Origin of the sequence: Streptomyces sp. NPDC059454 (genome assembly GCF_042749965.1) — a bacterium.
Lineage (GTDB): Bacteria > Actinomycetota > Actinomycetes > Streptomycetales > Streptomycetaceae > Streptomyces.
Genome location: NZ_JBHYVC010000019.1, coordinates 1 through 56,182 on the forward strand (window position 1 = coordinate 1; position 56,182 = coordinate 56,182).

At 73.1% G+C, this 56,182-nt stretch carries 49 protein-coding genes and 3 pseudogenes (1 of these 52 cut by a window edge); 26 read left to right on the forward strand and 26 right to left on the reverse strand.

The features are described from left to right. A pseudogene (locus ACFXAE_RS15620) lies at positions 1 to 438 on the reverse strand (MarR family winged helix-turn-helix transcriptional regulator); the annotation flags it as partial. 275 nt (positions 439 to 713) lie between these two features. Here ACFXAE_RS15620 and ACFXAE_RS15625 point away from each other — a divergent pair. Further along, a complete protein-coding gene (locus tag ACFXAE_RS15625; RefSeq protein ID WP_384713933.1) occupies positions 714 to 1,523 on the forward strand; it encodes a putative protein N(5)-glutamine methyltransferase in 810 nt (269 codons plus the stop codon). Positions 1,524 to 1,529: 6 nt separating this feature from the next. Here ACFXAE_RS15625 and ACFXAE_RS15630 read toward each other — a convergent pair whose 3' ends face one another. Continuing rightward, the gene (locus ACFXAE_RS15630) at positions 1,530 to 3,614 is read right to left on the reverse strand and encodes a SpoIIE family protein phosphatase (RefSeq protein ID WP_384713936.1); all 2,085 of its coding nucleotides are present in this window, start codon (positions 3,612 to 3,614) and stop codon (positions 1,530 to 1,532) included. Between the two features lie 242 nt (positions 3,615 to 3,856). Between ACFXAE_RS15630 and ACFXAE_RS15635 the strand changes: the two genes are divergently transcribed. From ACFXAE_RS15635 to ACFXAE_RS15645, 3 genes are all read left to right on the forward strand, one after another. Continuing rightward, positions 3,857 to 4,228 carry a hypothetical protein gene (locus ACFXAE_RS15635; protein WP_384713939.1) on the forward strand — a complete coding sequence of 124 codons (372 nt, stop codon included), beginning with the start codon at positions 3,857 to 3,859 and terminating at the stop codon, positions 4,226 to 4,228. A gap of 102 nt (positions 4,229 to 4,330) precedes the next feature. Then, positions 4,331 to 6,346, forward strand: coding sequence for an FAD-dependent oxidoreductase (locus tag ACFXAE_RS15640; RefSeq protein ID WP_384713942.1), 2,016 nt, complete (start codon positions 4,331 to 4,333; stop codon positions 6,344 to 6,346). 31 nt (positions 6,347 to 6,377) lie between these two features. Continuing rightward, complete coding sequence (locus tag ACFXAE_RS15645; RefSeq protein WP_384713944.1) at positions 6,378 to 6,953, forward strand: PadR family transcriptional regulator; 576 nt, start codon at positions 6,378 to 6,380, stop codon at positions 6,951 to 6,953. Between the two features lie 68 nt (positions 6,954 to 7,021). On the opposite strand, the gene ACFXAE_RS15650 is transcribed toward ACFXAE_RS15645, so the two are convergent. Both ACFXAE_RS15650 and ACFXAE_RS15655 read right to left on the reverse strand, forming a co-directional pair. Next, positions 7,022 to 7,549 carry a hypothetical protein gene (locus tag ACFXAE_RS15650; RefSeq protein WP_384713947.1) on the reverse strand — a complete coding sequence of 176 codons (528 nt, stop codon included), beginning with the start codon at positions 7,547 to 7,549 and terminating at the stop codon, positions 7,022 to 7,024. A 169-nt stretch (positions 7,550 to 7,718) separates the two neighbouring features. Further along, the gene (locus ACFXAE_RS15655) at positions 7,719 to 8,699 is read right to left on the reverse strand and encodes a fibronectin type III domain-containing protein (protein WP_384713950.1); all 981 of its coding nucleotides are present in this window, start codon (positions 8,697 to 8,699) and stop codon (positions 7,719 to 7,721) included. A gap of 411 nt (positions 8,700 to 9,110) precedes the next feature. Between ACFXAE_RS15655 and ACFXAE_RS15660 the strand changes: the two genes are divergently transcribed. Further along, a complete protein-coding gene (locus ACFXAE_RS15660) occupies positions 9,111 to 9,938 on the forward strand; it encodes a glycoside hydrolase family 75 protein (protein ID WP_384714252.1) in 828 nt (275 codons plus the stop codon). Between the two features lie 24 nt (positions 9,939 to 9,962). Here the strand turns inward: ACFXAE_RS15660 and ACFXAE_RS15665 are convergent, their stop codons facing one another. From ACFXAE_RS15665 to dhaK, 3 genes are read right to left on the reverse strand one after another with little or no spacing between them, the layout of a single operon-like run. Beyond that, positions 9,963 to 10,373 (reverse strand): PTS-dependent dihydroxyacetone kinase phosphotransferase subunit DhaM, encoded by a 411-nt coding sequence (locus ACFXAE_RS15665; RefSeq protein ID WP_384713953.1) that lies wholly within the window; start codon positions 10,371 to 10,373, stop codon positions 9,963 to 9,965. Further along, a complete protein-coding gene (gene dhaL, locus ACFXAE_RS15670) occupies positions 10,366 to 10,983 on the reverse strand; it encodes a dihydroxyacetone kinase subunit DhaL (protein WP_384713956.1) in 618 nt (205 codons plus the stop codon). Before dhaL ends, ACFXAE_RS15665 begins: the two co-directional genes overlap by 8 nt. A gap of 50 nt (positions 10,984 to 11,033) precedes the next feature. Then, entirely contained in the window at positions 11,034 to 12,026 is a 993-nt protein-coding gene (dhaK, locus tag ACFXAE_RS15675; protein WP_384713959.1) for a dihydroxyacetone kinase subunit DhaK, read from the reverse strand. Between the two features lie 1,015 nt (positions 12,027 to 13,041). On the opposite strand from dhaK, the gene ACFXAE_RS15680 reads away from it, so the two are divergent. The 3 genes from ACFXAE_RS15680 to ACFXAE_RS15690 all read left to right on the forward strand — a co-directional run bounded on the left by ACFXAE_RS15680 (position 13,042) and on the right by ACFXAE_RS15690 (position 15,469). Continuing rightward, a complete protein-coding gene (locus tag ACFXAE_RS15680; RefSeq protein WP_384713962.1) occupies positions 13,042 to 13,926 on the forward strand; it encodes an SGNH/GDSL hydrolase family protein in 885 nt (294 codons plus the stop codon). 211 nt (positions 13,927 to 14,137) lie between these two features. Then, entirely contained in the window at positions 14,138 to 14,587 is a 450-nt protein-coding gene (locus ACFXAE_RS15685; protein WP_384714255.1) for a pyridoxamine 5'-phosphate oxidase family protein, read from the forward strand. A 189-nt stretch (positions 14,588 to 14,776) separates the two neighbouring features. Continuing rightward, the gene (locus tag ACFXAE_RS15690) at positions 14,777 to 15,469 is read left to right on the forward strand and encodes a response regulator (RefSeq protein WP_384714258.1); all 693 of its coding nucleotides are present in this window, start codon (positions 14,777 to 14,779) and stop codon (positions 15,467 to 15,469) included. Positions 15,470 to 15,507: 38 nt separating this feature from the next. On the opposite strand, the gene ACFXAE_RS15695 is transcribed toward ACFXAE_RS15690, so the two are convergent. Continuing rightward, positions 15,508 to 15,930, reverse strand: coding sequence for a pyridoxamine 5'-phosphate oxidase family protein (locus ACFXAE_RS15695; protein ID WP_384713965.1), 423 nt, complete (start codon positions 15,928 to 15,930; stop codon positions 15,508 to 15,510). Positions 15,931 to 16,207: 277 nt separating this feature from the next. On the opposite strand from ACFXAE_RS15695, the gene ACFXAE_RS15700 reads away from it, so the two are divergent. From ACFXAE_RS15700 to narI, 4 genes are read left to right on the forward strand one after another with little or no spacing between them, the layout of a single operon-like run. Continuing rightward, positions 16,208 to 19,900 carry a nitrate reductase subunit alpha gene (locus ACFXAE_RS15700; RefSeq protein ID WP_384714261.1) on the forward strand — a complete coding sequence of 1,231 codons (3,693 nt, stop codon included), beginning with the start codon at positions 16,208 to 16,210 and terminating at the stop codon, positions 19,898 to 19,900. Between the two features lies 1 nt (position 19,901). After that, positions 19,902 to 21,602, forward strand: a complete 1,701-nt coding sequence (gene narH / locus ACFXAE_RS15705; RefSeq protein WP_384713968.1) for a nitrate reductase subunit beta — start codon at positions 19,902 to 19,904, stop codon at positions 21,600 to 21,602. After that, complete coding sequence (narJ, locus tag ACFXAE_RS15710) at positions 21,599 to 22,267, forward strand: nitrate reductase molybdenum cofactor assembly chaperone (protein WP_384713971.1); 669 nt, start codon at positions 21,599 to 21,601, stop codon at positions 22,265 to 22,267. Before narH ends, narJ begins: the two co-directional genes overlap by 4 nt. Further along, positions 22,264 to 23,031, forward strand: coding sequence for a respiratory nitrate reductase subunit gamma (gene narI / locus ACFXAE_RS15715; protein ID WP_384713974.1), 768 nt, complete (start codon positions 22,264 to 22,266; stop codon positions 23,029 to 23,031). The genes narJ and narI overlap by 4 nt, the downstream gene beginning before the upstream one ends. Before the next feature lie 322 nt (positions 23,032 to 23,353). Here narI and ACFXAE_RS15720 read toward each other — a convergent pair whose 3' ends face one another. The 3 genes from ACFXAE_RS15720 to ACFXAE_RS15730 all read right to left on the reverse strand — a co-directional run bounded on the left by ACFXAE_RS15720 (position 23,354) and on the right by ACFXAE_RS15730 (position 24,910). After that, positions 23,354 to 24,031, reverse strand: a complete 678-nt coding sequence (locus ACFXAE_RS15720; protein ID WP_384713977.1) for a CBS domain-containing protein — start codon at positions 24,029 to 24,031, stop codon at positions 23,354 to 23,356. Positions 24,032 to 24,036: 5 nt separating this feature from the next. Continuing rightward, positions 24,037 to 24,492, reverse strand: coding sequence for a Crp/Fnr family transcriptional regulator (locus tag ACFXAE_RS15725; RefSeq protein ID WP_384713980.1), 456 nt, complete (start codon positions 24,490 to 24,492; stop codon positions 24,037 to 24,039). Positions 24,493 to 24,640: 148 nt separating this feature from the next. After that, complete coding sequence (locus tag ACFXAE_RS15730) at positions 24,641 to 24,910, reverse strand: twin-arginine translocase TatA/TatE family subunit (protein ID WP_384713983.1); 270 nt, start codon at positions 24,908 to 24,910, stop codon at positions 24,641 to 24,643. Between the two features lie 144 nt (positions 24,911 to 25,054). On the opposite strand from ACFXAE_RS15730, the pseudogene ACFXAE_RS15735 reads away from it, so the two are divergent. The 3 genes and pseudogenes from ACFXAE_RS15735 to ACFXAE_RS15745 all read left to right on the forward strand — a co-directional run bounded on the left by ACFXAE_RS15735 (position 25,055) and on the right by ACFXAE_RS15745 (position 28,270). Continuing rightward, positions 25,055 to 25,413, forward strand: a pseudogene (locus ACFXAE_RS15735) (BlaI/MecI/CopY family transcriptional regulator). A 506-nt stretch (positions 25,414 to 25,919) separates the two neighbouring features. After that, on the forward strand, positions 25,920 to 27,254 hold the full coding sequence (locus tag ACFXAE_RS15740; protein ID WP_384713986.1) for a hemolysin family protein: 1,335 nt from the start codon (positions 25,920 to 25,922) through the stop codon (positions 27,252 to 27,254). Further along, positions 27,251 to 28,270 (forward strand): hemolysin family protein, encoded by a 1,020-nt coding sequence (locus ACFXAE_RS15745; RefSeq protein WP_384713989.1) that lies wholly within the window; start codon positions 27,251 to 27,253, stop codon positions 28,268 to 28,270. Before ACFXAE_RS15740 ends, ACFXAE_RS15745 begins: the two co-directional genes overlap by 4 nt. Before the next feature lie 27 nt (positions 28,271 to 28,297). Here ACFXAE_RS15745 and ACFXAE_RS15750 read toward each other — a convergent pair whose 3' ends face one another. After that, complete coding sequence (locus tag ACFXAE_RS15750; protein ID WP_384713992.1) at positions 28,298 to 28,684, reverse strand: hypothetical protein; 387 nt, start codon at positions 28,682 to 28,684, stop codon at positions 28,298 to 28,300. 176 nt (positions 28,685 to 28,860) lie between these two features. On the opposite strand from ACFXAE_RS15750, the pseudogene ACFXAE_RS15755 reads away from it, so the two are divergent. Next, positions 28,861 to 29,320 (forward strand): annotated as a pseudogene (locus ACFXAE_RS15755) (thiamine pyrophosphate-binding protein); the annotation flags it as partial. A gap of 129 nt (positions 29,321 to 29,449) precedes the next feature. On the opposite strand, the gene ACFXAE_RS15760 reads toward ACFXAE_RS15755, so the two are convergent. The 7 genes from ACFXAE_RS15760 to ACFXAE_RS15790 all read right to left on the reverse strand — a co-directional run bounded on the left by ACFXAE_RS15760 (position 29,450) and on the right by ACFXAE_RS15790 (position 35,318). After that, positions 29,450 to 30,556, reverse strand: coding sequence for a CapA family protein (locus ACFXAE_RS15760; RefSeq protein WP_384713995.1), 1,107 nt, complete (start codon positions 30,554 to 30,556; stop codon positions 29,450 to 29,452). Positions 30,557 to 30,571: 15 nt separating this feature from the next. Beyond that, positions 30,572 to 31,846, reverse strand: coding sequence for a hypothetical protein (locus ACFXAE_RS15765; protein WP_384713998.1), 1,275 nt, complete (start codon positions 31,844 to 31,846; stop codon positions 30,572 to 30,574). Beyond that, on the reverse strand, positions 31,843 to 33,141 hold the full coding sequence (locus ACFXAE_RS15770) for a glycosyltransferase (RefSeq protein ID WP_384714001.1): 1,299 nt from the start codon (positions 33,139 to 33,141) through the stop codon (positions 31,843 to 31,845). Before ACFXAE_RS15770 ends, ACFXAE_RS15765 begins: the two co-directional genes overlap by 4 nt. Before the next feature lie 128 nt (positions 33,142 to 33,269). After that, complete coding sequence (locus tag ACFXAE_RS15775) at positions 33,270 to 33,785, reverse strand: cellulase (protein ID WP_384714004.1); 516 nt, start codon at positions 33,783 to 33,785, stop codon at positions 33,270 to 33,272. A gap of 11 nt (positions 33,786 to 33,796) precedes the next feature. After that, on the reverse strand, positions 33,797 to 34,303 hold the full coding sequence (locus tag ACFXAE_RS15780; RefSeq protein ID WP_384714007.1) for a SigE family RNA polymerase sigma factor: 507 nt from the start codon (positions 34,301 to 34,303) through the stop codon (positions 33,797 to 33,799). A 220-nt stretch (positions 34,304 to 34,523) separates the two neighbouring features. Further along, positions 34,524 to 34,874 carry a hypothetical protein gene (locus tag ACFXAE_RS15785; protein ID WP_384714010.1) on the reverse strand — a complete coding sequence of 117 codons (351 nt, stop codon included), beginning with the start codon at positions 34,872 to 34,874 and terminating at the stop codon, positions 34,524 to 34,526. Between the two features lie 66 nt (positions 34,875 to 34,940). Continuing rightward, positions 34,941 to 35,318, reverse strand: a complete 378-nt coding sequence (locus ACFXAE_RS15790) for a DUF6479 family protein (RefSeq protein ID WP_384714264.1) — start codon at positions 35,316 to 35,318, stop codon at positions 34,941 to 34,943. A gap of 146 nt (positions 35,319 to 35,464) precedes the next feature. On the opposite strand from ACFXAE_RS15790, the gene ACFXAE_RS15795 reads away from it, so the two are divergent. Continuing rightward, positions 35,465 to 35,836: a ferredoxin gene (locus tag ACFXAE_RS15795; RefSeq protein ID WP_384714013.1), complete on the forward strand. Its 372-nt coding sequence runs from the start codon at positions 35,465 to 35,467 to the stop codon at positions 35,834 to 35,836. Between the two features lie 119 nt (positions 35,837 to 35,955). Continuing rightward, positions 35,956 to 38,211, forward strand: coding sequence for a tetratricopeptide repeat protein (locus ACFXAE_RS15800; protein WP_384714016.1), 2,256 nt, complete (start codon positions 35,956 to 35,958; stop codon positions 38,209 to 38,211). A gap of 450 nt (positions 38,212 to 38,661) precedes the next feature. Here the strand turns inward: ACFXAE_RS15800 and ACFXAE_RS15805 are convergent, their stop codons facing one another. Next, positions 38,662 to 39,507: a helix-turn-helix transcriptional regulator gene (locus ACFXAE_RS15805; RefSeq protein WP_384714019.1), complete on the reverse strand. Its 846-nt coding sequence runs from the start codon at positions 39,505 to 39,507 to the stop codon at positions 38,662 to 38,664. A 135-nt stretch (positions 39,508 to 39,642) separates the two neighbouring features. Here ACFXAE_RS15805 and ACFXAE_RS15810 point away from each other — a divergent pair, with 135 nt between their 5' ends. The 3 genes from ACFXAE_RS15810 (at position 39,643) to ACFXAE_RS15820 (ending at position 42,981) form a co-directional block, all read left to right on the forward strand. After that, positions 39,643 to 40,089 carry a nuclear transport factor 2 family protein gene (locus tag ACFXAE_RS15810; protein ID WP_384714022.1) on the forward strand — a complete coding sequence of 149 codons (447 nt, stop codon included), beginning with the start codon at positions 39,643 to 39,645 and terminating at the stop codon, positions 40,087 to 40,089. Next, positions 40,086 to 40,952 (forward strand): NAD(P)H-binding protein, encoded by an 867-nt coding sequence (locus ACFXAE_RS15815; protein ID WP_384714025.1) that lies wholly within the window; start codon positions 40,086 to 40,088, stop codon positions 40,950 to 40,952. The genes ACFXAE_RS15810 and ACFXAE_RS15815 overlap by 4 nt, the downstream gene beginning before the upstream one ends. Positions 40,953 to 41,412: 460 nt before the next feature. Then, positions 41,413 to 42,981 carry a phytoene desaturase family protein gene (locus ACFXAE_RS15820; RefSeq protein ID WP_384714028.1) on the forward strand — a complete coding sequence of 523 codons (1,569 nt, stop codon included), beginning with the start codon at positions 41,413 to 41,415 and terminating at the stop codon, positions 42,979 to 42,981. Positions 42,982 to 42,990: 9 nt separating this feature from the next. On the opposite strand, the gene ACFXAE_RS15825 is transcribed toward ACFXAE_RS15820, so the two are convergent. After that, complete coding sequence (locus ACFXAE_RS15825; protein ID WP_384714031.1) at positions 42,991 to 44,769, reverse strand: serine hydrolase; 1,779 nt, start codon at positions 44,767 to 44,769, stop codon at positions 42,991 to 42,993. 197 nt (positions 44,770 to 44,966) lie between these two features. Here ACFXAE_RS15825 and ACFXAE_RS15830 point away from each other — a divergent pair, with 197 nt between their 5' ends. After that, positions 44,967 to 45,545: a TetR/AcrR family transcriptional regulator gene (locus ACFXAE_RS15830; RefSeq protein ID WP_384714035.1), complete on the forward strand. Its 579-nt coding sequence runs from the start codon at positions 44,967 to 44,969 to the stop codon at positions 45,543 to 45,545. Between the two features lie 12 nt (positions 45,546 to 45,557). On the opposite strand, the gene paaK is transcribed toward ACFXAE_RS15830, so the two are convergent. Both paaK and ACFXAE_RS15840 read right to left on the reverse strand, forming a co-directional pair. Further along, complete coding sequence (paaK, locus tag ACFXAE_RS15835; protein WP_384714039.1) at positions 45,558 to 46,859, reverse strand: phenylacetate--CoA ligase PaaK; 1,302 nt, start codon at positions 46,857 to 46,859, stop codon at positions 45,558 to 45,560. A 139-nt stretch (positions 46,860 to 46,998) separates the two neighbouring features. Beyond that, a complete protein-coding gene (locus ACFXAE_RS15840; protein ID WP_384714042.1) occupies positions 46,999 to 48,792 on the reverse strand; it encodes a sulfatase in 1,794 nt (597 codons plus the stop codon). A 228-nt stretch (positions 48,793 to 49,020) separates the two neighbouring features. On the opposite strand from ACFXAE_RS15840, the gene ACFXAE_RS15845 reads away from it, so the two are divergent. From ACFXAE_RS15845 to ACFXAE_RS15855, 3 genes are all read left to right on the forward strand, one after another. Next, positions 49,021 to 49,263, forward strand: a complete 243-nt coding sequence (locus ACFXAE_RS15845; protein WP_121751142.1) for a DUF397 domain-containing protein — start codon at positions 49,021 to 49,023, stop codon at positions 49,261 to 49,263. 134 nt (positions 49,264 to 49,397) lie between these two features. Next, a complete protein-coding gene (locus ACFXAE_RS15850) occupies positions 49,398 to 50,300 on the forward strand; it encodes a universal stress protein (RefSeq protein WP_384714045.1) in 903 nt (300 codons plus the stop codon). 108 nt (positions 50,301 to 50,408) lie between these two features. Further along, positions 50,409 to 50,906, forward strand: coding sequence for a hypothetical protein (locus tag ACFXAE_RS15855; RefSeq protein WP_384714048.1), 498 nt, complete (start codon positions 50,409 to 50,411; stop codon positions 50,904 to 50,906). Between the two features lie 74 nt (positions 50,907 to 50,980). Here the strand turns inward: ACFXAE_RS15855 and ACFXAE_RS15860 are convergent, their stop codons facing one another. Together ACFXAE_RS15860 and ACFXAE_RS15865 are read right to left on the reverse strand one after the other, a co-directional pair. Then, positions 50,981 to 52,891 (reverse strand): N-acetylmuramoyl-L-alanine amidase, encoded by a 1,911-nt coding sequence (locus ACFXAE_RS15860; protein WP_384714051.1) that lies wholly within the window; start codon positions 52,889 to 52,891, stop codon positions 50,981 to 50,983. Between the two features lie 271 nt (positions 52,892 to 53,162). Further along, positions 53,163 to 54,275, reverse strand: a complete 1,113-nt coding sequence (locus tag ACFXAE_RS15865) for an aminoglycoside phosphotransferase family protein (protein ID WP_384714054.1) — start codon at positions 54,273 to 54,275, stop codon at positions 53,163 to 53,165. Between the two features lie 234 nt (positions 54,276 to 54,509). On the opposite strand from ACFXAE_RS15865, the gene ACFXAE_RS15870 reads away from it, so the two are divergent. Then, positions 54,510 to 56,000 (forward strand): hypothetical protein, encoded by a 1,491-nt coding sequence (locus tag ACFXAE_RS15870; RefSeq protein WP_384714057.1) that lies wholly within the window; start codon positions 54,510 to 54,512, stop codon positions 55,998 to 56,000. Positions 56,001 to 56,024: 24 nt separating this feature from the next. Here ACFXAE_RS15870 and ACFXAE_RS15875 read toward each other — a convergent pair whose 3' ends face one another. Then, positions 56,025 to 56,182, reverse strand: partial view of a PP2C family protein-serine/threonine phosphatase gene (locus ACFXAE_RS15875; RefSeq protein ID WP_384714060.1) — the end only. 1,228 nt of this gene lie beyond the right edge of the window; only the last 158 of its 1,386 coding nucleotides appear in the window; the start codon falls outside the window, past its right edge; its stop codon occupies positions 56,025 to 56,027.

The following is a 56,182-nucleotide window of genomic DNA, read 5'->3' on the forward strand; positions in this document are numbered from 1 at the left end:
GCCCGCGGGCCGTGACCGGCCTGGCGCCGGACCACGCGTCGCAGCGCTCCGGATACCCGGCGAACCGGCGCAGGTCCTCCTCCGGCCGGTCCGCGAGGCGTTCTCCGGAGGCCGCGCGGCGGCTCCCGGTCGCCCGGGCCGGGCCGCACCGGCCGGCCGCCGTCAGCCGCACCACCCGCACCCGGTGGTCCTCCGGATCCGGGCGCCGCCCGACCGGACCGGACCGCTCAGGCGCGGCCACCCGGCGGCTCACCGTCGGCTTGCCGGACGCGCAGTGGGCCGCCAGGCCGGTGGCCCGGCAGCCGCCGCCCGTCTCCTTCTGCCCGAGCAGCGTCGTACGACACCGGCATCTGCCCGAGCAGCGTCGTACGAGACCGACGCCGGCTCGGGGCGCGTACGCCCGGCCGACGCGCGGGCACGGCGGGCGAGGACCGTCATCTCGTTCCGGCCGGTCTCCACGGCCTCGGACGCGTCCACCCGCGCACGCCTCCCTCCACGGTCCGGGACCCGAAAGCACCGTACAGCGGCAGTGATCGTCGGGTACTGTGGCCGTCCGGCTGCGGACCGCCCCAGCCGTAGGCCGCCGAGGAGGTGAGACCCATTACCGCTGTGTCAGGTCGGGTGCTCTCACCTCGAAGCGACGCGGAGCACCGGCAGTAGGTGACCGCGAGAGCGCCCTTCGGCTCCCGAAAGGCTCCAGGCTCTTGCCGCACATGCCGTCCCCGTCACCCTCTTCCTCCGCCGTCCCGCCGTTCCCGTCCCGTGACGCCGTCGTGGCCGCGCTCCGCGCCGCCGGCTGCGTCTTCGCCGAGGACGAGGCCGAGTTGATCCTCGCGGCCGCGCCCACCCCCCAGGACATCGCCCCGATGGTCGAGCGCCGGGCAGCCGGGCTGCCCCTCGAACTCGTCGTCGGCTGGGCCGAGTTCCACGGCCGGCGCATCACCGTGGAACCCGGTGTCTTCGTGCCCCGCCGCCGCACCGAGTTCCTCGTCGAACAGGCCCTCGCCCAGGCGCCGGACGCGTCCGTCGTCGTGGACCTGTGCTGCGGCTCCGGTGCCGTCGGCGCGGCCCTGGCCGCCGGACTCGGCGCGGTCGAACTGCACGCCGCCGACATCGATCCGGCCGCCGTGCGCTGCGCCCGCCGCAATGTCGCCCGGTTCGGCGGGCGTGTCCACACCGGTGACCTGTTCGCGGCGCTCCCCGGCGAGCTGCGGGGCCGCGTCGGCATCCTCGCGGCCAATGTGCCGTACGTGCCCAGTGACGAGATCGGCCTGCTGCCCCCGGAGGCCCGCGACCACGAGCCGCTGGTCGCGCTCGACGGTGGCGCGGACGGCCTCGACGTGCTGCGCAGGGTCGCCGCCGGGGCGCCCGGGTGGCTGGCGCCGGGCGGCTGCCTGCTGGTGGAGACCAGCAGCCGGCAGGCCCCCGCCGCCGTCGGTGCCTTCACCGCAGCCGGCCTGCGGACCCGTCTGGCCGCCTCCGACGAGCGGTACGCCCATGTCGTGATCGGTGTGAGGCCGTAGGACCGCTCAGGGGGCCGGTGCCGTCGCGCGGGCGATGAGCAGGGCCACGTCGTCGACGTTGTCGGGTTCGTGCAGCGTGCGCAGGAGCAGGTCGCAGACCTCCTCCAGGGAGTCGCCGGGGTGCTCCAGCAGGGCCAGCAGCCGGTGCAGGCGCTCGTCCAGCGGATCCCGGCGCGTCTCGACGAGACCGTCGGTGTAGAGCACCAGCAGGTCGCCCGGTTCCAGCTCGACGGTGGTCGTGGAGAAGGCGACCCCGCCCACCCCCAGCGGCACCCCGGTGGGCAGGTCGAGCAGTTCGGGGGCGTGGCCCGTCCGTACCCGGGCCGGCGGCAGATGCCCGGCGTTGGCGAGCGTGCACCGCCGCTCGCGGGGATCGTGGACGACGTAGACGCAGGTGGCGATCGCCTGGTCCAGGCCGCCGGTGATCCGGTCCAGGTGCTCCAGGAGGACGGCCGGATCGAGGCCGAGGGAGGCGAGGGTGTGGGTCGCCGTGCGCAGCCGGCCCATGGCGGCCGCCGCGGAGATGCCGCTGCCCATCACGTCCCCCACGACGAGGGCCGTCTTGCCGTCCTCCAGCGGGATCACGTCGAACCAGTCGCCGCCGACCTCGCTGGTGGCGCCCGCCGGCTGGTAGCGGGAGGCGACCTCGAGGCCGCCCGTCACGGGCGGATGGCTCGGCAGCAGACTGCGCTGCAGGGTGAGGGCGGTGTCGCGGGCGTTCTGGTACCAGCGGGCGTTGTCGATCTGCACGGCCGCGCGGGAGGCCAGCTCCCGCGCGAGCAGCAGATCGTCCTCGTCGAACGGGAGGGGGTTGCGCGTGCGGGTGAGGTCGAGGGCGCCCAGCACCTCCCCGCGCGCGATCAGCGGCACGGCCAGATACGAGTGGACTCCCGCCCGCGCCAGCTGCGCGGCCGCCTCCGGGGAACGGGCGATCCGCGCCAGGTCCTCGTCCTTCACCTGCGGCACCATCACCGGCAGCCCGGTGCGCACGCACTCGGTGATCAGCCGGTCCGGCGCGTACCGGGTCACCCGGCCCGGCGGGTCGGCCGCCGTCCGTACCTCGGCCGCCGCGTCCACCGCGCGCACCGCCAGCGCCCGGATCACCGCCGGCTCGGCGGGGCCGAGGGTGCTGCGGTGGCCCCGCACCACCGCGTCCAGCAGATCCACCGCCGCCGCGTCGGCCAGCTCCGGCACGGCCACGTCGGCCAGCTCGCCGGCCGTGCGGTCCAGGTCCAGGGTGGTGCCGATCCGGGCGGTGGCGTCGGCGATCACGGCGAGCCGGCGGCGGGCCGTCTCGGCCTCGGCGTTCGCCCGGTACTGCTCGGTGACGTCCACCACCGACACGACCACCCCCAGCACCGTGCCGAGCGCGTTCTCCAGACGGTACAGCGAGACCGACCAGGTGTGGTCCTCGTCCGGATCGGCCGGGGTACGGCCGGTCGTGGACCGGTCGACGACGGGCCGGCCGGTGTCCAGGACCCGGCGCGCGGCGGTCTCGAGCGCCTCGGCCTTCACCAGCGGCAGCACCTCTTGGACCGTGCGGCCCAGATGCTCCTCGGCCGGCATGCCGTTGATCTGCTCCAGTGCCGGATTCACCGAGACGTAGCGCAGATCGGTGTCCAGCACGGCCAGCCCGATGGGGGACTGGGCGACGATCCGGGTGGACAGGGCCACGTCCTGCTCCAGCCGGCGCGCGGTCGACCGGTCCACCGCCAGACCGAGGGCGTACACGTTCCCGCGGACGTCCAGCAGTCGCATGTTGCGGAACTCCACCAACCGGGTGTCGCCGTCCTTGCGCCGGATGGGGAAGGCCCCGGCCCAGCTCCGTCCGGTGCGCATGACGTCGGCGAAGAGTTGCACCACGAGGTCCAGATGCTGCTCGTGCACCATGATCCGGGCGGCGTACTGGCCCAGGGCCTCCCGCGCGCCGTACCCGAACAGCTCCTCGGCCTGGGGGCTCCACAGCACGATCCGCCCCTCGGCGTCCAGGACCACCGAGGCCACCCGCAGCACATCGAGCAGCCCGCTGGGACGTACCGGCCCGCGCTCGGGCCCGTCGCCGTCGGCCGGGGGTGACCCCGCTGTACTCATCGCACGCCCCGCCTTCACCGATTCCCACGACATGTCGTCACCGTGCCGACACCCCTTGTTCTACCGCGTGCGGGGCCGATTTTCCGCCGCTCCCGCCGTTCGGTTCCAGCTTCTCCCACCATCGGGGCGGGCGCCCCGCGCAGCCGTCACCGCGGCAGCGGCGCGGGTAGTGCTCTTCGCCGGGTGGTGCTTTGCTGAGTGAGCGGGCGGGGACGTCGTGGGCCACGAGAGGAGCGATCACGATGAGCAGCGAGCGACCGCACCCGGAATCCGTCTCGGTCGAGATCAGCGGATGCAGCAAGGACGACGCCCGGATCGTGTTCGACGCGCTGTGCGCGTGCTTCACGTCCGACCGGTGCTCCGACGACGTGCCGGAGGAGTTCTCCGAGACCCGCCCGACGGTGTGGCTCGGCACCTTCGACGTCGCCGACGCGCACGAGGGCGCCCGGCCCGGGGCCCGGCTGGCCGCGTCGGTCGACGCCGACGCGCACGGCGGCTACTGGGCGATCGACCGGTTCCGCACCACCTTGGGCTCCCTGTTCACGGTGCACGACCTGAGCACGGTCCCCGGCGACCAGGAGGAGGAGCTGCACGTACGCCTCGAAAGCCGGTGACGCTCCCGGCCCCGTGTGCCCTCCGTCTCTTATGCAACTAGTTGCATAAGGCGGTGCGCGTGCCTTACAACTACAGGCACGACACCGCGCACGGAGGGCCCGATGAGCCGTTACCCCCACCTGCTGACCCCCCTCGACCTGGGCTTCACCACCCTGCCCAACCGGGTCCTCATGGGCTCCATGCACGTGGGCCTGGAGGAGGCCGAGGGCGGCTTCTCCCGCATGGCCGAGTTCTACGCCGCCCGCGCCCGCGGCGGGGTCGGCCTCATCGTCACCGGCGGTATCGCCCCCAACGACGAGGGGCGGCCCTACGAGGGCGGCGCGAAGCTCACCACCGAGGCCGAGGCCGGCCAGCACCGGACCGTCACCGACGCGGTGCACCGCGAGGGCGGGCGCATCGCGATGCAGATCCTGCACTTCGGCCGGTACGCCTACCACCGGGACCTGGTCGCCCCCAGCCCCGTGCAGGCGCCGATCAGCCCCTTCCCGCCCCGCGAGCTGACCGACGCCGAGGTCGAACGCACCGTCGACGACTACGTCCGCGCCGCCCGCCTCGCCCGGCGGGCCGGCTACGACGGCGTCGAGATCATGGGCTCCGAGGGATACCTGATCAACGAGTTCATCGCCGCGCAGACCAACCACCGCACCGACCGCTGGGGCGGCTCCTACGAGAACCGCATGCGCTTCCCCGTCGAGATCGTCCGCCGGGTGCGCGAGGCGGTCGGCGAGGACTTCATCGTCGTCTACCGGCTCTCCATGCTCGACCTCGTGCCCGGCGGCTCCACCCTGGACGAGGTGATCACCCTGGCCAAGGCCGTCGAGGAGGCCGGCGCCACGATCATCAACACCGGCATCGGCTGGCACGAGGCCCGCATCCCCACCATCGCCACCTCGGTCCCGCGCGGCGCCTACACCTGGGTCACCAAGCGCCTCATGGGCGAGGTGTCGGTGCCACTGGTCACCACCAACCGCATCAACACCCCCGAACTCGCCGAGCAGTTGCTCGCCGAGGGCTGCGCGGACATGGTGTCGATGGCCCGTCCGATGCTCGCCGACCCCGACTTCGTCGCCAAGGCCGCGGCCGGCCGCTCGGAGGCGATCAACACCTGCATCGGCTGCAACCAGGCCTGCCTCGACCACACCTTCAGCGGGCAGATCACCTCCTGCCTGGTCAACCCGCGCGCCTGCCACGAGACCGAACTCGTGCTGTCCCCGACCCGCCGCCGCAAGCGCGTCGCCGTCGTCGGCGCGGGACCGGCCGGCCTCGCCTGCGCGGTGAGCGCCGCCGAACGCGGCCACGATGTCACCCTGTTCGACGCCGCGAGCGAGATCGGCGGCCAGCTCAACGTGGCCCGCAAGGTCCCCGGCAAGCAGGAGTTCGAGGAGACCCTGCGCTACTTCCGCACCCGGCTCGCCGAACTGGCCGTCGACGTACGCCTGGACACGCGCGTCACCGCCGACGTCGTGGCCGGCCACGACGAGGTCGTCGTCGCCACCGGCGTCACCCCGCGCGTCCCCGACATCCCCGGCATCGACCACAGAAGCGTCCTCGGCTACCTCGACGTCCTGCGCGACGGCGCCCCCGTCGGCGACCGGGTCGCGGTCCTCGGCGCGGGCGGCATCGGCTTCGACGTCGCCGAGTTCCTCACCGACGGCGGCGACAAGGCGCACGAGAACCCCGAGGCGTACTTCCGCCAGTGGGGCGTCGACCTCGACTACCGCGCCCCCGGCGGCCTCGCCGCACCCGAGCGGCCCGCCCCGCCGCGCACCGTCCACCTGCTGCAGCGCAAGACGTCCAAGGTCGGCGCCGGTCTCGGCAAGACCACCGGCTGGATCCACCGCACCGAACTCAAGCACCGCGGCGTCACCATGGTCCCGGGCGTGCGCTACGACCGGATCGACGACGCCGGACTGCACGTCACCATCGACGGCGAGAGCACCGTCCTGGAGGTCGACACCGTCGTCCTGTGCACCGGTCAGGAGCCGCGCCGCGACCTCTACGAGGAACTGGTCGCCGCCGGACGGCCCGTCCACCTGATCGGCGGCGCCGACGTGGCCGCCGAGCTGGACGCCAAGCGCGCCATCAAGCAGGGCACCGAGCTGGCGGCGGCGCTGTAGGCCGGGCGCGGCCCGTCCCTAGGATGAGCCCATGTCACTCCCGCACGCGATCCTCACCGCCCTGCTCGAGAAGCCGTCGTCGGGGCTGGAGCTGACCCGCCGGTTCGACCGGTCGATCGGCTACTTCTGGTCCGCGACGCACCAGCAGATCTACCGCGAGCTGGGGAGACTGGAGGCCGAGGGCCTGATCCGGGCCCTTCCCGCCGAGCAGCCGGCCCGGGGGCAGAAGAAGGCGTACGAGGTCCTGCCGGCGGGGCGCGCGGAACTGGCCCGCTGGACCTCCGCCTCCCAGGACCCCAAGCCGCACCGCGACGCGATGCTGCTGCGGCTGAGGGCGGCGGCCGTGGTGGGCACAGAGGGCCTGGCGGCCGATCTGCGGCGCCACCGGGAGTTGCACGAGCGCCAGTTGGCGGAGTACCGGGAGATCGAGCAGCGCGACTTCCCGCCCGGCAAGGACGGACCGGAGGACCGGCTGCGGCACCTGGTGCTGCGGGCCGGCATCGACCTGGAGACCTTCTGGACCCGGTGGCTCGACCACGCGCTGGCGGAGTTCGCCCGGCTGCCGGATGCCGGCGGACCGGGGAGCCCGGGCGCGCGGGAGGCATGACACCGCGACGGGTCGACGCCGGCCGCCCGCCCGGAGCGCGTCGGACGTGACGGCGGCCGGCGCCGGGTCTAGAGGTGGCGCGGTGTGCTGCGGCGGCGCAGGTACCAGGCCGTGGCGGCGATCCCCGTGCCGACCAGTGCGCCGCCCGCCACCAGCGTGAGCGTGCCGTAGTCCGTCGATCCGCCGCCGATGCCGCCCATCACCCCGCGGGACGGCGAGGCGGTCGGCGAGACCGACGGGCTGGGAGCGGTGGAGACGACGACGGACTGCGTGCCCGCGGTGTTGCCGTTCGAGCACATCACGATCACCGTGTATGTGCCCGGACCGACGTTGGACCAGGCGGCGGACTGTCCCGAACCGCTCCCCGACAGCGCCACCTGACGGCCCTGCGAGAAGCTCGTCTGACCGCTGCTGAGCAGCGAGGCGGTGCCCCAGTGGCCGTTGACCTGGGTGCACGCGCCGGTGCTCACCGAGACCGTCGACCCGGTGGTACTGACGGAGATCCCGGCCGCGGCGGCCGGCCAGGCCAGGGTCAGCGCGAGCGCGGCGGCAGCCGCGACCGGGCCGGAGCGGAGCAGTGGCTTCGAGTTGCGCATGTCGACTGCTTTCCGGCGGCACGGCCGGCGGTACATCCCTTGCGCCGCCGAGGTCGGGGAGCGCCCGTGCTGCCACGAGGCAAGCCAACGGGGCGCCGGACCGGCGCGCACTCCGGCGGCATCCGGGCAGGTGACGGCTTCCTCCGGGCGGCCGACACCGGGAGCCGGGTCAGCGCCCGGCGCCCGTCGTCACCGTGCGCTCGGCCGAGAAGCCGCCCCAGGTCCCGTCCGGCAGCATCGCCCGGATCCGCACCCGGTGGGCGACCCCGGCCTCCCGGCCGGCGTAGAAGCGGTACGTCGCCCGGTCGCGCGGTGCGTCACCGCCGTGGACGAGCGAGGTGGCGACACGGCCGTCCAGGTGCACCTCGTACTCGGTGATCACTCCGTCGACGCGCGGCGGCACCCAGTGGAGGACGAGGTGGTACGCGCCGTCGGACCGCTCACTCGTGGCCCGGAAACCGGTGGGAGCACCGGCCCGGCCGTCCGCGCTGCCCGCGGTGGTGAGGCGGACGGTGGCGCCGGCCGGGGAGAGGTTGTCGGCCGCGTCCCGGGCCCGGACCGTGAAGGAGTAGCGGGTGCCCGGCCGCAGCCCCGTCACCACGGTGGCCGTCTGGTTCCCGCCCACACTGTGGATCTTCGTTCCGCCCTGGTAGATGTTGTACGACACCACACCCCGGTCGTCCTTCGAGGCGGACCACGACAACTGGGCCGCCCGGCTGCCGACGGCCCGGCCGCGAAGTTCCGCCGGACGGGTGGGAGCGGTGTCGTCGGCCGTGGCCGCCCCGGGTGTCGTCGCCCGGATCTCCCGGCTGCGCGGCCCGAGCCGCCCGTCCGCGTCCCGGGCCCGCACCGTGAACACATACGTGGTCGCGGGCCGGAGCCTGGTGACATCCACCATGTGCTCGGCACCGGGCACTTCTTTCACCTTTGTAGTGCCTCGATATACCTCGTAGTGGCTCACCTCGGCGTCGGCGGCGGCGACCGCGTTCCACATGACGTGCACGCTGGTGGCGCTGCCCGCCTCGGCCGTGACACCGGTCGGCGCTCCGGGCGGCCGTTCGCCGCCGCCGCCGTCATCCGGTCCTCCCCATCGGCAGGAGGTGAGCAGCAGGAGGACCCCGCCGAGCGCGAGAAGGCGACACGGGGACACGGCTGGGGAAACGCCACGCACGACTCTGCCTCCCGGGGCGGCACACGGGAACGCTCGGACAATGGTCCGTACCAATATGGCCGGGCTGATGCGGCCACATCAAGGGGGCGGGGGTGAGGGAGTGTGGGAGCGCGTTACGTATGCTGAAGTCCGAACGGGCCGAACCGCCCCTCGATGCAGGGGAGTTCGGGTTCGTGGCGCGGACCGCTGTCGTCGCAGATCCCGCGCCGGCGCGGGTGGCCGGACGGCCCGGGTCGACCCGGACTCGGGCCCCGGCCCCTTGTCGCGGTCGCTGATGCGATCGTGCGCTGTCCGGCCCTGTCGGGACTGTCGCTCCGTCATATCGGGGCGAAATGGTGCAAAGTGCCCGTGAGTGTGCGCCCGTGACCCCGACGAGAGGCCCCCTTGATCGTGTCCCGTGTCCAGTCGCTCACCCTGGCCATGGCCGGTGTCGCCCTGCTGGCCCCCTCGGCTCCCCCCACCACCGCACCCCAGCCCCGCACCGAGTCGGCCGCACGGCGTACGGCCCCGGTCTCCGCCGCCGACCCGTCGGCCGAGGTGCGCACCGAGTCGGCCGCACGGCGTACGGCCCCGGTCTCCGCCGCCGACCCGTCGGCCGAGGTGCGCACCGAGCCGGTCGTACGGAACACGGCCCCGGTCTCCGCCGCCGACCTGCTGGCCGAGGTGCGCACCTGCGCCCCCGTCTCCCACGGCCGCTACCGCGAGGACCACGGCGCCAAGGCCACCGTCCCGGTGTGCGGAACCCGCGACGCCGTGTTCTGGAAGGCCGACATGGACATCGACTGCGACGGCCGCCCCGGCCCCCGCTGCAACGCCCGCACCGACCCGTATTTCTCCGCCTCCACGGCCTTCACCCGGTCCGACGGCCGTCCGCTGAGCTCCGAGGAGACCCCCTATGTGGTGGTGCCCGCGCCCAGCGCCGTGTGGAACCACCGGTCCCACGGCGTGCACGGCGGATCGGTCGTGGCGGTGGTGTACCGCGACCGCGTGCGGTACGCGGTCGTCGGCGACACCGGCCCCGCCGACGTCATCGGCGAGGCGTCCTACGCCGCAGCCGAGTCGCTCGGCATCGACCCCGACCCACGTGGCGGCGGCACACCCTCAGGCGTCACCTACATCGTGTTCAAGAACAGCCGGGTGACCCCCATCGAGGACCACACAGCCGTGGTGGCGGCAGGGGAGCGGCTGGCCCGGCGCTTCGTGGACGCCGGCGACTGAACCGGCCGGGTGCCGCCGCCCTCCTCACACCTTCCGGTACGTGTACGCCTCCACGGCCGCCGCCTCCACCGCCGCCAGGTCCGCACCCGTGGAGGCCGTGACCACCGCGGCCACCGCGCCCTCCACGAACGGCGCGTCCACCAGCCTGGTCCGCCCGGGAAGTTCGTCGCCCTCGGCGAGCAGCGCCTTCACGGTGAGCACCGCGCTGCCCAGGTCGGTCAGCACGGCCACCCCCGCCCCGCGGTCGACGGACGCGGCCGCCGCGGCGATCAGTTCGGCGCTCGTGCCGAGCCCACCGCCCTCGGTGCCGCCCGCCGGCGCGACGGGAACCGCCCCGCCGGCGCCCGCCAGCCCCTGAGCCAGCTCCGCCACCGACGCGGCCACCGCCGCGCTGTGCGACACCAGCACGATCCCCACCAACTTCTCGTCACTCACCGCCGGCCTCCGCATCCGCCTCGGCCGTCACGAGCCCGGCGATCAGCAGTGCCGCCGACGTGGCCCCCGGATCCTGGTGCCCGATACTGCGCTCACCCAGATAACTGGCCCTGCCCTTGCGCGCCCGCAGCGGCGTCGTCGCCACGGCACCCGCCTCGGCGGCGTCGCGCGCGGCGTCGAAGGAGTCGCCGAGGGCGTCCACCGCGGGCACCAGCGCGTCGATCATCGTCTTGTCGCCCGGTGCGGCACCACCGAGCTGCCGCACCGCGTCCACCCCGGCGCGCAGCGCCTCGGCCAGCTGCCGCCCGTCCACCTCGGCGGCGTCACCGAGCGCCTTGCCGGTGCGGCGCAGCAGCGTCCCGTACAGCGGACCGGACGCGCCGCCCACCGTCGAGATGAGCAACCGCCCGGCCTGGATCAGCACCGCCCCGGGCGTGGCGGGCGGCTCCTTGTCCAGCGCGTCCTTCACCGCCCGGAATCCGCGCTGGAGATTGCTGCCGTGATCGGCGTCCCCGATCGGCGAGTCGAGCGCGGTGAGCCGCTCCGCCTCACGCTCCACGGACGCGGCGGTGGCCGTCATCCAACGGCGGAAGAAGTCGGCGTCGAACACGGGAACTCCTTGCGTGGTAGGTACTCCTGAACTCATGGCACCGGCGTCCCTCACATGCCCCAGCGCAGCCCCGGAGTCCGCACCGGCGCGTCCCACAGCCGCAGCAGCTCCTCGTCGATCCGGCACAGGGTGACCGAGGCGCCCGCCATGTCGAGGGAGGTGACGTAGTTGCCGACCAGGACGCGGGCCACGGGGACCCCGCGTTCGCCGAGCACCCGCTGCACCTCGGCGTTGAACCCGTACAGCTCCAGCAGTGGGGTGGCGCCCATCCCGTTGACCAGGACCAGGACGGGGTTGCGCGGCGTGAGGTCCTCCAGGATCGCGTCGAGGGCGACCTCGGCGATCTCGCCGGACGTCATCATCGGCCGCCGCTCCCGGCCCGGCTCACCGTGGATGCCGATGCCCAACTCCAGCTCACCGGAGGGCAGATCGAAGGTGGGGGAGCCCTTGGCCGGCGTGGTGCAGGCGCTCAGCGCCACGCCGAAGCTGCGGGAGTTCTCGTTCACCTGCCGGGCGACGGCCTCCACCCGCTCCAGCGGCTGCCCCTCGTCCGCCGCCGCGCCCGCGATCTTCTCCACGAACAGGGTCGCGCCCGTGCCCCGCCGACCGGCCGTGTACAGGCTGTCGGTCACCGCCACATCATCGTTGACCAGCACCTTCGCGACCTGGATGCCCTCGTCCTCGGCCAACTCGGCGGCCATGTCGAAGTTGAGCACGTCACCGGTGTAGTTCTTCACGATGAACAGCACCCCGGCCCCGCTGTCCACGGCCGCCGCGGCCCGCACCATCTGGTCGGGCACCGGGGAGGTGAACACTTCACCGGGGCAGGCCGCCGACAGCATCCCCGGCCCCACGAACCCGCCGTGCAGCGGTTCGTGCCCCGACCCCCCGCCGGACACCAGGCCCACCTTCCCGGCCACGGGCGCGTCCTTGCGCACGATCACCCGGTTCTCCACGTCCACCGCCAGCTCGGGATGGGCCGACGCCATCCCCCGCAACGCGTCCGCGACCACGGTCTCCGGGACGTTGATGAGCATCTTCATGGGTACCTCCTAGGGAGCCTAACAGGTGGGTCTTCAACCTGTGTTTTCGCTGGTCAGGTCAGGTATGGGAAGTTCTCGATCTTAACAATCCGCAGCGGCCGGAAGCAGGCTGCGGCGGTACTGGTGACGACTTGGCGCCGGCTTCGGTGACAGGTCGTCAGGTCGGTCGGGCGGTTGGGCGGGACTCGGGTGGAGTGCCGCTGTCGGCAGTATCGGCCTTGCGGCAGCGAAGGTCACGCGGGAGAACATCCGTGGGCGTGCCCCGGCGGAAAACAGAGTGCGCCGGGTTGTGACTGGCCGGCACCCGCACCTGCAGCGAGACCTCCGGGCGAAGACATTCCGCTTCGCGCACCGCGGCCTCTGACCTCAAGATCGCGATGCGGCCGGGAGTACGGATGACGATCGTCGATCAGCCGTCAAGCCGACACTCCCGGAACCGCAGCCGTGGGGGGGTGCTCGACCGCCGGGGCGGGGGGGTCGAGCGCGCAGCGCGAGTAGGGGGGGGGCGACCGCGCCCACCCCCACACACCCCCCCCCCCCCGCGGGTTATTCTCCCTCCCTCCCCGCCGCCCCCCCCACCCCCCCACGGCGATTCCGGCGGTGGCATCGACGTCCCGCTCCCCGCCCGCCGGGCCGGGCCGACGGGCGGGGCACACGGGCTGGACATGACCGACGAGATGCCCTGCCGGGCCCTGTCCGACGCGCGGGCCGTCGGCCGGGGCGGGACCGCCGCCCGCACCCCGCGAGCCGGGGCGGCGTACGACGCGGCCCCGCACGCCACTCCGTACGGGGCCGCGCCCCGCGCACACCGTGCCCACCGGCAGGGAAGTCCCGGCCCACCACGCCGGACCGCGCCGGTAGTCGTACCGGCGGCGGCAAGCACCGGGGAGTTGTGCCGCACGCCGTCATCCAGCGGGAGTACTGAGCCGCGGCCCGCCGTGCGGCGGCATGCCCGTTCGGGCATGCTCATCGCGAGGCAGACCCGCACATCCCGACCCGCCGGACGGAGGCGTCCTTGAAGACGACGCTGCCCATAGTCCTGGTCACCGCGCTGTCCACCGGCGCCCTGTCGGCCGCGGCACCGGTCACGGCCGCGTCGACCGCGGCCGAACCACCGCAGTACGTCGCGCTCGGCGATTCCTACGCGGCCGCACCGCTGGTGCCGCCGCCCGATCCGGCCGACCCGATGTGCCTGCGGTCCCTGTCCGGCTATCCGCGCGTCGCGGCCCGGGACCTCGGCGCGCAACTCACCGACGTCACCTGCTCCGCCGCCACCACCGACCACCTGAGCACGTCCCAGTACCCGGGCACCGCCCCCCAGTACGACGCGCTCTCGCCCGCCGCGGACATCGTCAGTGTCACCATCGGCGGCAATGACGCCGACGTCTTCGGCGAAGCGCTGGACTGCGTCAACATCCTGCCCGAGCCCTACGGCACCAGCTGCGCGGAGGAGAACACCGCGGGCGGTACCGACAAGGTCAGGGCCCGCATCGACGCCTGGGCACCGGCCTTCGGCACCGCCCTGGACGAGATCGCCCGGCGTGCGCCGAACGCCGAGGTCTTCGTCGTCGGCTACGGCAACTACTTCCGCACCGACGGCTGCCACCCCGTCCAGCCCTTCTGGAAGCGGGACGCCAACTACCTCCAGGGCGTGGTCAACCACCTCGGCGCCGTGCTGAGGCGAACGGCCGAAGAGCACGGCGCGACCTTCGTCGACACCTACACCCCGGGCATCGGACACGACATCTGCGCCGCCTCCGCCGACCGTTACATCGAGGGCCTGATCCCCACCCGTCCGGCCGCACCCCTGCACCCCAACGCCGCGGGGGCCCGGGCCATCGGGGACGCCCTCGTCACGGCCGTCCGCGCGCCGGACACCGCACCGCCGAAAGCCTCGTGACTCCTGCGACGTGAGCGGCGAGGGTGCCCGGAGAACGCGGACGGGACACGGGACACGCCGGAGGGCGGACGCGGCACAGCGTGAAGCGGGCGCGGCGGCAGCCGGGCCGTTCGCCGGAGGGAACGGGACCGTCGGCCCTCATCTTCCGGTCGTGCCCGGCTCAAGGTGGAAGGACGCAGGACCGCTGCACCAGGCGAAGGACGGGCTGGCGATGTACCCCAATGACGGTTTCCGTGAACTCGGGCGGCAGGAGTGCCTGCGTCTGATGGCCGGGGTGCCCGTCGGCCGCATCGTCTTCACACGCCGGGCCCTGCCCGCCGTGCTGCCCGTCAACTTCCGCCTGGACACCGACGGCGCGGTGCTGCTGCGTACCGCCGCCGGCTCGGAACTGGTCCGCGCGGTCGACGGCGCGGTGGTCGCCTTCGAGGCCGACGACGTCGACGCCGCCCGGCAGTCCGGCTGGAGCGTCGTCGTCACGGGCCCGGCCACGGCGGTGACCGACCCCGCCGAACACCGCCGCCTGGCCCGCACCGGACCGGTCTCCTGGGTGCCCTCGGCGCGGGAGGTCTTCGTCCGTGTCGAGGCCGAGCTGGTCACCGGGCGCGAGCTCGTCGGCGGACGCTCCCTGTACGGGGTGAGCCTGGCGGCCACGGACGGATGACGGCCGCCGACGGGCCGGAGCGGGGGGCCGGCCGGTCCCGTCCCCGCACCCGGCCGGCTCCCACGCCCGCCGCCCGCGCGAGTGGGGCCGATCGGCCCTGGCCTCCCGGCCCTGGACTGCGCAAGATGTGAGGGCCGGGGGATTTCGGACGGCGTGGACGATCACACAGCGTGGAACGAGGAGCGATCGATGGCGGACGGCGAGCAGCCCGGACCCGACAGCCCGATCCGGGTCTTCCTGCTGGACGACCACGAGGTGGTCCGGCGGGGGGTGCACGACCTGCTGAACGACGAACCGGACATCACGGTGGTCGGCGAGGCCGCCACCGCGGAGCAGGCCCTGGTCCGCGTCCCCGCCCTGCGCCCCCAGGTCGCGGTCCTGGACGTACGGCTGCCGGACGGGGACGGGGTGAGCGTGTGCCGCGAGCTGCGCTCGGCCATGCCCGGCCTGGCCTGTCTGATGCTGACCTCGTTCGACGACGAGGAGGCCCTGCTCGACTCGATCATGGCCGGCGCGTCCGGATACGTGCTGAAGCAGATCCGCGGCTCCGACCTGGTGGCCGCCGTACGCACGGTGGCCCGCGGCCAGTCGCTGCTCGACCCGAGCGCCACCACCCGGCTGATGGCCCGGCTGCGCGGCGGACAGCAGAAGGAGGAGGAGCCGGACGCGCTGCCCGGGCTGACCGACCGGGAGCGCGAGATCCTGGCCCTGATCGGTGAGGGACTGACCAACCGCCAGATCGGCCGGCGGCTGTACCTGGCCGAGAAGACGGTCAAGAACCACATCTCCCGGCTGCTGGCCAAGCTCGGCGTGGAACGCCGCATCCAGGCCGCCGTCATCGCCACCCAGGTCCAGGGCCGGCTGAGGCAGGAGGCCCGCTGACGGCCGGGCGGCGAGCCGCGTCGGCCGCACACCGTGGCTCACCGCCCGGCCGTCGCTCCCCTGAGCTCGCGTCCGGTGACCATCTCGGCCTCGATGCGCACGAACACCGTCTCCCGCAGCGGCATCCACGAGGCCGGGCCGGTCCGTGCGAGCTGTTCGTGCTCGGCCGGGTCGGTCACCACGCCGGCCCGTCCGGTGACGATCACGCTCCAGCCGGAGCGGGTCTCCGCGTGGAACTCGTCCGCCTCGAAGGCGACCACGGTGCCGTCGACGGCGCGTACGAGGTCCGAGCCCGGGGAGGTGGCCAGAAGCACGGAGGCGTCCGTGTCCAGGGAGAAGTTGACGGGCAGGACCGCGGGCAGGGCCTGCCGGGTGTAGATCACACGGCCGACCGGCACCTTGGCCAGCAGGCGAAGGCATTCCTGCCGGTCGAGCACGCGAAAGGCATCGTTCTGGAGCATCCCTCCATCGTCGCGGTGAGCCCGGTGAGCCGGTAGGGCCGACCGGCCCTACCGTCCGGCCGGCCCTACCGTCCGGCCGGCCCTACCGTCCGGCCGGCCCTACCGTCCGGCCGGCCCCTTTCCCGTGTTCCTGGTGTGGCTGTTGACCTCTCGGGGGACACGGGTCGTACAGTCGTGTGCGGCGCAACCGATCACGAATCGAACGGGCAGTGCTTGCTGCCCGGAGCGGAGCGGCACGGTGAGCACGGAGACCGGCGCGGCGCGGACACCGGCGGGCATGGACGGCGAGCTGGCGGAGGCGCTGGTGCGCACCCGCCGCTTCTTCAGCAGAGCGGAGGTCTCGGAGGACCTGCGCTCGTTGCACCGCAAGGGCGGCCGCCAGGCGGACGAGTTCTACCGCGACCGCTGGTCGCACGACAAGGTGGTGCGCTCCACCCACGGCGTGAACTGCACGGGCTCCTGCTCGTGGAAGGTGTACGTCAAGGACGGCATCATCACCTGGGAGGCCCAGCAGACGGACTACCCGTCCGTCGGCCCGGACCGCCCCGAGTACGAGCCGCGCGGCTGCCCACGGGGAGCGGCCTTCTCCTGGTACACGTACTCGCCCACCCGCGTACGCTACCCCTACGTACGCGGTGTGCTGCTGGGGATGTACCGGGAGGCCAAGGCCCGCCTCGGCGATCCGGTGGCGGCCTGGGCGGACATCGTCTCCGACCCCGAGCGCTCCCGCCGCTACAAGCGGGCCCGCGGCAAGGGCGGCCTGGTGCGGGCGACCTGGGCCGAGGCGGCGGAGATGGCCGCCGCCGCACACGTCCACACCATCAAGGAGTACGGCCCCGACCGGTTGGCAGGGTTCTCCCCGATCCCCGCGATGTCGATGGTCTCCCACGCGGCGGGGGCCCGTTTCTACTCCCTGCTCGGCGGGGTGATGCTCTCCTTCTACGACTGGTACGCCGACCTGCCCGTCGCCTCGCCGCAGGTGTTCGGCGACCAGACCGACGTACCGGAGTCCGGGGACTGGTGGGACGCCGGGTATCTGATCATGTGGGGCTCCAACCTGCCGGTGACCCGCACCCCGGACGCCCACTGGATGGCCGAGGCCCGCTACCGGGGCCAGAAGGTCGTCGCCGTGTCGCCGGACTACGCGGACAACGTGAAGTTCGCCGACGAGTGGCTGCCCGCACAGCCCGGCACGGACGGCGCGCTGGCGATGGCCATGGGGCACGTGGTCCTCAAGGAGTTCTTCGTCGACCGGGAGACCCCGTACTTCACCGACTACGTCCAGCGGTACACGGACCTGCCGTTCCTCGTGACCCTGGACGAGGTGACCGGGGACGGGGCGGAGCCGGGCACGTACACGCCGGGCAAGTTCCTGACCGCCGCGGACCTCGGCGGCGCGCCCTCGGAGGCCGAGCACGCGGAGTTCCGGACGGTCCTGCTGGACGCGGCCACGGGCGCGCCGGTGGTGCCGAACGGCACCCTCGGCGACCGCTTCGGCGAGTCCGGCGCCGGAAAGTGGAACCTCGAACTCGGTGACATCCGGCCCCTGTTGTCCGCCGAGGGGAACGGCGAGGCGCCGGTGGTCGTCGAACTGCCCCGCTTCGACGCCCCGGACGGCAGCGCCGCACGGCTCAGGCGCGGGGTCCCCGTACGCCGGGTCGCCGGACGGCTGGTCACCACGGTGTACGACCTGTTGCTGGCCCAGTACGGCGTGGCCCGGGAGGGGCTGCCCGGGAACTGGCCCGCCGGATACGACGACGCGAGCGAGCCGTACACACCGGCCTGGCAGGCGGCGATCACCGGCGTGGACGCCGGCCGGGCGGCACGGATCGCCCGCGAGTTCGCCGCCAACGCGGAGGAGTCCCGCGGCCGTTCAATGATCATCATGGGGGCGGGGACCAACCACTGGTTCCACTCCGACACCATCTACCGGGCGTTCTTGACCCTGACCACCCTCACCGGCTGCCAGGGCGTCAACGGCGGCGGCTGGGCGCACTACGTCGGCCAGGAGAAGGTCCGTCCGATCACCGGCTACTCGGCGATCGCCACGGCCTCCGACTGGAACCGGCCCGCCCGCCAGATGATCCAGACCGCCTACTGGTACCTGCACGGCGACCAGTTCCGCTACGACCCCTTCGCCGCGGACACCCTCGCGGCGGCGGGCGGCGGCGGACCGTTCGCCGGGAAGTCCACCGCGGACGTGATCGCGCAGTCGGCGCGGCTCGGCTGGATGCCGTCGTACCCGACCTTCGACCGCAACCCGCTGGACCTGGCCGACGAGGCCGACGCCGCAGGGCGCACGGCCGGCGACCACGTGGTGGAGGAACTCAAGGCCGGGCGGCTGAAGTTCGCCGGCGAGGACCCGGACGCACCCGAGAACTTCCCCCGGGTGCTCACCGTGTGGCGGGCCAACCTGCTGGGCTCGTCGGCCAAGGGCAACGAGTACTTCCTCAAACACCTCCTCGGCACCGACTCCTCGGTGCGTGCCGCCGAGGCACCGCCCGACGCCCGCCCCCGCGACGTGGTGTGGCGGGAGGAGGCCCCGGAGGGCAAACTCGACCTGCTGCTCACCCTCGACTTCCGCATGACCAGCACCACCGTCTACTCCGACATCGTGCTGCCCGCCGCCACCTGGTACGAGAAGTACGACCTGTCCAGCACGGACATGCACCCCTTCGTGCACTCCTTCAACCCGGCGATCGCCCCGCCCTGGCAGACCCGTACGGACTTCGACATCTTCCACACCCTCGCCGAGGAGTTCAGCCGTCAGGCCGCCGGCCACCTCGGCGTGCGCAAGGACCTGGTCGCCGCGCCCCTGCTGCACGACACCCCCGACGCGCTGGCCACCCCGCACGGCAGGGTGCGGGACTGGAAGGCGGGGGAGTGCGAGCCGGTGCCCGGCCGCACCATGCCGAAACTGATCACCGTCGAACGCGACTACGCCGCCGTCGCCGACAAGATGGGCGCCCTCGGCCCCCTGCTGGACTCCCTGGGCGCCACCACCAAGGGCATCACCTACAAGGTCGACCGCGAACTGGACTACCTGCGGCACAAGAACGGCACCGTACGCGGCGGAGTGGCCGACGGCCGCCCCTCGATCGCCCGTGACTCCCACGCCTGCGAGGCGATCCTCGCCCTGTCCGGCACCACCAACGGCCGTCTCGCCACCCAGGGCTTCCACACCCTTCAGGCCCGCACGGGCACACGACTCGCCGACCTCGCCGCCGAACACGAGGGCAAGCAGATCACCTTCGCCGACACCCAGACCGCCCCGGTCCCCGTCATCACCTCGCCCGAGTGGTCCGGCTCGGAGACCGGTGGGCGGCGCTACTCCCCGTTCACCGTCAACGTCGAGCGGCTCAAGCCCTGGCACACCCTCACCGGCCGCCAGCACTTCTACCTCGACCACGACTGGATGACCGCCCTCGGCGAACAACTCCCGGTGTACCGACCGCCGTTGAACATGCACGCGCTCTTCGGCGAGCCGCGCCTCGGCGAGACCGGCGAACTCGGCGTGACCGTGCGCTATCTGACCCCGCACAACAAGTGGTCCATCCACTCCGAGTACCAGGACAACCTCTTCATGCTGTCCCTGTCCCGGGGCGGCCCGTCCATCTGGATGAGCACGCGGGACGCGGCGAAAGTCGGGGTCAGGGACAACGACTGGATCGAGGCCGTCAACCGCAACGGCGTCGTCGCCGCCCGCGCGATCGTCTCGCACCGCATGCCCGAGGGCACCGTGTACATGTACCACGCCCAGGACCGGCTCATCGACGTCCCCCGCACCGAGACCACCGGCCGGCGCGGCGGCATCCACAACTCCCTGACCCGGCTGCTGATCAAACCCAGCCATCTCATCGGCGGCTACGCGCAGTTGAGCTACGCCTTCAACTACCTCGGCCCGACCGGCAACCAGCGCGACGAGGTCACCGTCATCCGCCGCCGCGCCAACCAGGAGGTGGAGTACTGACATGAGGGTCATGGCCCAGATGGCGATGGTGATGAACCTCGACAAGTGCATCGGCTGCCACACCTGCTCGGTCACCTGCAAACAGGCGTGGACCAACCGCACCGGCGTCGAGTACGTGTGGTTCAACAACGTCGAGACCCGCCCCGGCCAGGGCTACCCCCGCCGCTACGAGGACCAGGAGCAGTGGCGCGGCGGCTGGGAGCTCAACAGGAAGGGCCGGCTCGCGCTGAAGGCGGGCGGCCGCTTCAAGAAGCTGGTCACGATCTTCGCCAACCCGGTCCTGCCGTCCCTGGACGACTACTACGAGCCCTGGACGTACGACTACGAGACCCTGACCAACGCCCCGCTGCAGGAGCACACCCCGGTCGCCCGCCCCAAGTCCCTGATCACCGGCAAGGACATGAAGATCTCCTGGTCGGCCAACTGGGACGACGACCTGGGAGGATCGGCCGAGCACGGTGAGAAGGACGTGCTGCTGAACGAGGTCTCGGAGAAGATCAAGCTCGAGTTCGAGCAGACGTTCATGTTCTACCTGCCGCGGATCTGCGAGCACTGTCTCAACCCGTCCTGCGCGGCCTCCTGCCCCTCCGGCGCGATCTACAAGCGGGAGGAGGACGGCATCGTCCTGGTCGACCAGGACAAGTGCCGGGGCTGGCGGATGTGCGTGACCGGATGCCCGTACAAGAAGGTGTACTTCAACCACCGCACCGGCAAGGCCGAGAAGTGCACCTTCTGCTTCCCGCGCGTCGAGGTCGGCCTGCCCACCGTCTGCTCCGAGACCTGCGTCGGCCGGCTGCGCTACATCGGGCTCGTCCTCTACGACGCCGACAAGGTGCTGGAAGCCGCCTCCACCCCCGACGACACCGGTCTGTACGAGGCCCAGCGGCAGGTCTTCCTCGACCCCGACGACCCCGAGGTGATCGCCGCGGCGGAGCGGGCGGACATCCCCCGGGACTGGATCGAGGCCGCCCGGCGCTCCCCGGTGTACGCCCTGATCAACAGGTACAAGGTGGCGCTGCCGCTGCACCCGGAGTACCGCACCATGCCCATGGTCTGGTACGTCCCGCCGCTCTCGCCGGTCGTCGACGCCGTACGCGACACCGGCCGGGACGCCGAGGACCACCGCAACCTCTTCGCCGCCGTCGACGCCCTGCGCATCCCCGTCGACTACCTCGCCCAGCTGTTCACCGCCGGCGATCCGGTACCCGTGGACGCGGTGCTGCGCCGGCTGGCCGCCATGCGCGCCTACATGCGCGACATCAACCTCGGCCGCGAACCGGACGCCTCCATCCCCGAGGCCGTCGGCATGGGCGAGGAGCAGATGTACGACATGTACCGGCTGCTCGCCCTCGCCAAGTACGACGAGCGGTACGTCATCCCGCCCGCGCACGCCGAACAGGCCCACAGCCTCGAGGAACTGGCCACCGAGTGCAGCCTCGACTACGAGGGCGGCCCCGGCATGGGAGGCTCCGGCCCCTTCGGCGAGGCGTCCGGCGGCGCGGCACCCATCGCGGTGGAGAACTACCGCGCCCTGCGTGACCGGCAGCTCTCGGACACCCCGGCGACCCCGGACGACAAGGCGACCCGCGTCAACCTCCTCAACTGGGACGGCAAGGGCAGTCCCCCCGGCCTCTTCCCACCCGGCGACGGCGACCGTCCCAGCAGCCCGGACAGCGGTGGAGAGGCCGAACCGAAGCCATGAGGAACAGACTCAAACTCAGGCTCGCACAGCGCGTACAGGCATGGCACCCGTACGCCTGGCAGCTCCAGTCCCTGCTCCTGGGCTACCCCGACGAGCACCAGGCCGGTCACCTGGCCCTGGCCCGGCGGGCCGCCCCCGAGCTGCCCGCCCCGGTGCGCGACCCCCTGCTCCGCTTCACCGAGCACGCCGAGGGCGCCGGCACCGAGGCGCTGGCCACCGCCTACGTCGCCACCTTCGACCACCGCAGACGCTGCTGCCCGTACCTCACCTACTACGCCCACGGCGACACCCGCAAACGGGGCCTCGCCCTGGTCCGGCTGAAACAGACCTACGCCAAGGGCGGGCTGCGGCTGACCGACGACGAGCTGCCCGACCACCTCGCCGTCGTCCTGGAGTTCGCCGCCACCGACCCGGCGACCGGACTGAGACTGCTCACCGAACACCGGGCGGGCCTGGAACTGCTGCGCCTCGCCCTGCACGACCACCACTCCCCGTGGGCCGGCCTGCTGGACTCCGTCTCCGCGACCCTGCCCGCGCTCGCCGGCGACGAACGCGAGGCGGTCGCCCGGCTCGCCGCCGAGGGCCCGCCCGGGGAAGAGGTCGGCCTCGCCCCCTACGCGCCGCCCCAGTCCATGCCCGTCCCACCGGCAGGAGGCCCCCGATGACCGCACCCGAGCGAGCCGTCACCCTGGCGGTGGAGTCCGGTACCGGCGGCATCCTGCTGTGGATCGTCCTGCCGTACCTCAGCCTCGCGGTCTTCGTCCTCGGCCACGTCTGGCGCTACCGCTACGACAAGTTCGGCTGGACCACCCGCTCCTCCCAGCTCTACGAACGGCGCCTGCTGCGCATCGGCAGCCCGCTGTTCCACTTCGGCATCCTCGTCGTGGCCCTGGGCCACATCGGCGGTCTGGTCATCCCCGAGAGCTGGACCCACGCGGCGGGCATCAGCGAGCACACCTACCACGTCGTCGCGGTGGTCCTCGGCACCGTCGCCGGCGTCTGCACGCTGGGCGGGCTGGCCATCCTGATCTACCGGCGGCGCACCGTCGGCCCGGTCTTCTCGGCCACCACGCGCAACGACAAGGCGATGTACCTCTCCCTGACCGTGACCATCCTGCTGGGACTGGCCGCGACCGTGGCGGCGAACATCGTCGGCGGCGGCTACGACTACCGCGAGACCATCTCGCCCTGGTTCCGCTCGATCTTCTACTTCCAGCCCGACCCGGACCTGATGACCGGCACCCCGGTCCTCTTCCAGCTGCACGCCGTCAGCGCCCTGCTGCTCTTCGCCGCCTGGCCCTTCACCCGGCTCGTCCACATGCTCACGGCCCCGCTGGGCTACCTCACCCGTCCGTACATCGTCTACCGCAGCCGTGACGTCCGGCTGGGCGCCCGCGCACCCCACCGGGGCTGGGAACGCACGGGCTGACCGGACGCGGCGCGGCCGGGGCCGCTCACCGGTCGGCGGGCGTGATACGGCGTCCCGTGAGGCCGGCGGGCCGGACCGACAGCCACGTCCCGCGCCCGATCCCGGTCCACGGCACGGTGCGGGCGCGGGACGTGGCTGTTGTGCCTCGCCGGGCCCCGCGTCCTCCCGCGGTGCCGGCGGCCGGCACGCTCCACCCGCGGCTCACGGCCTCGTCCACATGGCCGGCTTCGAAGGCGGCCTGCGGCCCCACGGCCGCCGCGGGCACCGAGCCGGCGCCGTCCGGGCGCGTCGGGCCGTCTCCTCCCGGCTCGGGCCCCGCCGCTCAGCCGGTGGCCCCGGGGCGCCGCGGCCCGGACGCGCCGCCCGTGAGGCGGAAGGCGACGTCGACCACTCCCTCGACGGCGCGCGCCGCGCGGGCGGCGACGGGCACCAGCGAGGTGTCCCGGATACGGCCGGTGAGGGTGACGACCCCGTCGGCCACCTCCACCCCCACCGGTTCGGGCGGGTCCGGGAAGAGGCGGTCGACGACCTCCCGGCGGATCTCCCCGGCGAGCTCCTCGTCCGTCCGCAGGAAGACCTTCAGCAGGTCGACCCGGCTGACGACGCCCTCGAGCAGACCTGCGTCGTCGACGACGGGCAGCCGCTTCAGCCTGAGCCGGGCCATCACGCGGGCCGCCTGCGCGAGGGTGGCGTCGGCGTGGACGGTGACGGCGGGGGTGCTCATCAGTTCTCCGGCGGTCAGCGCCCCCGCCCTGGCCAGGTCGGACAGCCGGCGCAGCTGGGTGAACCGGTCGGGGTCGCTGTCGCGGAACTCCTCCTTGGGCAGCAGATCGGCCTCGGAGACCACGCCGACGACCCGGCCCTCTCCCTCCAGTACGGGCAGCGCGCTGACCTTCCACTCCTCGAGGAGCCGGACGATGTCCTTGAACGGGGTGTCACGGCCGACGGCGACGACGGCGCGCGTCATGACGTCGCTCACGGTGTGCGGGCTGCCGTTCACGGCCGTCACCCGCTTCCGCTGCCGTACGGGGCGTACAGGTCGAGCAGCCGGACCCGGGTGGCGTGCAGCCGCTGGGCCACCACCCGGCCGACCCACACGGCGATCATGCGGCCGAACTCGGGGTCCTCGGCGCACAGCGTCCGTACGGCCTCCGCGTCGAACTCCCAGGCCCGCACCGGGCTCGTGGTCTCGGCGCCCAGGTGCCACATGCGCGGCGGGTAGTGCCAGGACCAGCCGATCAGCTCGCCGTGGCCCAGCGACTCGATCACGGCCGCGCGGTGACCGGGTACCTGCAGGTCGAGGGCGACGGTTCCGGTCCGGACGATCCAGAACCGGTCGGCGCGCCGTCCTTCCTCGAACAGGCGCGCCCCGGCCGCGAAGGAGACCTCGCGGGCGTTCCGCATCAGCCCTTCACGGTACGCCGCCGGGAGACCTGCGGTCAGAGTGGTGGTGGATGTCATCGCTCCGTCTCCTTCCGTGCCTGCCGCCACAGCGGAACGGCGACTTCGGGCCCCGATGTCAGCGTGGGCCCGGCCGGCAGGAGACGCCACGGGCCGCCCGGCCCCTTCCGGGGGACCTTCGGCCCAACCGGCGGGCGGGGCACCCCCGTCAGCGGGCCGGCCGGCCTTCGGGCGGCGTGTCACCCGTGCGCCCGGCCCGCTCGGCCCCGGGGACGGGCGGCAGTGTCTCCCCCTGGATGATCCGGGGGTTCGCGGGCGCCTCCGGTGCGTTGTCCCCCTGCTCCTTCACCGCGCGGGCCTCGGCCTTGAGGATCCGGGCCGACTTGCCCGCCGAGCGGACGAGTTCCGGGAGCCGCTTGGCGGCGAGGACGGCTATGACGACGACGAGGATGACGGCCAGTTCGCTCAGTCCGAACATGGGTGCGGTGCTCCTTCTCCGTGGCGCGGGCGGTCCAGGCGGAATCTACATCACTGTAGAGGGAAGTGGTGTGGCGTGCGGGGGCCGAGGGCGTCCATACGATGTCTGCCCGGCGAGCGGGCGGCGGCGGAAGGGAGGCGGGGCGTGGCGGAGCAGCGGGAGCGTTCCCGGCGTCGGGGGCAGGGTGAGCTGGAGGTGCTGGTCCTGGCGGCGCTCCGGGAGGCGGACGGCCCGGCGACGGCCTCGCCTGCACGACCGTCATCACCATCCTGACCCGGCTGCTGGCCAAGGGCGTGGTCACCCGGGAGCGTACTGGCCGGTCCTTCGCCTGGACGTCCGCGTCCGACCAGGCGGGCCTGGCCGCTCACCGGATGCGCCGGGTGCTGGACGCCGAGAGCGACCGGGAGGCGGTGCTGGCCGGTTTCGTCACCGGCCTCGGACCGGACGACGAACGCCTCCTGCGGGAGCTGCTGGGCCGGTCGGGGGACGAAGGGGAGGGCTGAAGCCGCCGTGGGGGTGTTCGTCCTGCTGCCGCGAACGTGCGTGTTCCATGCAGGGGGTGCCGCGCACATGGCGGCGCGCAATATGACTTCTACAACCGAGTAGAAGCATAGGGGCCGACCCGGGAGAGACTTTGCGTCTCCTTTACAGTTGGTGTGGAGCCGGGACATCCTGTCTCCGCACATGTCGTCCCACGCGTTCGAGTGCGAACCGTTTCGTACGGTGTCCCGGCCCGGACCCGGCCTCCGCCCGCACCGCCGAGGAACTGGGCGCGCCGCCCCGGCACTCGGCCGCCGAGGACGCCCGGAGACGGACTCCGCCGGACGGCCGGACCGGTGGCCCCGGCCACCGCTGCCGGGAACACGATTCCGGCTGGAACCGTTATCCATCCACACACCCACAGAAGGAGCACGTACTTGTCCGCCAGACCGACGGACCCACCGGGGCACAGTCCCGGACCATCCCGCCAGGCATTCCCTGAGCACGGCACACGGCGGGATGGTGTTCGATGAGTGCCGCGAACGCCCTCCTGGGCCTGCTGGCCGTCTTCGTCCTGACGGCCGGCACCGGATACTTCGTCGCCCAGGAGTTCGCCTACGTCTCCGCCGACCGCCTCGCCCTGGCACGCGAGGCCGAGTCCGGGGACCGCAAGGCCGCCCGCGCCCTGACGGTGCTGGAGCGGCTGTCCTTCATGCTGTCGGGCGCACAGCTCGGCATCACCGTCACCGGACTGGTCGTCGGCTTCATCGCCGAGCCCTCGGTGTCCGCCCTGCTGCGGCCCGCGCTGTCCGGCACGGGTCTTCCCGGCGCGGCCGTGAGCGGCATCTCCGTCGTGCTGGCCTTCGTCCTGGCCACGGTCGTGCAGATGGTGCTGGGCGAGCTGGCCCCGAAGAACCTGGCCCTCGCCGTACCGGAGCGGCTGGCGAAGGCCCTGGCCGGCTCCACACTGGCGTATCTGAAGGTCGTCGGCCCCCTCGTGCGCGTCTTCGACGGGGCGGCGAACAGGCTGCTCCACCGGGTCGGCATCGAACCGGTGGAGGAGCTGCACCACGGCGCCACCCTGGAGGAGCTCGGCCACCTCATCGGCGAGTCCCACGAGCGGGGCGCACTGCCCGAGGACACCGCCGCGCTGCTCGACCACGCCCTGGAGTTCTCCGACCGGACGCTGGACGAGGTGATGGTGCCCCGTGTGGACGCGGTCTTCGTCCGAGAGGACGCCACCGCCGCCGAAGCGGTCGACCTCATCGCCAAGTACGGCCACTCCAACTACCCGGTGCTCGGCGACCACCCCGACGACGTCGGCGGCGTCCTCGGCGTGGCCGAGCTGATGCGCCTGCCCGCGGACCGGCTGACCGCCACCACGGCCGGCGCCCTCGCCCGGCGCCCCCTGCTGCTGCCCGACACCCTTCCGCTGCCCGACGCGGTGACCCAGATGCGGGAGCGGGGCGACGAGTTCGCGGTCGTCCTGGACGAGCACGGCGGTGTGGCCGGCATCGTCACCTACGAGGACATCGCCGAGGAACTCGTCGGCGACATCGCGGACGAGACCGACACCGTCACCGCGGTCGCCGTCGCGGACGGTGACGGCTGGCTGGTGGACGCGGGCCGCCGGGTGGACGAGGTGGCCGAGGCCACCGGCGTCGAACTGCCCGAGGAGGAGGACTACGACACCGTGGCCGGCCTGATCGTCGACCGGCTCGGCCGCTTCCCCGCCATCGGGGACCGGCTCACGGTCGAGCTGCCCGACGGCGCCGCCGCCGTGATCGACGTGCGCACCCTCGACCGGCACGTACCCGACCGGGTACGGATCCAGCAGGCCCACGAGACGGAGGAGCAGGCATGAGTTTCCCGATGGCGCTCTTCGTCACCGTGCTGCTGCTGATCGGCAGCGGATTCTTCGTGGCCGCCGAGTTCGCGCTGGTCGCCGCCAAGCGGCACCGCATGGAGAAGGCCGTGGCCGAGGGCCGGTCGGGCGCCGGGGCCGCCCTCGCCGGTATGCGTGAGCTGTCCCTGATGCTGGCCGGGGCCCAACTGGGCATCACCGTGTGCACACTGGGCCTGGGCTCGGTGTCCAAGCCCGCGATCTCCCACGAACTCGACCCGCTGCTGCACACGTTGGGCCTGCCGAACGCGGTCAGCTACGGCGTCGCCTTCGCCGTCGCCATGATCGTGGTCGTGTTCCTGCACATGGTGGTCGGCGAGATGGCCCCCAAGTCGTGGGCCATCGCCCACCCCGAGCGGTCCGCGATGCTGCTCTCGCCGCCCTTCAGGGCCGTGGTGAGGGCCGTACGGCCGCTGATCCGGCTGCTGAACGCGGTGAGCAACGCCCTCGTACGACTGTGCCGGGTCACCCCGCGCGACGAGCTGGCCTCCGTCCACAACCGGGAGCAGCTCACCCATCTGGTGGCGGAGTCCGAGCGGCTCGGCCTGATCAGCGAGACGGACTCGGAGCTGCTGACGCGTTCGCTGACCGAACCGCAGACCCCGGTACGGGAGCTGCAGGTGCCGGCGTCCGAGATCGTCTCGGTGGACGGCGACGCCGGCGTCGACGAGATCCTGCGCGTCGCCGCGGCCCGTGACCGCACCCGGCTCCTGGTCCGCGAGCACGGCACGGTTCTCGGCTCGGTGCACGCCCGTGACGCCGTGGTGGCCCGCGCCCGGGGACGGGCGGCCGGCGCCCGCGCCCTGGCCCGCCCGGTGCCCGAGCTGACGGACGACGCCACGGTCGCCGACGCGATCGACCTGCTGCGCCGCCGCCGGGCCTCGCTGGCCGTGGTCCGCGACGGCTCCGGGCGGCTCACCGGCATGGTGAGCCTGGACGATCTGCTGGCCCGCTTCCTGCAGCCGCGGACGGCGTAACGGCGGCCCCGGCGGGGCCTTCACCCGTCACCCGTTCATCCGGCGGCGTCGCTCGTTGTGCCAGGCGATGGCCCGCCGGATGTCCGGTTCATGCAGTCCGGTCCGGCAGGCGAGCCGCTCCATGGTGAGCGCCGGCGGGCCGGACGTCAGCACGCGGGTGATCTTGGCCGCCCAGAGCTCCTCCTGCACGAAGGGGCGACGCCGGTACATCTCGCGGATCGCGTCGAGGTGCGCCTCGCCGCACGCGGTCACCCGGCGCAGGCCGTCGCACCAGTCGTCGGTGGGGTGGGCGGAGGACGAGTCCGGAACGTATCCGCTCACCGCCTCACCGGCCGGGAAGGTTCTCGCACAGAGATCGCACAGCTCCAGCGGGAGGGTCCCGGAACGCCGTGCGTGCTTCCTGCGCTTCCACATCAGGGCTCCCGGTGGCCGGATGCGGCCAGCGTACTGCGGGACACCGGTGCCCGGCCCGGTGGGCGCCACGGTGTTTGTACCGGGGACGCACGGTGACCCGTCACCCTTCCCGGCAGCGTGGTGCGCGGCCGGAACAGGCGGGCGCGCATCAGCGGAACGGAAGGCCGACGGCCGGCATGAAGGTTTCCGATTACATCCTTCAGCGCTTGCGCGAGCGGGAGGCGGACCACGTCTTCGCCTATGCGGGCGACGGCATCAACGGCCTCCTGGCGGCGTGGGGACGGGCCGACGACAACCCGAGGTTCGTCCAGTCCCGGCACGAGGAGATGTCCGCGTTCCAGGCCGTCGGCTACGCGAAGTTCTCCGGCAGGGCCGGTGTCTGCGCGGCGACTTCGGGACCCGGCGCGATCCACCTGCTCAACGGCCTCTACGACGCGAAGCTCGACCACGTCCCCGTCGTCGCGCTGGTCGGACAGACCGACCGCAGCGCGATGGGCGGCTCGTACCAGCAGGAAGTCGACCTGCAGAACCTGTACGAGGACGTCGCCTCCGACTTCTGCGAGACGGCGATGGTGCCCGAGCAGCTGCCGAACCTCATCGACCGCGCCTTCCGCACCGCCTGCGCGCGGCGCACGGCCCGCACCCGCTGCCGGAACGCGCGGTGCGCCTCGTGTCCGGACGCCTCCCCGCCGACGGGACACACCGGCGGCCCGCCTGCGCCGTCGGCGGCGCGCCCGTGCCTCCCGGCGGGCGAGGCCGAAACGGTCACCGGGGGACGGGAGCGAGGGTGAGCGCGCCGTCGGTGCCGAGGGCGATGTCCACGCCGCTGATCCGGTCGAGCGTCTCCCGCAGCCAGGTCCGCTCCTCGTCCGCGGCGGGTTCCAGCCGCATCCGCCGCGCCCTCAGCGGCACCATGCGCAGCCCGGACGGCCGCCCGCCGTCCGGGGCCACCGACAGCAGACAGGCGAGCCGCAGGTCGTCGCGGTACTCCTCGTAGCCGGTGATCCCCTCGTAGTCGTCGACGAAGTCGCCGCAGCCGTACAGGATCAGCCGGCCGCGGTACATCTCGACCGGGCGGGGGTGGTGCGAGGAGTGGCCGTGGACGACGTCGACACCCCCGTCGACCAGCGTATGGGCGAAGCCCACATGGCTCCGTGGAACATGGTGGCCCCAGTTCGAGCCCCAGTGCACGGACACCACCACGGTGTCACCGGAACGCCTCGCCTGCCGTACCCGCCGGACGACCGCCTCCGCCGTGGTGGCCGAAGGCTCCGCGAGGTACGCCACTCCGGACCGCTCCGCCGTCGCCGCCCAGCCCGGCGGGATGCCGCTCGACATCGTCCCCAGGGCGAAGACCAGCACCCGGCCGCCGTTGACGGGGACCACCGCCGGCGCGTACGCCTCGTCGGCGTCCCGTCCCGCGCCCGCCGTCCTCAGACCCGCGCGGTGGAGCACGTCCAGCGTCTCCCGGAGCCCCGGGCGGCCGAAGTCGAGCACATGGTTGTTGGCCAGGACGCACACGTCGGGCCGCGCCACCGCCACGGCGGGCGCGTTGGCCGGGTTCATCCGGTAGTGGACGGCCTTCCCGGGCGCGAACGCGTCGCTCCGCGTGACGGAGGTCTCCAGATTGATGATCCGTACATCCGGGGCGGCCTCCTCCAGCACCTCCAGCGCCCGGCCCCACGGCCACGAGAAGGGGACCGGGCGGGGAACCGGGCCGCTCACGGCCTCCGCCAGCTCCACGTAGCCGCGGGCGTCCCGCATCCAGTCCTCCCGCAGCGCGGGATCGCCCGGGTACGGAAGGACCTGGTCGACACCACGCCCGAGCATCACGTCCCCGCACAGGAACAGCGTCACCGTCCCGGTGTCCATGCCTCCACCGTAGGACTACGGCACACCCAGTTCGAACAGGACGTATCCCGCGTACGAGCCGGAGGCCAGGGCCGCCGTGCCCAGCACCGTGGCCAGCGAGGGCCACCTCAGCCGGCGCATGGCCAGGGCGAGCGGGACGAACAGCGGGAACAGCGGGAGCAGATAGCGGGAGACGTTGCCGAAGTACTGCTGGGTCGCCATCACCATCAGGTACGACAGCACCGTGTACACGACGAGGACGACGGGCGGCCGCAGCCGCACCAGCAGCACCGTCAGCACCGGCACCAGCAGCACCACCCCGACCCCGATCAGGTCCTCCACGGGCATCGCGAACCGGTAGTCGAAGTGCCCGACGGGTACGGAGGTCAGCACGTCGAGACTGTGCCGGCCCCAGTCGAACTTGTGCGCCCAGGCGCCGTCCTGGAGCTTGTTGTAGCCGCCCCAGTCGCCCATCCGGTAGCCGACCCAGCCCAGGTAGCCGACCGCGCCCAGCGGGGCGATCGCCACCGCGGCCAGCGGGCGGCGGATGCCCTCCTCGCGGCGCCGCACCGCCAGCAGCCCGGCGACGGCGAGGGCGGCGACCAGGGTGACGGCGGTGGGCCGGGCGAGGCCGGCGGTGAAGGTCAGCACCCCGGCGGTGAGCCAGTGACGGGTCATCACGGCGTAGCAGGCCCAGGCGGCCAGCGCCGTGTACACGGACTCGGAGTACACCGCCCACTCCGCGCCGGAACCGGGCCACACGGCCCACAGCCCCACGGCGATCAGACCGGCCCTGCGCCCGCCGAGCCGGGCCGTGACGGCGTGGATCCCGAGCGCCGCGACGAAGGAGAACACGACCGACACGGTCATGCCGGCGCCGTACGGGCCGAGCCCGGTGACCTCCGAGACCATCCGCATCAGCGCCGGGTACAGCGGGAAGAACGCCGCCGAGTTGCCCTCGAGGGTGATCAGCCCGGTGGCGCCGGGTATCGGCTCCAGCGCCGGGTCGTAGCCGTGCAGGGCGATCTGCTGGTACCACCAGCCGTCCCAGCTGCCCAGGACGTCCCAGGTGTGGGCGCCGCCGCCGAAGCGCGGGTGCTTCTCACGGAAGTCGCCGGCCGAGTCCAGCAGGAACATGAAGACGGCGAAGCCCACGAGCTTCAGCACGCCGTACATCGCGAGGACGGGGCCGTAGTGCGCGGCGGCGCGGCGCAGCCGCTCGCGCGGGTCCGGGACGGCCGGCGGGGCGTCCTCGGGCCGGAGCACGGGGGACGGGGCCGGGTCGGCCTGGCCGGCCGGGGCGGTGGTCATGAGGTCGGGGATCCTGTCGTACGGCGGGAGCGGCGGCCGGGGAACACCCAGGCCCGCAGGAGAAGGAAGCGCAGCAGGGTCGCGGCGAGGTTGGCGGCGATCAGCGTCAGCAGCTCCACCCGGGGCCCGGCCCCGGGAGCCGTGCGGTGCAGCACGGCCAGCGAACCGCTGGTGAGGGCGAGGCCGACCAGGAACGCCGCCAGCCCCTTGAGCTGATGGCGCAGCACCCCGGTCCGGCCCCGCACCCCGAAGGTGAGCCGCCGGTTCGCGGCGGTGTTGGCGACGGCGCTGGCCAGCAGGGCCAGCGCGTTGGCCGCCTGGGCGCCCGAGACGGGCCGGAGCAGGCTGTACAGCAGCAGGTGGAACAGGGTGCTGGCCACCCCGACCGCGGCGAAGCGGACCAGCTGCGGGACCAGCGCGGGCGGCAGCCCGGCGGCCTCGTCGAGTTCCCCGGGGCGGCGCAGCGCGGCCAGCGGCAGCCGGCCGCCGGCCAGCGCACGTCCCAGCCGGGCCATGCCGCGCAGGTCCGCCAGCGCCGTGGACAGGATGTCGACCCGGCTGTCGGGGTCGTCCACCCAGTCCACCGGCACCTCGTGGATGCGCAGCCCGGCGCGCTCGGCTATCACCAGCAGCTCGGTGTCGAAGAACCACTCCCGGTCCTCGACCAGCGGCAGCAGCCGCTCGGCGACGTCCCGCCGTACCGCCTTGAAACCGCACTGGGCGTCGGAGAACCGCACGGCGAGGGCGCCGCGCAGCAGCCCGTTGTAGCAGCGGGAGATGATCTCCCGCTTCGGCCCGCGCACCACCCGGGAGCCACGGGCCAGGCGGGTGCCGATCGCGATGTCCGAGTGCCCGGAGATCAGCGGGGCCACCAGCGGCAGCAGGGCCGCGAGATCGGTGGACAGGTCCACGTCCAGATAGGCGAGCACCGGCGCGGACGACCGGGACCAGGCGGTGTGCAGGGCGCGGCCGCGGCCCTTCTCGGCCAGCCGTATCCACTCCGTCCCCGGCAGCTCCCGGGCCAGCCGCTCGGCGATCGCCGGGGTGCGGTCCGTGCTGGCGTTGTCGGCGACGGTGATCCGGAAGGTGTAGGGGAAGGTCTCCGTGAGGTGCGCGTGGAGCCGCCGGACGCAGGGCTCCAGGTCGTTCTCCTCGTTGTGCACGGGCACGACCACGTCCAGGACGGGTTCCGGATGGTGCGCCGACAGCGGCGCCCGGCGCTCCAGCGCCACCTGCGCCGCGGACGCGGCGGACGATCGGCGGTCGGTCGGTGCCGACCGCCTCGCGGTTCTCATGACGGGTTCACGGTCTCTTTCCGGCGTACGGCATGACGGGGCCCGGGGGGCATGCCGGATGCGCCCGAGTGATGGTCGGGGACACGGCCCGGTGCGGCTTTCGCCCACGGGCGGGACGGCGACGCGGTCTAACCGCTGCCGGGCGGCTCCTCGTCGGCCGAGGCGGAGGGCGACCGCGCCGGTGGCGTGGACGGCGGGGCGGTCGGCGGCGGTGCCGTCGTGGTCCGCCCGGTCGCGCCCTGTGCGGTGGACGGCGGGAGAGAGGTGGGCGTGCCGCCGTACCCGGGCGCCGTGGTGCCGGCGCCCGTGGTCCCGGGCGTGCTCGTCGGTGGCCGCGACACGCTCGGATCCGTGCTCGGGGCGGACGTCGCCGGCGCCGTGGACACCGGGGGCGGCGTCGGACCGGTCGCCGGCAGCGGCCCGCGGTCGGCGGGCAGGGACCGGGAGTCGGTGCCGGGCAGCAGGGCCAGCCCGACGCTCAGCCCGGCCACCGCGAGGGCCGACCCGCCGGCCCGCCACAGCAACCGGGACCGGCGGCGGACCCGGATGCCCTCGTACAGCCGCTCCTGGTGCTCGGACCGGAAGGGAGCCGGCCGCCGGGTGTCGCGCATCATGCGCGTCAGCTCACGCTCGAAGTCGTCCATCGCTTCTCCCTTCACCCCACGGGCCTGACGGAGTCGGACAGGATCTGCCGCAGCCGCGCCACCCCGCGCGACGCGTGGGAGCGCGCGGTGCCCACCGGGCAGCCGAGGGCCTGCGCCACCTGCCCCTCGGGCAGGTCCTCGCAGTAGCGCAGCACCACCGCGGCCCGCTGCCGCGGCGGCAGCAGCGCCAGCGCGGCCTCCAGCCGCGAGCGCTCCGCGACGGCCGACGACACGTCACCCGGCCCGGCCCGGTCGGGCAGCTCGCCCACCGGGCGCTCCCCCCACCAGCGGCGGCGGGCCGAACGGGCCGCCATCCGCACCAGCACCTGGCGCACGTACGCCTCCGGGGCCTGCTCGGCGACCCTCGGCCAGACGAACCACAGCTTCACCAGGGCCTCCTGGACGAGGTCCTCGGCGCGCTGCCGGTCGCCGCCGGTGAGCAGCCGCGCGACATGGAGCAGCGCCGGCCAGCGGGCGGCCACGAACTCGTCGAAGCCGTCCACCCGAAACCGCTCCATCCCCACCGCCCCGTGTCCGAACAACCCCTTACACCTGAGACAAAGACTCATGACCCGGCGAAACGATGCACCCAAGTGCTGTGATCCGCCTCACTTCGAGCGCGCCTCACTTCGAACGCGTCTCACCCCCGGACACGCGAAAGGGCGGGCCGTACGTCCATGACCGCGTCACAGCGATCGACGGACGTACGACCCGCCCCGGGGCGGTGGCCGGTCCTGCCTACGTACGGTCACCCTTCGGCTTGCCCCGCTGGTCCGGGGTGCCGTGCGGCGGCGGGCTGGACGGCTGCGGCGAGGTGGCGGGCGAGACGGGGGACCCGGCCCGGCCGGCGCCCTGCTCGGGGCGCAGCGCGCCGGGGTCGCCCGACGTCGGCTCGGCGCCCGCGTTCAACTGCTCCAGCCGGGCCGACAGCAGCTGGGTCGCCGGGACCCGGTCGGCGTGCGACCGCTCGTAGGCCAGCAGCTCCTCGACCTCGCCCGCGGACAGCGAGCGGATCCGGCTCTCCAGCCCGCCGATGGGCAGATGGTCGTAATCGGGCAGCGGCAGGGTGTTGCGGGCGGGATCTGCCATGGCTCTCACTTCCCTTGTACGACATTGTCGGCCCGCCGACGGCGGACCGCCGGGGGAGCGGGACGGTCAGTGGCTGCCCGGTCCGCCACTGCCGAACGCCCCGCTGCTGTCCTCGTCCCAGCGGGGCCGCTCCTGCGACGCGCTCGTGCGGCTGCCGGCGTTGCCGTGGCCCTTCAGCTCGTGCGGCAGCAGCCGCTCGTCGCTCCTGGGCACCTCGTCCGGCTCCCGCCGCTCCCGTACCTCCCGGACCGGGCCGCCCTCGGGCATCCGGGGCTGCTCCTCCGGGCCGGGCCGGCGCACCTTGCTGTTCCTGACCCGGCGGCTGCCGAACACGAACATGCCGATCAGCAGCGCCACGACCACCACACCCGCCACCACGAGCCCCGCACCGAGGGCGCCGCGTCCCGCGGCGAGGTCGGCCGTCTCCATCCACGCGGTGTTCATCATGGCCCGCGAGTACCCCCGGTCACGTCCGCCAACCTGCCCATCTCACCGCGCCGCGCAGGTGCCCGGTGCGGAGCCCCGAAAACCGCGCGGAACCCTTGCGGGCACCGGGTTTGACCCCCAGGGGCGGCGGCTACCCGCGAGGTGTGACGACGACATCCCAGGAAGAGCTGTTCCGGTTCCTGGAGGACCGTTTCGCGTGCGCCCAGGCATGCACCGAATGCGCGCGGGCCTGCGCGACGCGGGCGAGCCTCGTGGACCCGGACGGCACCGAGAACCAGGAACTCGTACGACGCAAGGGCATCATGTGCGCGGAGGTCTGCGACGCGACCTGCCGGGTGCTGTCCGAGCAGAACCAGGTGGACGAGGCGACCATCCGCGTCCAGGTGGAGTGGTGCCGCCAGGTGTGCCTGGAGAGCGCGCGGGTGTTCGACGACTGCTCCGGAGCGGAGGAGACGGCGCAGGCGTGCCGAGGCTGCGCACGGGCCTGCACGGAGTTTCTCGCCACGCTGAACTGACCCGTCGGTAAGCGATGCGGACCGGGCGTCGCGGCACCGTACAAACTCGGGCGAGTTGTCGCCATACTGGACGAGCCAGGGGAGGGCGCGGCGGACTGCGACGGGGGCGGGCGAAGGAGATGGGGGACAGCAGGCTGATCCATGGCCGGTACCGGCTGATCGACCGGATCGGACGCGGCGGCATGGGGGAGGTGTGGCGGGCACGGGACGAGTCACTGGGGCGGCAGGTCGCCGTGAAGTGCCTCAAACCGGTCGGCCCGCAGCAGGACCAGTCGTTCGGCCGGGTGCTGCGCGAGCGGTTCCGCCGGGAGGCCCGGGTGGCCGCGGCCCTGCAGCACCGGGGGATCACCGTCGTACACGACTTCGGGGAGTCCGAGGGCGTGCTCTATCTGGTGATGGAGCTGCTCCAGGGCCGCAACCTCAGCCAGCTCCTGGAGGACAACAAGCAGCACCCGCTGCCGGTCGACGAGGTGGTGGAGGTCGCCGAGCAGGTCGCCGCGGCCCTCGCCTACACCCACGACCAGGGCATCGTGCACCGGGACCTCAAGCCCGCCAACATCGTGCGGCTGGACGACGGCACGGTGAAGATCTGTGACTTCGGCATCGCCCGCCTCGGCCACGACATCGGCTTCACGTCCCGGCTGACCGGCACCGGCGTCGCCCTGGGCACCCCGCACTACATGTCACCGGAGCAGATCAGCGGCTCGGAGGTGGACCGGCGCAGCGACCTGTACTCCTTCGGCTGCGTGCTGTACGAGATCGCCACCGGTGTACCGCCGTTCGACCTCGACGACGCCTGGGCGATCCTCGTCGGGCACCGCGACACCCCGCCCCGCCCGCCACGCGGCCACCGTGCCGAACTGCCCGAGCGGCTGGAGCGCATCATCCTCGACCTGCTGGCCAAGGAGCCCGGCGGGCGACCGGACAGCGCCCGTGAACTGGCCCGCCGGATCGGCGCGCTGCGGGCCGCGGTGGCGGCCGGCCCGGGCCTCGCGGGCCCGCCCGGACGCGCGGCCCTTCCCCCACGCTTCGAGGAGCCCGAGCCGGTGGGGCGCGCGGCCCGGCTGCCGTCCTGGACCCGCGGCATGACCACCGGACACAAGCCGGCCGGAGCGGGACCGCGTGCCGCGCCCCCCGACCCGGCGGCCGGCCTGTCCGGCGAGTGGATCGCCCGCCCCGTCACCGGCCCCCGCGCGCAGCCCGCGGCGGACGAGCCGCCCGCCCCCGCACCGGAGGCGCTGACCGCCCTGGCCGGACGGCACAACGCGGGCCTGAGCCTGGGCCGCCTCGGCCGCTGGACGGAGGCGGGGGAGGTGCACCGCGCGGTCGCCGCCGAGCGCGAGCACCTCCTCGGCCCCGACCACCCCGACACCCTCGCCAGCCGCTACGAGGTCGCGTTCACCCTCAGCCGCACCGGCCGCGCCGCCGACGCGCTGCGCGCCTACAAGCAGGTCGCCGAGGCCCGCATCCGCGCGCTCGGCCCCGAGCACCCCGACACCCTCGCCGCCCGCCAGGAGATGGCGTACGCCCTGGCCCAGCTGGGCCGCCCCTTCGACGCCCACCAGGTCTACCTGTCGGTGCTCGCCGCCCGCGAGCGGACCACGGGCCCCGACCACCCCGACACCCTGCGCTGCCGCCACAACCTCGCCTTCAGCCTCAGCCGGCTCGGCCGCCTGGAGGACTCGTACGGCATGGCGTGCGAGGTGGCCGCCGCCCGCGCCCGGGTGCTCGGACCCGAGCACCCCGACACCCTCGTCACCCGGTACGACGTCGCCTACGCCCTCGGTCGGCTGGGCCGCTGGACCGAGGCCCTGGAGATCTACCGCGAGGTCGCCGAGGCCCGGGCCAGGGCCCTCGGCCCGGACCACGCCGACACCCTCGCCGCCCGCTACGAGACCGGGATCAGCCTGGGCCGGCTCGGCCGCACCGGCCAGGCGCTCGATCTCTACCGCGGCCTCGTCGAGGACCGCACCCGCGTCCAGGGACCCACCCACCCCGAGACCCTGCGCGCCCGGCACGGCATCGGCGTCAACCTCGGCCGGCTCGGCCGCTGGGTGGACGCCCTCGCCGAGTCCCGTGAGGTGTGCGCGCTGCGTGAGCGGGTCCTCGGCCCCGACCACCCGGACACCCTGGTCAGCCGCCGCGAGGTGGCCGTCGGGCTGGGCTGGCTGGGCCGCTGGGCGGACGCGCTGGCCGAGTACCGGCGGGTCGCCGAGACCCGTGAACGCGTCCTCGGCGCGGACCACGCCGACACCCTCGCCGCCCGCAACGACGAGGCCCACTGCCTGGAGCGGCTGGGCCGCGGCGCGGAGGCGGCCGAGCTGTACCGCCGGGTGGCGGCACTGCGGCAGCAGTGGGCGGCCGGCGGGGCGTGAGAACCCGGCCCGTCTCCGGCCGGTGCGGACGTTGTCGCCGTTCGACGTACTGGCGGACGATCGCCCATGGTGCTCCGCCACATGTGGCCGAGAAGCACGAGGGCGGCCACATGTGCCCGTGCGTGATGGTGAGGTCGATGCGGCCGGTGGACTCTCCCCGGCCTTCGACCGGGAGGCACCCCCAGCCGTATCCGGTGGACGGAGACACGCTTGAGGCTGTTGACCGGCTCAGACCCACGCTTGGAAGGCAGGACGGGCTCAGTGGGTGTTCGCACCGGACACAGCGACGGCCAGAGGGATGCCCTGGGCCTCGGACAGCACGTGCAGTCCAGCTCGCCCGGCACGCCGAGTCCGTCCGGGATCGTCCGGTGGAGCCGACGCCACAGCCGCGCCCGGGTCCACCGTGGACAAGGGTTCTGCCACCCCGCCCCGCCCGACCTGGGCCAACGGTCACGGCGTCGGGTCGGGAGGGCCCAGCTGGGCCAGTGCGGTGGCGCTCGGGCTGCCGGGATCTGCGGTGTAGAGCACCAGCCGCAGGCTGGTACCGGGCATGAGCAGGGTCTGACGGTCCAGTTCCAGCTCGCCGAGCTCCGGATGATGCAGGCGTTTGCGCAGCGTCGGCCGGGGGCGCACGTCGTGGCTGCGCCAGCCGGCGACGAAGTCCGGGTCGTGCGCGGCGTACTCGTTGACCAGCTCGCCCAGCGCACGGTCCGCCGGGTGGCGGGCGCCGGCCGCGCGCAGGTGGGCGGCGGACTGCCGGGCGAAGTCGCCTTCCGCGCCGACGGGTGCCGAGCAGAGGGTGCCGCCCAGCCGGATGGCGAGGCGCACGGTGTTGCGCTCGTGGACGGGCAGCCGCGCGAAGTCGATGATCAACGCGGCCGCCGCAGCGTTCCAGGCCACGATGTCCTCCAGGTCGTTCACCAGGTAGGCGGGTATCGGCCCGAGCCGGTGCAGCAGTCGGCGTGCATCGGCAGGCACCGGCGCACGATCGGCGTCCGTACTGGGCGGGATCTGCCCGGCGAGCCGCGCCAGGTGCTCACGCTCTGTGGTGGTGAGGCGCAGCGCCGTGCCCAGCGCGGTCAGCACCTGCGGCGACGGACGCGGCGCGCGGGCCTGCTCCAGTCGCTCGTAGTAGCTGGTGGACACCCCGGCCAGGGCGGCCACCTCTTCCCGGCGCAGCCCGGGGGTGCGCCGTGCACGCAGGCCGGGTGGGTGGACGGCCGTGGTCGGCATCCGGGCCGGGTGCAGCGCCTCGCGTCGGCGGCGCAGGAAGTCGGCCAGTTCTCCTCTGCTCACCCGGCCAGGTTGGCACAACGGCACTCGGCTTAGCCACGGACCAGTGGTCCGGGGCTCACTGGTGCGTTCCACGGTGCCGCCCCGTGCGCCCACTCTGGTGCGGTCACACGACCTGCTGAACGCTGGAGAACCACCGTGCCACCACGCACTTGCGAAGAGACCTTCCGCCGGCTGCTGGAGCTGCTGCCGGCCAAGGACATGGATGCCATCGCCGATCTGTGGGCGGAGCACGGCACCGCCGAGTTCCCCTTCGCCGAAGGGGCCTCACCGAAACAGCTGACCGGACGTGAGGCCGTCCGGGACTATCTGGCCGGCTACCCGGACCTGATGGACGTGCAGGCGATCCCGACCGTCACCGTGCACCACACGGACCAGCCGGACACCATCGTGGTGGAGTTCACCGCACACGGCCGCACGGTGGCCACCGACGAGCCGTACCAGTTGGACTACATCACGGTGCTCACCACCCACCACGGCCTGATCACCCGTTACCGGGACTACTGGAACCCGCTGACCGCCGCCTCAGCGGCCGGCACGCTGCCCGAACTGCTCGGCTCGCTGCGTTCGCAGGCCATCCGATGACCGGCGTGCTGATCACCGGCGGCACCGGGAAGACGGGCAGCACCCTGGCCGGACTGCTCCGCAAAAGCGGTGTACCGGTCCGGGTGGCCAGCCGCACCCCACCGGCCGACGCCCCGGACGCGGTTCGGTTCGACTGGAACGACCCGGCCACCCATCCGGCCGCGCTGCACGGGATGGACCAGGTCTACCTGGTGCCTCCGGTGAACACCACGGACCCGATGCCGCTGGTCGAACCGTTCTTGGCCGAGGCCGAACGCCTCGGCGTGCGCCGGGTGGTGCTGCTCGGCTCCGCCATCGTGCTGCCCGATGCCCCCGGCGCGCTGGAACTGGCCGCGCACGTGCGGGCCCGGCCCGGATGGGTGGTGCTGCGCCCCTCCGGGTTCATGCAGAACTTCCTGGCCCCCCACCCGCTGGGTGAGCGGATCCGGCGACGCGGCGAGATCCGCACCGCCGCCGGAACCGGCCGGGTGGGCTGGATCGACGCACGAGACATCGCGGCGGCCGCCGCCGCACTACTGACCGACCCCGACGGCCACCCCGACGACCGGCGTGACCACCTGCTCACCGGGCCGAGGGCGCTGAGCTACCAGGACGCGGCACAGATCATCACCCACCACACCGGGCGACCGGTCCGGGTCGTGCCCCTCGGGGTCGCCGAGCAGGCGGACACCTACCGTGCGTCCGGCATGCCGGACGCCTTCGCGAACGCCCTCGCCGCCGTCGACGCCGACATCCGAACCGGCCGGGACGACCAGGTCAGCACTGCGGTGCTGGACCTGACCGGCCGCCCGCCCCGCACCTTCGCCGAGTTCGTCCAGGACCACGCGTCCCAGTGGGCGAACACCGGGACCCCCGAAGACTGACCGACACCTGTCTTCGAAGAACCGGGCCGAGGCCCGCCTCGAGGCCGCACGCCGGCACGCCGAGGTCGCCGACCGGCGCCGGGACCGGCACCCCAAGGCATCCACCCGGATCATCCGCGACAGCCAAGCGGTGTACGGGGAAGCTCGCGGTGTCCGGTCTCGGCCGTACCCGGCCGGCCAGGTCCGTGCACGACGCGGGATGGTCCGCGTTCGTCGGCCTGCGGATTTCGGGACGGCCCCGAACCGCTGCGCGACCGTGCCCCGACGCAGCCCGCGACGCCCTGCCCGAAGGACGTCGTATCGTCGCCGCCGGCCGGGTGGAGACGCCGAACGCCTCGTGGAGCGCCGGTGAGACCGCAGCGGAAGTCCCGGCACAGCGCGGTGGAGCAGGAAGCCCCCGGAAGGGTCGGTCGGGCCGGAAGCCCTGGACTTCGGGCCAGGGAGCATGTCAAGAAGAACCATGACCGCACCCGAGGGACCCCGGACATACGACGTCGTCATCGTCGGCGGAGGCCACAACGGCCTCGTCGCCGCCGCCTACCTCGCCCGGGCCGGGCGCTCCGTGCTGGTGCTGGAGCGGCTGGACCACACCGGCGGGGCAGCGGTGTCCACCCGCCCGTTCCCCGGTGTCGACGCACGGCTGTCCCGGTACTCGTACCTGGTCAGCCTGCTGCCCCGGAAGATCATTGAGGATCTGGGGCTCGACTTCCGGCTGAGCACCCGCACCATCTCCTCGTACACCCCCGCCGAACGCGACGGACGGCCCACCGGGCTGCTCGTCGGCGGCGGCGAGCAGCGCACCCGCGAGGCGTTCGCCCGGCTCACCGGCTCCGAGAGCGAGTACCGGGCCTGGCAGCGCTTCTACGACATGACCGGCCGCGTCGCCCGCAGCGTCTTCCCGACCCTCACCGAGCCGCTGCCCACCCGCGACGAGCTGCGCCGCACGGTCGGCGACGAGGAGGCCTGGCGGACCCTGTTCGAGGAACCCGTCGGCGTCGCCGTCGAGGAGCACTTCGCAGACGACCTGGTGCGCGGTGTCGTCCTCACCGACGCCCTCATCGGCACCTTCGCCGACGCCCACGACCCCTCGCTGAAGCAGAACCGCTGCTTCCTCTACCACGTCATCGGCGGCGGCACCGGCGCCTGGGACGTACCGGTCGGCGGCATGGGCGCCCTCACCGGCGCGCTGGCCGACGCCGCCCGCGCCGCCGGAGCGGTCATCGCCACCGGCCACGAGGCGGTGCGCGTCGACACCGACGGCCGCACCGCCGAGGTCACCCACCGCACGGCCGACGGCGAGGGCGTCGCCGCCGCGCGGCACGTCCTGGTGAACGCCTCCCCGCGGGAACTGGCGGCCCTCACCGGCGACACGCCCCCGCCGCCCGCCGAGGGCGCCCAGCTCAAGGTGAACATGCTGCTCAAGCGGCTGCCCAGGCTGCGCGACACCTCCGTCGACCCGCGTGAGGCGTTCGCCGGCACCTTCCACATCGCCGAGGGGTACGGGCAACTGGCCGCCGCGCACGCCCAGGCCGCCGCCGGTGAGCTGCCCGCCGTCCCACCCTCCGAGATCTACTGCCACTCGCTCACCGACCCGACGATCCTCGGCCCGGACCTGGCCGCCCGGGGCTACCAGACACTCACCCTGTTCGGACTGCACACCCCCGCGCGGCTGTTCGAGCGGGACAACGACGCCGTGCGCGAGGAACTCCTGAAGTCGACGCTCGCCCAGCTCGACGCCCATCTGGCCGAACCCCTCGCCGACTGCATGGCCACCGACGCCGACGGCCGCCCGTGCCTGGAGGCCCGGTCCCCGCTGGACCTGGAACGCGACCTCGGCCTGCCCGGAGGCAACATCTTCCACCGCGAACTGTCCTGGCCCCACGCCCAGGACGGCACCGGCCGCTGGGGCGTGGAGACCCGGCACGCCAATGTCCTGCTCTGCGGCGCGGGCGCCGTGCGCGGCGGCGGGGTGAGTGGAGTGCCGGGACACAACGCGGCCATGGCGGTGCTGGAGGCAGGGGAGGCGTGACGCGTCGGCTCAGTCGGCCGACCGGGCCCAGCCCTTTGCCCGTACGCCTGCCGCGTCCGCCCGGCGCCGCTCGTCGAACAGCCGCCCGCCGGGCGTCTCGACGCGCACCCCGTCGACGTAGGCGCCGCGCCCGACGTACAGCCGGTCCGTCGTGTACCGCCAGCGCAGGGTGAGGCCCGGCGCGGCGGGCAGGGCGGCGGTGAGTTCGTGCCAGACCCGGCCCGACCAGCCGGTGGCCGTGCCCGACGGGTGCGGCTCCGGCTCCCCGCCCCGGCGCTTCGTGGTGAACGGCACCGCCCGCCAGACCGTACCGCCGTCCACGGACGCCTCCAGGACGAGGACGTCGGCGCGGGGCTCCGTGTCCCACCACAGTGAGCAGCGCAGCCGCGCCTCACCGGACGAGGTGTCCAGCGCGGGCAGGGTGAGGGTCGCCGTCGCCGAGCTCGCCGTCCCGGAGAACCATGCCGTACGCCCCTGCGCCGGGCGGACCGGCACCGCCCGCGCCAACCGGTTCGCGGCGGCCACCCGAGGAGCCGAACCGGAGCGCCAACCACGCACCGGATGCACGGAGTTGCCCAGCACCACGAGGAACGAGTCGGTCGTCGGGTCGAGCACCAGGGAGGTCCCGGTGAAGCCGGTGTGACCCGCCGTGCGCGGGGTGGCCATCGCGCCCATGTACCAGTGCTGGTACAGCTCGAAGCCCAGACCGTGCTCGTCCCCGGGGAAGGCGGTGTTGAAATCGGTGAACATCAGCTCCACCGACTCCGGTGTCAGGATCCGCTCCCGGCCGTGGACACCGCCGTCGAGCAGGGTCCGCCCGAGGACCGCCAGGTCCCAGGCGTCGGAGAACACGCCCGCGTGGCCGGCGACCCCGCCCAGGCTGTAGGCGTTCTCGTCGTGCACCTCGCCCCACACCAGCCCCCGGTCGAGCCCGGACCACGGCTTGCGGGCGTCCTCCGTGGCCGCGATCCGCGGCTTCCAGGAGGCGGGAGGGTTGTAGCGGGTGCGGCGCATGCCCAGTGGGCCGGTGATCTCCTCGCGCAGGAGGACGTCGAGGGTGCGGCCGGTGACCTTCTCCAGCACCAGCTGGAGCGAGATCAGGTTCAGGTCCGAGTACAGATAGGCGGTCCCGGGCGGACTGGCCGGTGTCTCGTCGTAGACGAGTTGGACCTTCTCCTCGTACGTGGGCGCGTCGTACAGCGGGATCCAGGCGCGGAAACCCGAGGTGTGGGTGAGAAGCTGACGGATCGTCACGTCATGCTTGCCCGCGCGCCCGAAGTCCGGCAGATACGAGGCGACGGCCGCCTCCAGCCCCAGCGCGCCCCGTTCGATCTGCTGCACGGCGAGGATCGAGGTGAACAGCTTGGACACCGAGGCCAGGTCGAAGATGGTGTCCTCGGCCATGGGGATCCGCTGGTCCGCCGGGAACTCGACGCCGGTGTCGGTCGCTTCGTCGTACGCCCGGTAGCGCACCGCCATGCCGATGGGCCGGTGCAGCGCGACGGTGTCGCCGCGTCCGGCGAGCAGGACGGCGCCCGCGTACCAGGGGTGCTCGGGGGAGGGGGCGAGGAACGTCTCGGCGTCGGTGACGAGCTGCCGCAGAGGCGCGGCCAGCAGTCCGGCGCGCCGGGCCGATCCGTACCGCAGGGCCGGCCGGCCGCCGCGCGACGGCACCGCCGCCGACGCCGGATCGGCGGGGAGGGAGGCGAAGGCCAGCGCGCCGCCCAAGGGCAGCGCGCCTTGGCCCAGTTGGCGTCGGGTGATGCTTCTCGCCCCTTCGTCCGCCATCAGGTTCCTCCCGGGTCCTGGCCCTGCGCGGGCTGAAAGAATTCTTCGGGGATCGCCTTGCGGGTGAAACTTTCCTGTCGGGTGCGGGCTGTGTCAATGGGACGTGCGCGGTCGCTCCGCCCCGAGGTGGACGACTCCAGACGTAGTACTCTGGCTGAAGTGGTGTGACGGGTCGTGCTGCGGACGGAGTGGTGGCAGTGGTCAGACGGAACGAGCAGCGGCGGGCTGCCCTGGTGGACGCCGCGATCGAGGTGCTGGCCCGCGAGGGCGCCCGAGGGCTGACGTTCCGGGCGGTGGACACCGAGGCCGCCGTACCCGTCGGCACCGCGTCGAACTACTTCGCCTCGCGCGACGACCTGCTCACCCAGGCCGGCGCCCGGGTCTACGAGCGGCTCCAGCCCGACGAGGAGATCATCGCCCGGCAGCGGGCCGCCGGGCGCGACCGGGAGGTCTACGCCGGGCTGATGCGGGAAGTGGTCGGCCGTGTCGCCGCCTTCCGCACCGGATACCTCGCCCTGCTCGAACTCCGGCTGGAGGCCACCCGCCGGCCCGAACTCCGCGAGGTGCTCACCGAGCGGGTCCGTGCCGACGTCGAGGCCAACGTCCGCTACCACGAGGGGTCGGGCCTCCCCGGCGACGCCATGGCCGTCAAGCTGCTGTACCTGGCGCTGAACTGGCTGATCGTCGAACAGCTCACCCTGCCGGACGTCTTCACCCCGGACGAGCGCGAGCGGCTGGTGACGGCCGCGGTCGAGCGGATCGTGGCCGCCGAGTAGCCCGGACGGTTCTCAGCCCCGGTTCTCGCGCAGGTCCACGATCCGCCGGATCTTGCCCACCGAGCGCTCCAGCGTCTCCGGGTCGACGATCTCCACGTCCACCGAAACGCCGATGCCGTCCTTCACGGCCGCCACGATCGACCGAGCGGCCCTGTCCCGCGTCGTGGTGTCCGCGCCGGGACGGGCCTCCGCGCGGACGGTGAGGGAGTCCATACGGCCCTCGGTGGTGAGGCGGAGCTGGAAGTGCGGTGCCACGCCCGGTGTGCGCAGCACGATCTCCTCGATCTGCGTGGGGAAGAGGTTCACCCCGCGCAGGATCACCATGTCGTCGCTGCGGCCCGTGACCTTCTCCATCCGCCGGAACACCCGTGCGGTGCCCGGCAGCAGACGGGTCAGGTCCCGCGTCCGGTACCGGACGATCGGCATCGCCTCCTTGGTGAGCGAGGTGAAGACCAGTTCACCCCGCTCGCCCTCCGGAAGGACCTCGCCGGTGAAGGGGTCGACGACCTCCGGGAAGAAGTGGTCCTCCCAGATGTGCAGACCGTCCTTGGTCTCCACGCACTCCTGCGCGACACCCGGTCCGATCACCTCCGACAGTCCGTATATGTCGACCGCGTCGATCGCGAACCGCTCCTCGATCTCCTGCCGCATCCGCTCCGTCCACGGCTCCGCGCCGAAGATCCCCACACGCAGCGAGGTGGAGCGCGGGTCGACACCCTGCCGCTCGAACTCGTCGAGCAGGGTGAGCATGTAGGACGGGGTCACCATGATGATCTCGGGCTTCAGGTCCTGGATCAGCGTCACCTGGCGGGACGTCATCCCGCCGGACGCGGGGATCACCGTGCAGCCGAGCCGTTCGGCGCCGTAGTGGGCGCCCAGACCACCAGTGAACAGGCCATAGCCGTAGGCCACATGTGCCGTGTCCCCGGGTCGGCCGCCCGCCGCGCGGATGGAACGGGCCACCATGTCGGCCCACATGGAAAGGTCACCCTCCGTGTAGCCGACGACCGTGGGGCGTCCGGTGGTGCCGCTGGAGGCGTGGATACGGCGAACACGGTCGCGGTCCACCGCGAACATGCCGTACGGGTAGTTCTCCCGCAGGTCCGCCTTGGTGGTGAACGGGAAACGGGCCAGATCGGACAGCGAACGGCAGTCGTCCGGGTGGACGCCCGCCCGGTCGAAGGACTCCCGGTAGAACGGAACATGGTCGTACGCGTGCCGCAACGAGCTCCGCAGCCGCTCCAGCTGGAGCGCCCGCAGGCCCTCGAGGTCGAGCCGTTCCGCCGGGTCCAGCAGGTCCGTCGCCTCCGTCATCAGGACGTTCTCCTCACCAGTCGGGCAATCGCGCCAATCCGGGCGACCGATCATTCGGTCGATCCACCGGAATCAGTAAGTCAGCCCACGCCTCCCGGAGCAAGAGCCCGGCCTGCACATTTTCCCGCGTCGGCGTTCCTCATGGGGCCGGTGCGGCGGAGCCCCCGCCCCGCGGTCCGTACGCCGTCATGAAGCGGTCGCGGAACTCGTCCATGGCCCAGCGCGGAGCGTCGGACGCGGGCTTGAGGCCGTCGGTCCAGTTCCAGCCGGCCACCCGGTCCAGCACCTTCGGGTCCTTGGCGACGATCGTGACGGGCACGTCCCTGCTGGTGCTCCCGGCGGTGACGGTGGGCACCGGCTGGTGGTCGCCGAGGAACACCAGGACCGTGTTCTCGTCGCCGTACCGCTCGACCCACTCGGTGAGGCTTCGCAGCGAGTACTCGACGGCCCGCCGGTACTCGGTGCGCACCTTCTCCGGGTCCTTCCAGACCTCCTTCGGGTCCGTGCCCTCCTTCTTGATCCCGTGGAACACCGAGCCGTCGCCGAGGTCGTCCCAGTCGATCATGCGCGCGATGGGGGACCAGGGGTTGTGGCTGGAGGCGAGGATGATCTCAGCCATGATCGGCTCGCGGTCCTTCCTGCCGTGCTCCAGCCGCTCGAAGGCCTCCAGGCTGAACTGGTCGGGCACGGGGGTCCAGCTGAAGTACGGGCCGTGGTAGCCGAGGTGCTCGGAGTCGTAGATGTGGTCCAGGCCGAAGAACTCGCCCTCCGGCCAGGCCCGCCGCACCCCGGGCACAATGCCGACGGTCCGCCAGTCGCCGGTCTTGCGGAAGTAGTTGGTCAGGGTCATGCGGTCACTGGTGGTCAGACTGCGGTAGCGCTGCTGGTTCTTGATCCACAGGCCGGACAGGAAGGTGGAGTGCGCGAGCCAGCTGCCGGCGCCGGTCACCGGGGACTTCAGCCAGCCGCTGCGGGAGGCGAAACCGGCGTCCTCCAGCCTCCGGGTACCGTCCTCCAGTGCCGCGTCGAACGGTCCCGCCATCGCAGGGTCGTCGATCGCGACCCGGCCGTAGCTCTCGATGAAGGTGAACAGGACGTCCTTGCCGCGCAGCCCGGTGAGCAGCCGGTCGGGCGGCGTCTTCGCGAAGGCGTCGACGGCGGCCTCCTTCTCGAAGACCCGCGCGTCGCGCAGGCCCGCGCGCACCTGCTCCACCCGGTTGCCCAGCATCTCCGCGGTGCCCTTGGTGGCGACCGGCACACCGGTGACCTGCACGCCCAGCGTGACACAGGTGATCCAGGCGACGCCCAGGACCAGCGTCGTGCGGACGGCGACGGGACGGTGGCGGACCATCAGATTGGTCAGCCGCACCGTCGCCAGCGTCATCAGCACCAGCAGGGCCACGAACAGCGCGATCACCCCGACCACGGCCAGCACCTGCCCGCCCCGGCCGAACGACTCCCGGACGAAGTCCGTCGCGTCGTCCAGCAGGATCCAGTCGAGCACCAGGTCGAAGGGCCGGGCCAGCACCTGGTGGAAGCCCATGTCCACGAACTTCAGGACGGTGAGCAGACCGAGCAGGACACCCGAGACCACCGCCGCGATCCGCCGCCACCTCGACGGCAGCGCGAGCAGCAGCGTGGCGAGCAGGACGCCCTCGGCGGGCAGCCGGACGAACGCGCTGACGTCGAGGCGTTCCACCCGGTTCGGCACGAGAAGCGCGAAGAGCACCAGCGCCCCGGCGAGCACGGTCGTCCCGGCGGTGACACCGCGCGCCGTACGCGGCCACCGGTGCCGCCAGCCGAACCAGCCCGGTGGCGTGACCACCGACGGTGTGCTCCCGGCGGTCTCCTCGGGCGCGGCCGGGTCGTCGCCCCGGTCCGCTCCGCCCTCGGTGGTGTCCGGCAGCCGACGGGGGCGAATGAAGAGCGACACCCGGAGGGTCCTTCCGTGCGGTCCTGCGATGGCATGGCGGACAGGACCCGGTGAGCGGGCCCGCCCCCACCAGTACGTCGGCACGTCGCCGTGGGTTCAAAGCGTGCAGGACCGGTTTGATCCGACCGTCCCGGATCCTCGCGGAAAGGTGTTCCTCGCGGCCTGTCGGGGGCAGGAACCGATCGCTAGGCTGGCCCGCGGACGACGGTAATCGGGAGGAGCACGGACGTGGCCGAGAGCACCACCCAGCAGCGCCCGCTCATGGGCTGGGACAAGCCGGAGCTGGACCTCAGCAACGCGCAGTGGCAGTCCAGCAGCCGTGGCCTGGGCGATGTCCAGATCGCCTTCGTGGAGGGCTTCATCGCCATGCGCAACAGTGGCAGTCCGGAGAGCCCTTCCCTGATCTTCACCCCCGCCGAGTGGGGCGCGTTCGTGTCGGGAGCGCGGGAGGGGGAGTTCGACCTGACGTGAGCGGTGTCGCCGCCGCGGGGTGTTCCGCGCGTTTTTCCGGACACGCGATCCGAAGTGCCGCCCCCGGTCCGCACCTGAGTCGGGCCGGCCGGGGAAGGTGAAGGCCGAAGGTCGTTTCCCGGAGGCGAGGAACCATGAACAACCAGCCGGTCGTCGCGGCGGTCGACGGTTCGGACGACAGTCTGCGCGCCCTGGAGTGGGCCCTGGACGCCGCACGTCGGCGCGAGGCCCCGCTGCGGATCGTGCACGTACGCCAGTACGCGCCCTGGACGCAGCCCGAGGTACTGGCGGCCGGGCCGCCCGACCCCGACGCGGACCCGGTCCTCGACCAGGTCCGCGACCACCTGGCACAGCGCGGCGGCCCGCCCGCCGTCGAGTACGTCGCGCTGGAGGGGGCGCCCGGGGTGCTGCTGCCCGAAGCGGGGGCCACGGCCCGGCTGCTGGTGCTCGGCTCCCGCGGCCGCGGGGGCTTCGCCAGCCTGCTGCTCGGCTCCAACTCCCTGGCCGCGGCCCGCGACGCCGAGTGCCCGGTCGTCGTCGTGCCCCGGCCCGGGCGCGGGGGCGGGGAGGGGACGCCGGCCGGGCCCGGCCGGCCCGTGGTGGTCGGCCTGAACGCCGACAGCCCCGACGAGGCCACGCTCGCCTTCGCCTTCGCGGAGGCGGCGCTGCGCGGTGCCCGGCTGCGGATCCTCGCCGCCTATCCGTGGCCCCTGCAGACCTGGATGCTGCCCGGGGAGATGCCCCCGCCGCAGGTCGACCAGGACGCCGTCGAGCACGAGACCCGCATCCTCGCCGACGGCTTCCTCGCCCCGCACCGCGAACGGCACCCCGAGGTCACCGCCGGGACCGACGTGCTGCCCGGGGACGCGGCCGGCCATCTGGTCGAGGCGTCGCAGGACGCCGAGCTGGTCGTCGTGGGACGGCACCGCCGCCGCCTGCTGGCTCCCGCCCGGATGATGGGCTCGGTGACCCAGGCGGTCCTGCTCCACGCGGTCAGCCCGGTCGCGGTCGTCCCCCCGGCTCCGGCGGAGGATTAGCCCCACCGCCCGGGGGCCCGCCACCACGAGCGGTGGCGGCGGTCCGGGTGGCCGGGGCGGGTGTCGCCCGACCGCCCGTACCCGGGTCCGGGCACGTACCATGGCGGCATGTCGTTCCTCCGCCGCCGCAGTGCCACGCCCGCCGGGCCCGACTTCGACGTACTGGCCATGGACCCGGGCGACTGGCCCGGCAATCTGGGCGCCGGGCTGCTGCCCGCCCCCGACGGAAGCTGCCAGGGCGTCTTCCTGCGCTACGACCTGTTCGGCGGCCGCGGCCCCGCGATGGTCATCGGCAATCTGCCCGAGGGCTCCCCGGCCCGGGACATCCCGGAGGGCGAGATCCCCTTCGAGGTCGGGCAGCTGCTGCTGGCGCTGGAGAACGACGAGGAGATCACCGTCGTCGGCACCGAGGACGTGCCGGTGATGCAGGGCGACAACCTGCTGATCGTGCGCCGGGTCAAGCTCTCCGAGGGCCGGATCTCCTGTGTGCAGTTCGACCGCAGCGACAACGTCCTGGTGACCATCGCAGCCTGGGACCGCCCCATCACCGACGATCTGTACACCCTCCTCAAGCCGCTCCCCGCGGAGCTGTTCCAGCAGGGCTGACACCGCCCCGTACGGCGCGGGCGCCCCCGGACGACGTCCGGGGGCGCCTTTCGCCGATGTGCGGCCGGCCGCGGCTACGACGGCTTCACCGTCACGTCCGCCGCCCGGACGAAGCCGACCCGGTGGCCGAACTGGATCTCGTAGTACATCTCCTCGCCCCGCACCACCCGGTGGGACGCCTCGTCGAAGGTCACCGCGTAGTAGTACTCACCGGGCACCTTGCCCCCGGTCACGTACTTCTGGCCCTTGAGCACCGTGTACGGCAGCGGCGATACCGCCTGGGCCGGTACGCCCTCCGGGTAGGCGGCCTTCTCCGGGTACGCCCTTCCGTACACCGGCACCGAGTCGAGGCCCTTCTTCGGGGTGACGACCTCCCCCTTCGCGGGCACGGCGGTGGGGCGCTTCTCCGGGTTCTCGAACCAGGCCTTCCGGCCGAGGTACCAGATGGCGGTCCAGTCGCCCCAGCGGTCGGCGACCGCGTACTGCTGGCCCGTGGAGACCCGCGAGGACAGGTCGTTCACCCCGGTGGTCGGGGCGGAGCCGAGGCCGATGTCCCTGATCAGCGGGGAGTCCTCGTCGTGGTCGGAGTACAGCCGCACCGCGCTCGACCCGTGGGAGGCGCACGGCTCGCCCGCGGTCTCGCAGCCCGTGAAGACGGGCCGGTTGGCGGAGTGGTCGGGCCGGATCGTGACGACGCCCGCGTGCTCGCCGGCCGTGGCCTTCAGGGGCCTGTCCAGCAGTTCGAAGTAGTGCCGCCAGTCCCAGTACGGTCCGGGGTCGGTGTGCATGCCGGGGATGGTGGCGGCGGTGGTCCCCGGCACCGTGTCGTGGCCGAGGATGTGCTGCCGGTCCAGCGGGATGTCGTACCTCTCGGCGAGGTACTTCACCAGCCGGGCCGAGGACCGGTACATCGCCTCGGTGTACCAGGCGTCGGGATCCGCCAGGAAACCCTCGTGCTCCAGACCGATCGACCCCGCGTTGACGTACCAGTTGCCCGCGTGCCAGGCCACGTCCTTCGCCTTCACGTGCTGGGCGATGTGACCGTCCGTGGAGCGCAGACTGTATTGCCAGGACACATAGGTGGGGTCCTGCACCATGTCGAGGACGCCCTCCCAGGCGCCCTCCGTGTCATGGACGACGATGTACCGGATGCGCTGCGAGGCGGGCCGGTCGCCCAGGTCGTGGTTGCCGTAGTCGCCGTCGCCGAACTCCTCGTACGGCGCCGGGATCCACTCGCACGACACCGTCTTCGGGCACTCCGTCCCGGCGGCGGAGGCGGTGCGCAGTCCGGCACGCCCCAGCGCCGCGGTGTCGGGTGCGAGGCCCGGGCGGGCGTCCAGGGTCACCCGCTGTCCGGCGTCCGTGACCCGTGCCCCGCCGGCGCGGATCACCTCGTACACGTCGTGGGCGTACGCCGCCGCCGACGCGGTGTCGTCCGCGCCGGAGAAGAGGGCGACCGCCGCGTACCAGTCCGCGGGGTCGTCGCTCTCCGGCCCGCCCAGCCGGCGCTGGGCCTCGGCCAGCAGGGCGGCACCGCCCGCCACGTTCGCGGCCGGGTCCTCGCGCAGGCGTTCGGGGCTGAGGCCGGTCAGGCGGGCGGCTTCCGGCAGTGTGGTGAGCCGGTCCGGCAGTTCTTCGGTCCGGGCCGCTCGCGCCTCGGGATGCTTCGGCGGGCGGGCCTCGTCGCCGCGCGGGTCCTCCGTGCCGGAGGAGTGGTGGCCGGAGGCGTCGAGCGCGGTGCGGGCGTCCGTGAGGTGCATCGGTCCGTAGCCGCCGGTCACGCTCGGGGCGCCGCCGTGGGCGTCCCAGCGGGACTGCAGGTAGGAGACGCCCAGCAGCACGCTCTGCGGCACGCCGTACTCGGTGGCTGCCGTGGCGAACGCGTGCTGGAGGCGGGCGGTGCTCGGTGGGGTGGTGGAGGGGGCGGCGCCGAGCAGGGGCAGGGTGAGGGCGGCTGCGGCGAGGATGCGGACGGGTCGTCTCAATGCGGCCTCCTGGGACGGTGGGGCGTGCGACGGGAGCCGAGCGGTGCGTCAGTGGTACCGGTCTGCTGATGATCCGTCAATCTTGCCCAAGGAGGCGTGTATCGCTTTGCCGATCGGGGGGCGCGTCGGTTTCGTGGTGGCGGGTGCCGGGCCTGCGGTGCGCCAGTGGTGTATGCCGATGGTGCGGGGCGGGGGGTGCGCGGCCCGGCGTCTGCCGGGTGCCGCCGCGCCCACCCGTGTCGCACCGGCGGCACGATCGCCCGCAGCCGGGTCAGCGGGTGCCGACCGCCGCGCGTACGGCTCGGCGGGCCATCTGGCAGTCGTCGTGGAGGCGGCGGAGGAGGAGCCGGTGTTCCTCGCCGGACGGGGCCGCGGGGGAGGCGTCCTGCATCGAACGCTGTACGGCCGTCTCATAGGTACGGATCTCCCGGGTCAGCACCAGCATCAGGTTCACCAGGAAGGCGTCCCGTGAGGCGGGCCCCGCCGACTGGGCGATCTGGCTGATCTGACGCCGCGCCACCGGCGCGTCCCCCAGCACCGACCACAGCGTCGCCAGGTCGTAGCCCGGCAGGTACCAGCCCGCGTACTCCCAGTCCACCAGCACCGGACCGGCCGGTGAGATCAGGATGTTCGACAGCAGGGCGTCGCCGTGGCAGAACTGGCCCATGCCCTGCCGTCCGGTCGCCAGCGCGATGCCGTGCAGCAGCTTCTGCAGGTCGCCCAGGTCCCGGTCGGTGAGCAGACCCAGCTCGTGGTACCGGGAGATGCGGGCCGCGTAGTCCAGTGGCGCGTCGAACGTACCGGCCGGCGGCCGCCAGGAGTTCAGCCGGCAGATCGCGCCGAGTGCCGCCCTGATGTCCGCCCGCGGCGGTGCCTCCACAGGGTGCCGCTGGAGCGCGGCCACCCGGCCGGGCAGCCGCTCGATCACCAGCGTGCCGTTGTCCGGATCCGCCGCGATCAGCCGGGGCGCCCGCACGGGCGGGCGGTGCCGGACGAACGAGCGGTATGCCGCTATTTCGTGGCGGATCCGCTCGCTCCACGCGGGGGAGTGGTCCAGTAAGCACTTGGCGACCGCGGTGCTCCGGCCGGTGGTCCCGACCAGCAGGACGGACCGGCCGGTGCGGCGCAGCACCTGGACCGGGGCGAACTCCGGGCAGATGCGGTGCACCGACGCGATCGCCGTGCGCAGCTGGGCGCCCTGCGGGCCGGACAGGTCGAGCCTCCCGCTGAGCGGCTGGGTGCCCGGTCCCGCGGTACGCCGTACGTTGCCCGAGCCGAGCACGGGGTTCGCCGGGCGCGCGGGGGCGAGGTAGGGGCCGCTGTCCGACGGACGGGGGCGCAGCGGCCGGGGCGGGGCGGACACGGAGGACGATGCTGCGTACATGGGTGATACAGATCCCTTCGTGTGCCTGCGACGTCAGCGCACCACCCGGCCCGGCCGCCCGGACGCACCCTGGGGAATGCCCCTGGGGCGACGGGGTCGTGGTGGCGCGTTCCTACTCGACACCCGATGTCCCCTGGCACACCATCTGGCGCACCCTGGCGAACCCTGGCGAATAGTCGCCCGGCAACCCCCACCGGGCTACTGTCAACTCAGCCGAGAACCTGGGGGCTTGACGTGAGCGGACAACCCAACACCCGGCTCTCGGACCTGTTCGGCCTGGCCGGCTGGTCCAAGGGCGAACTCGCGAGGCTGGTCAACCGGCAGGCGGCGGCCATGGGCCACCCCCAGCTGGCGACCGACACCTCCCGGGTGCGGCGCTGGATCGACATGGGAGAGATCCCGCGCGATCCCGTACCGCGGGTGCTGGCGGCCCTGTTCACCGAGCGTCTCGGCCGTGTCGTGACCATCGAGGATCTCGGTCTGGTCCGGCACGGGCGTACGGGGAAACGGCCACGTCCCGGGAGTGCGGAACATCCCGACGGAGTGCCGTGGGCGCCCGAGCGGACAGCCGAGGTCCTCACCGAATTCACGGGAATGGACCTCATGCTCAACCGACGCGGCTTGGTGGGCGCGGGTGCCGCGCTCACCGCGGGCTCCGCACTCAGCAGCGCCATGCACGACTGGCTGCACACCGATCCGGCCCTGACCGCCGACGCTCCCCGACTCGACGACCCCCTGCGCGCAGAACCCGCCGGGTTCGACCGTTACGAGGCCGCCCCGATCGGCTCGCAGGAGATCGAGGAACTGGAGCGCTCCGTGGAGGTGTTCCGCGCCTGGGACGCCGCCCGGGGCGGCGGTCTCCAGCGCAAGGCGGTGGTCGGCCAGCTCAACGAGGTGGGCGGCATCCTCGCCTACCACCACCCACCCCATCTCCAGCGGCGCCTGTGGGGCGTCGCCGCCAACCTCGCCGTCCTCGCCGGCTGGATGTCGCACGACGTCGGCATGGAACCCACGGCCCAGAAGTACTTCGTCATCGCCGCCCACGCGGCCCGGGAGGGCGGTGACCGGCCGCGCGCCGGTGAGGCACTGTCCCGGGCGGCCCGGCAGATGGTGCACCTGGGCCGGCCCGACGAGGCGATGGACCTGATGAAGCTCGCCCAGTCCGGCTCGGGCGAGGAGGTCCTGCCCCGCACCCGCGCCATGTTCCACACCATCGAGGCCTGGGCACAGGCGTCCATGGGCAAGGGCCAGGCGATGCGCCGCACCCTGGGCCGGGCGGAGGACCTCTTCGTCTCCGACAAGGGGGACGTGCCGCCGCCGAACTGGATGCAGTTGTTCAACGAGGCGGACCTGTACGGCATGCAGGCCCTGGCCTACCGGACGCTCGCGGAGTTCGAGCCGGACGCGGCCGCGCACGCCCAGCACTACGCGGACAAGGCGCTGGCGCTGCGGGGCGAGGCGCAGCAGCGGTCGAAGATCTTCGACTTCCTGTCCATGGCCTCCGCGTGCTTCATCGCCGACGACCCCGAACAGGCGGACCGGTTCGCGCGCCTCGCCCTGGTGTCGATGGGCCAGAACTCCTCGCGCCGCACCTGGGACCGGCTGCGCCAGATGTACCGGCTCACCGCCGAGTACGCCTCGTACCCGAGGATCCAGGAGCTCAGGGAGGAGATCGAACTGGTGCTGCCCAGGCCCAGGGGCAAGGGCGGCAGCGCCCAGACGTGAGGGCGGCCCGGCCCGCGGGGCCCGCTACGGGGCGACCCGGGCGACGAGCACGCAGGCGGCGTCGTCGCGCTCCCGCTCGCCGAACTCCTCCGCCACCACCCGCACGCAGTCCTGTGCGGTGCGGGCGGCGGCGAAGCGCGGGGCCAGTGCGAGCAGACGGTGGACGGCCGTGGTTCCGGCGT

Excerpts from the sequence above, each read along its gene's own strand:
- ACFXAE_RS15625 (WP_384713933.1), top strand. The coding sequence starts at position 714 with ATGCCGTCCCCGTCACCCTCTTCCTCCGCCGTCCCGCCGTTCCCGTCC.
- ACFXAE_RS15630 (WP_384713936.1), bottom strand. The coding sequence starts at position 3,614 with ATGAGTACAGCGGGGTCACCCCCGGCCGACGGCGACGGGCCCGAGCGC.
- ACFXAE_RS15635 (WP_384713939.1), top strand. The coding sequence starts at position 3,857 with ATGAGCAGCGAGCGACCGCACCCGGAATCCGTCTCGGTCGAGATCAGC.
- ACFXAE_RS15640 (WP_384713942.1), top strand. The coding sequence starts at position 4,331 with ATGAGCCGTTACCCCCACCTGCTGACCCCCCTCGACCTGGGCTTCACC.
- ACFXAE_RS15645 (WP_384713944.1), top strand. The coding sequence starts at position 6,378 with ATGTCACTCCCGCACGCGATCCTCACCGCCCTGCTCGAGAAGCCGTCG.
- ACFXAE_RS15650 (WP_384713947.1), bottom strand. The coding sequence starts at position 7,549 with ATGCGCAACTCGAAGCCACTGCTCCGCTCCGGCCCGGTCGCGGCTGCC.
- dhaK (WP_384713959.1), bottom strand. The coding sequence starts at position 12,026 with ATGAAGATGCTCATCAACGTCCCGGAGACCGTGGTCGCGGACGCGTTG.
- ACFXAE_RS15685 (WP_384714255.1), top strand. The coding sequence starts at position 14,138 with ATGTACCCCAATGACGGTTTCCGTGAACTCGGGCGGCAGGAGTGCCTG.
- ACFXAE_RS15690 (WP_384714258.1), top strand. The coding sequence starts at position 14,777 with ATGGCGGACGGCGAGCAGCCCGGACCCGACAGCCCGATCCGGGTCTTC.
- ACFXAE_RS15695 (WP_384713965.1), bottom strand. The coding sequence starts at position 15,930 with ATGCTCCAGAACGATGCCTTTCGCGTGCTCGACCGGCAGGAATGCCTT.
- ACFXAE_RS15700 (WP_384714261.1), top strand. The coding sequence starts at position 16,208 with ATGGACGGCGAGCTGGCGGAGGCGCTGGTGCGCACCCGCCGCTTCTTC.
- narH (WP_384713968.1), top strand. The coding sequence starts at position 19,902 with ATGAGGGTCATGGCCCAGATGGCGATGGTGATGAACCTCGACAAGTGC.
- narJ (WP_384713971.1), top strand. The coding sequence starts at position 21,599 with ATGAGGAACAGACTCAAACTCAGGCTCGCACAGCGCGTACAGGCATGG.
- narI (WP_384713974.1), top strand. The coding sequence starts at position 22,264 with ATGACCGCACCCGAGCGAGCCGTCACCCTGGCGGTGGAGTCCGGTACC.
- ACFXAE_RS15725 (WP_384713980.1), bottom strand. The coding sequence starts at position 24,492 with ATGACATCCACCACCACTCTGACCGCAGGTCTCCCGGCGGCGTACCGT.
- ACFXAE_RS15730 (WP_384713983.1), bottom strand. The coding sequence starts at position 24,910 with ATGTTCGGACTGAGCGAACTGGCCGTCATCCTCGTCGTCGTCATAGCC.
- ACFXAE_RS15740 (WP_384713986.1), top strand. The coding sequence starts at position 25,920 with ATGAGTGCCGCGAACGCCCTCCTGGGCCTGCTGGCCGTCTTCGTCCTG.
- ACFXAE_RS15745 (WP_384713989.1), top strand. The coding sequence starts at position 27,251 with ATGAGTTTCCCGATGGCGCTCTTCGTCACCGTGCTGCTGCTGATCGGC.
- ACFXAE_RS15750 (WP_384713992.1), bottom strand. The coding sequence starts at position 28,684 with ATGTGGAAGCGCAGGAAGCACGCACGGCGTTCCGGGACCCTCCCGCTG.
- ACFXAE_RS15760 (WP_384713995.1), bottom strand. The coding sequence starts at position 30,556 with ATGGACACCGGGACGGTGACGCTGTTCCTGTGCGGGGACGTGATGCTC.
- ACFXAE_RS15765 (WP_384713998.1), bottom strand. The coding sequence starts at position 31,846 with ATGACCACCGCCCCGGCCGGCCAGGCCGACCCGGCCCCGTCCCCCGTG.
- ACFXAE_RS15770 (WP_384714001.1), bottom strand. The coding sequence starts at position 33,141 with ATGAGAACCGCGAGGCGGTCGGCACCGACCGACCGCCGATCGTCCGCC.
- ACFXAE_RS15775 (WP_384714004.1), bottom strand. The coding sequence starts at position 33,785 with ATGGACGACTTCGAGCGTGAGCTGACGCGCATGATGCGCGACACCCGG.
- ACFXAE_RS15780 (WP_384714007.1), bottom strand. The coding sequence starts at position 34,303 with ATGGAGCGGTTTCGGGTGGACGGCTTCGACGAGTTCGTGGCCGCCCGC.
- ACFXAE_RS15785 (WP_384714010.1), bottom strand. The coding sequence starts at position 34,874 with ATGGCAGATCCCGCCCGCAACACCCTGCCGCTGCCCGATTACGACCAT.
- ACFXAE_RS15790 (WP_384714264.1), bottom strand. The coding sequence starts at position 35,318 with ATGAACACCGCGTGGATGGAGACGGCCGACCTCGCCGCGGGACGCGGC.
- ACFXAE_RS15800 (WP_384714016.1), top strand. The coding sequence starts at position 35,956 with ATGGGGGACAGCAGGCTGATCCATGGCCGGTACCGGCTGATCGACCGG.
- ACFXAE_RS15815 (WP_384714025.1), top strand. The coding sequence starts at position 40,086 with ATGACCGGCGTGCTGATCACCGGCGGCACCGGGAAGACGGGCAGCACC.
- ACFXAE_RS15820 (WP_384714028.1), top strand. The coding sequence starts at position 41,413 with ATGACCGCACCCGAGGGACCCCGGACATACGACGTCGTCATCGTCGGC.
- ACFXAE_RS15825 (WP_384714031.1), bottom strand. The coding sequence starts at position 44,769 with ATGGCGGACGAAGGGGCGAGAAGCATCACCCGACGCCAACTGGGCCAA.
- paaK (WP_384714039.1), bottom strand. The coding sequence starts at position 46,859 with ATGACGGAGGCGACGGACCTGCTGGACCCGGCGGAACGGCTCGACCTC.
- ACFXAE_RS15850 (WP_384714045.1), top strand. The coding sequence starts at position 49,398 with ATGAACAACCAGCCGGTCGTCGCGGCGGTCGACGGTTCGGACGACAGT.
- ACFXAE_RS15855 (WP_384714048.1), top strand. The coding sequence starts at position 50,409 with ATGTCGTTCCTCCGCCGCCGCAGTGCCACGCCCGCCGGGCCCGACTTC.
- ACFXAE_RS15865 (WP_384714054.1), bottom strand. The coding sequence starts at position 54,275 with ATGTACGCAGCATCGTCCTCCGTGTCCGCCCCGCCCCGGCCGCTGCGC.